The organism is Methylocystis sp. B8 (genome assembly GCF_005771425.1).
Lineage (GTDB): Bacteria > Pseudomonadota > Alphaproteobacteria > Rhizobiales > Beijerinckiaceae > Methylocystis.
The window spans coordinates 1-56,467 of sequence record NZ_VBTZ01000004.1 but is presented as its reverse complement, the minus strand read 5'-3'; the positions used below and the strand labels follow the sequence as shown (position 1 = coordinate 56,467).

52 protein-coding genes and 2 riboswitches (1 of these 54 cut by a window edge) are annotated in these 56,467 nt (G+C 61.2%); of the genes, 31 read left to right on the top strand and 21 right to left on the bottom strand.

Annotation, left to right across the window (positions count from 1 at the left end; translation table 11 throughout):
* From hemE to rho, 3 genes are all read left to right on the top strand, one after another.
* Window positions 1-546, top strand: partial view of a uroporphyrinogen decarboxylase gene (gene hemE / locus FEV16_RS08940; RefSeq protein ID WP_138167458.1) — the 3' portion only. The gene continues 486 nt to the left of window position 1, outside the view; 546 of the gene's 1,032 nt are visible here — the last part of the coding sequence; its start codon lies off the left edge, out of view; the stop codon is at window positions 544-546.
* Window positions 547-548: 2 nt separating this feature from the next.
* Window positions 549-968, top strand: coding sequence for a protoporphyrinogen oxidase HemJ (gene hemJ, locus FEV16_RS08935; protein WP_138167284.1), 420 nt, complete (start codon window positions 549-551; stop codon window positions 966-968).
* 241 nt (window positions 969-1,209) lie between these two features.
* On the top strand, window positions 1,210-2,475 hold the full coding sequence (gene rho, locus FEV16_RS08930) for a transcription termination factor Rho (protein WP_138167283.1): 1,266 nt from the start codon (window positions 1,210-1,212) through the stop codon (window positions 2,473-2,475).
* Between the two features lie 28 nt (window positions 2,476-2,503).
* Here rho and FEV16_RS08925 read toward each other — a convergent pair whose 3' ends face one another.
* Together FEV16_RS08925 and FEV16_RS08920 are read right to left on the bottom strand one after the other, a co-directional pair.
* Complete coding sequence (locus FEV16_RS08925) at window positions 2,504-3,511, bottom strand: hypothetical protein (RefSeq protein WP_138167282.1); 1,008 nt, start codon at window positions 3,509-3,511, stop codon at window positions 2,504-2,506.
* Window positions 3,512-3,531: 20 nt separating this feature from the next.
* On the bottom strand, window positions 3,532-4,353 hold the full coding sequence (locus FEV16_RS08920; RefSeq protein ID WP_138167281.1) for a DUF6345 domain-containing protein: 822 nt from the start codon (window positions 4,351-4,353) through the stop codon (window positions 3,532-3,534).
* 921 nt (window positions 4,354-5,274) lie between these two features.
* On the opposite strand from FEV16_RS08920, the gene mnmE reads away from it, so the two are divergent.
* The 5 genes from mnmE to FEV16_RS08895 are packed head-to-tail and all read left to right on the top strand — an operon-like array spanning window position 5,275 to window position 10,780.
* Window positions 5,275-6,573 carry a tRNA uridine-5-carboxymethylaminomethyl(34) synthesis GTPase MnmE gene (gene mnmE, locus FEV16_RS08915; RefSeq protein ID WP_138167280.1) on the top strand — a complete coding sequence of 433 codons (1,299 nt, stop codon included), beginning with the start codon at window positions 5,275-5,277 and terminating at the stop codon, window positions 6,571-6,573.
* Window positions 6,574-6,600: 27 nt separating this feature from the next.
* Window positions 6,601-8,442, top strand: a complete 1,842-nt coding sequence (mnmG, locus tag FEV16_RS08910; protein ID WP_138167279.1) for a tRNA uridine-5-carboxymethylaminomethyl(34) synthesis enzyme MnmG — start codon at window positions 6,601-6,603, stop codon at window positions 8,440-8,442.
* Window positions 8,439-9,077, top strand: a complete 639-nt coding sequence (gene rsmG / locus FEV16_RS08905) for a 16S rRNA (guanine(527)-N(7))-methyltransferase RsmG (protein ID WP_138167278.1) — start codon at window positions 8,439-8,441, stop codon at window positions 9,075-9,077. Before mnmG ends, rsmG begins: the two co-directional genes overlap by 4 nt.
* Complete coding sequence (locus tag FEV16_RS08900; protein ID WP_138167277.1) at window positions 9,074-9,886, top strand: ParA family protein; 813 nt, start codon at window positions 9,074-9,076, stop codon at window positions 9,884-9,886. The genes rsmG and FEV16_RS08900 overlap by 4 nt, the downstream gene beginning before the upstream one ends.
* A gap of 24 nt (window positions 9,887-9,910) precedes the next feature.
* Window positions 9,911-10,780, top strand: a complete 870-nt coding sequence (locus tag FEV16_RS08895) for a ParB/RepB/Spo0J family partition protein (RefSeq protein WP_138167276.1) — start codon at window positions 9,911-9,913, stop codon at window positions 10,778-10,780.
* A gap of 140 nt (window positions 10,781-10,920) precedes the next feature.
* Here FEV16_RS08895 and FEV16_RS08890 read toward each other — a convergent pair whose 3' ends face one another.
* On the bottom strand, window positions 10,921-12,651 hold the full coding sequence (locus FEV16_RS08890) for an OmpW family outer membrane protein (protein WP_138167275.1): 1,731 nt from the start codon (window positions 12,649-12,651) through the stop codon (window positions 10,921-10,923).
* Window positions 12,652-12,993: 342 nt separating this feature from the next.
* On the opposite strand from FEV16_RS08890, the gene purL reads away from it, so the two are divergent.
* The 5 genes from purL (at window position 12,994) to rsmA (ending at window position 17,926) form a co-directional block, all read left to right on the top strand.
* On the top strand, window positions 12,994-15,237 hold the full coding sequence (gene purL / locus FEV16_RS08885) for a phosphoribosylformylglycinamidine synthase subunit PurL (RefSeq protein WP_138167274.1): 2,244 nt from the start codon (window positions 12,994-12,996) through the stop codon (window positions 15,235-15,237).
* A 1-nt stretch (window position 15,238) separates the two neighbouring features.
* Window positions 15,239-15,469 carry a BolA/IbaG family iron-sulfur metabolism protein gene (locus FEV16_RS08880; RefSeq protein ID WP_171015179.1) on the top strand — a complete coding sequence of 77 codons (231 nt, stop codon included), beginning with the start codon at window positions 15,239-15,241 and terminating at the stop codon, window positions 15,467-15,469.
* Window positions 15,470-15,517: 48 nt separating this feature from the next.
* A complete protein-coding gene (grxD, locus tag FEV16_RS08875; RefSeq protein ID WP_138167273.1) occupies window positions 15,518-15,862 on the top strand; it encodes a Grx4 family monothiol glutaredoxin in 345 nt (114 codons plus the stop codon).
* A 138-nt stretch (window positions 15,863-16,000) separates the two neighbouring features.
* Window positions 16,001-16,996, top strand: coding sequence for a 4-hydroxythreonine-4-phosphate dehydrogenase PdxA (gene pdxA / locus FEV16_RS08870; RefSeq protein WP_138167272.1), 996 nt, complete (start codon window positions 16,001-16,003; stop codon window positions 16,994-16,996).
* Window positions 16,997-17,926: a 16S rRNA (adenine(1518)-N(6)/adenine(1519)-N(6))-dimethyltransferase RsmA gene (rsmA, locus tag FEV16_RS08865; protein ID WP_138167271.1), complete on the top strand. Its 930-nt coding sequence runs from the start codon at window positions 16,997-16,999 to the stop codon at window positions 17,924-17,926.
* Here rsmA and FEV16_RS08860 read toward each other — a convergent pair.
* From FEV16_RS08860 to mltG, 4 genes are all read right to left on the bottom strand, one after another.
* Window positions 17,920-18,279 (bottom strand): DUF488 family protein, encoded by a 360-nt coding sequence (locus FEV16_RS08860; RefSeq protein WP_138167270.1) that lies wholly within the window; start codon window positions 18,277-18,279, stop codon window positions 17,920-17,922. The two genes, rsmA and FEV16_RS08860, sit on opposite strands and share 7 nt — an antisense overlap.
* 31 nt (window positions 18,280-18,310) lie before the next feature.
* The gene (gene gmk, locus FEV16_RS08855; protein ID WP_138167269.1) at window positions 18,311-18,952 is read right to left on the bottom strand and encodes a guanylate kinase; all 642 of its coding nucleotides are present in this window, start codon (window positions 18,950-18,952) and stop codon (window positions 18,311-18,313) included.
* Window positions 18,953-19,036: 84 nt separating this feature from the next.
* Window positions 19,037-19,939, bottom strand: coding sequence for a YicC/YloC family endoribonuclease (locus tag FEV16_RS08850; protein WP_138167268.1), 903 nt, complete (start codon window positions 19,937-19,939; stop codon window positions 19,037-19,039).
* Between the two features lie 75 nt (window positions 19,940-20,014).
* Window positions 20,015-21,718, bottom strand: a complete 1,704-nt coding sequence (mltG, locus tag FEV16_RS08845; protein WP_246657243.1) for an endolytic transglycosylase MltG — start codon at window positions 21,716-21,718, stop codon at window positions 20,015-20,017.
* 109 nt (window positions 21,719-21,827) lie between these two features.
* Between mltG and FEV16_RS17255 the strand changes: the two genes are divergently transcribed.
* Window positions 21,828-22,226, top strand: coding sequence for a hypothetical protein (locus FEV16_RS17255; protein ID WP_246657242.1), 399 nt, complete (start codon window positions 21,828-21,830; stop codon window positions 22,224-22,226).
* Between the two features lie 439 nt (window positions 22,227-22,665).
* On the opposite strand, the gene fabF is transcribed toward FEV16_RS17255, so the two are convergent.
* The 3 genes from fabF to fabG form a co-directional block, all read right to left on the bottom strand.
* Window positions 22,666-23,928 (bottom strand): beta-ketoacyl-ACP synthase II, encoded by a 1,263-nt coding sequence (gene fabF, locus FEV16_RS08840; RefSeq protein ID WP_138167266.1) that lies wholly within the window; start codon window positions 23,926-23,928, stop codon window positions 22,666-22,668.
* Between the two features lie 94 nt (window positions 23,929-24,022).
* Window positions 24,023-24,262: an acyl carrier protein gene (locus FEV16_RS08835; protein ID WP_014891668.1), complete on the bottom strand. Its 240-nt coding sequence runs from the start codon at window positions 24,260-24,262 to the stop codon at window positions 24,023-24,025.
* 299 nt (window positions 24,263-24,561) lie between these two features.
* Window positions 24,562-25,299, bottom strand: a complete 738-nt coding sequence (fabG, locus tag FEV16_RS08830) for a 3-oxoacyl-[acyl-carrier-protein] reductase (RefSeq protein WP_138167265.1) — start codon at window positions 25,297-25,299, stop codon at window positions 24,562-24,564.
* A 418-nt stretch (window positions 25,300-25,717) separates the two neighbouring features.
* Here fabG and FEV16_RS08825 point away from each other — a divergent pair, with 418 nt between their 5' ends.
* Entirely contained in the window at window positions 25,718-26,506 is a 789-nt protein-coding gene (locus FEV16_RS08825; protein WP_138167264.1) for an outer membrane beta-barrel protein, read from the top strand.
* A 194-nt stretch (window positions 26,507-26,700) separates the two neighbouring features.
* On the opposite strand, the gene fabD is transcribed toward FEV16_RS08825, so the two are convergent.
* On the bottom strand, window positions 26,701-27,648 hold the full coding sequence (gene fabD, locus FEV16_RS08815) for an ACP S-malonyltransferase (protein ID WP_138167262.1): 948 nt from the start codon (window positions 27,646-27,648) through the stop codon (window positions 26,701-26,703).
* Window positions 27,649-27,956: 308 nt separating this feature from the next.
* On the opposite strand from fabD, the gene FEV16_RS08810 reads away from it, so the two are divergent.
* Window positions 27,957-28,523, top strand: a complete 567-nt coding sequence (locus FEV16_RS08810) for a nucleoside deaminase (protein ID WP_246657241.1) — start codon at window positions 27,957-27,959, stop codon at window positions 28,521-28,523.
* Window positions 28,524-28,973: 450 nt separating this feature from the next.
* Entirely contained in the window at window positions 28,974-29,528 is a 555-nt protein-coding gene (locus FEV16_RS08805) for a hypothetical protein (RefSeq protein WP_138167261.1), read from the top strand.
* Window positions 29,529-29,601: 73 nt separating this feature from the next.
* Here FEV16_RS08805 and acs read toward each other — a convergent pair whose 3' ends face one another.
* Entirely contained in the window at window positions 29,602-31,536 is a 1,935-nt protein-coding gene (acs, locus tag FEV16_RS08800) for an acetate--CoA ligase (protein ID WP_138167260.1), read from the bottom strand.
* Between the two features lie 221 nt (window positions 31,537-31,757).
* Window positions 31,758-32,396: a cyclic nucleotide-binding domain-containing protein gene (locus FEV16_RS08795; protein WP_138167259.1), complete on the bottom strand. Its 639-nt coding sequence runs from the start codon at window positions 32,394-32,396 to the stop codon at window positions 31,758-31,760.
* Between the two features lie 185 nt (window positions 32,397-32,581).
* Here FEV16_RS08795 and leuD point away from each other — a divergent pair, with 185 nt between their 5' ends.
* The 5 genes from leuD to FEV16_RS08770 all read left to right on the top strand — a co-directional run bounded on the left by leuD (window position 32,582) and on the right by FEV16_RS08770 (window position 37,519).
* A complete protein-coding gene (gene leuD, locus FEV16_RS08790; protein ID WP_138167258.1) occupies window positions 32,582-33,187 on the top strand; it encodes a 3-isopropylmalate dehydratase small subunit in 606 nt (201 codons plus the stop codon).
* A gap of 101 nt (window positions 33,188-33,288) precedes the next feature.
* On the top strand, window positions 33,289-34,272 hold the full coding sequence (lptB, locus tag FEV16_RS08785; protein ID WP_138167257.1) for an LPS export ABC transporter ATP-binding protein: 984 nt from the start codon (window positions 33,289-33,291) through the stop codon (window positions 34,270-34,272).
* Window positions 34,273-34,454: 182 nt separating this feature from the next.
* On the top strand, window positions 34,455-36,020 hold the full coding sequence (gene rpoN, locus FEV16_RS08780; RefSeq protein ID WP_138167256.1) for an RNA polymerase factor sigma-54: 1,566 nt from the start codon (window positions 34,455-34,457) through the stop codon (window positions 36,018-36,020).
* Between the two features lie 254 nt (window positions 36,021-36,274).
* Window positions 36,275-36,868, top strand: a complete 594-nt coding sequence (gene raiA / locus FEV16_RS08775; RefSeq protein ID WP_138167255.1) for a ribosome-associated translation inhibitor RaiA — start codon at window positions 36,275-36,277, stop codon at window positions 36,866-36,868.
* 186 nt (window positions 36,869-37,054) lie between these two features.
* Window positions 37,055-37,519 carry a PTS sugar transporter subunit IIA gene (locus tag FEV16_RS08770; RefSeq protein ID WP_138167254.1) on the top strand — a complete coding sequence of 155 codons (465 nt, stop codon included), beginning with the start codon at window positions 37,055-37,057 and terminating at the stop codon, window positions 37,517-37,519.
* Between the two features lie 14 nt (window positions 37,520-37,533).
* On the opposite strand, the gene FEV16_RS08765 is transcribed toward FEV16_RS08770, so the two are convergent.
* Complete coding sequence (locus FEV16_RS08765) at window positions 37,534-37,812, bottom strand: general stress protein (protein ID WP_138167253.1); 279 nt, start codon at window positions 37,810-37,812, stop codon at window positions 37,534-37,536.
* A gap of 121 nt (window positions 37,813-37,933) precedes the next feature.
* Entirely contained in the window at window positions 37,934-38,749 is an 816-nt protein-coding gene (locus FEV16_RS08760; protein WP_138167252.1) for a response regulator, read from the bottom strand.
* 72 nt (window positions 38,750-38,821) lie between these two features.
* On the opposite strand from FEV16_RS08760, the gene FEV16_RS17515 reads away from it, so the two are divergent.
* From FEV16_RS17515 to FEV16_RS08725, 7 genes are all read left to right on the top strand, one after another.
* The gene (locus FEV16_RS17515) at window positions 38,822-39,313 is read left to right on the top strand and encodes a NepR family anti-sigma factor (protein ID WP_348639977.1); all 492 of its coding nucleotides are present in this window, start codon (window positions 38,822-38,824) and stop codon (window positions 39,311-39,313) included.
* The gene (locus tag FEV16_RS08750) at window positions 39,310-39,879 is read left to right on the top strand and encodes a sigma-70 family RNA polymerase sigma factor (RefSeq protein WP_138167251.1); all 570 of its coding nucleotides are present in this window, start codon (window positions 39,310-39,312) and stop codon (window positions 39,877-39,879) included. Before FEV16_RS17515 ends, FEV16_RS08750 begins: the two co-directional genes overlap by 4 nt.
* A 54-nt stretch (window positions 39,880-39,933) precedes the next feature.
* Window positions 39,934-41,331 (top strand): class II fumarate hydratase, encoded by a 1,398-nt coding sequence (gene fumC, locus FEV16_RS08745; RefSeq protein WP_138167250.1) that lies wholly within the window; start codon window positions 39,934-39,936, stop codon window positions 41,329-41,331.
* Between the two features lie 153 nt (window positions 41,332-41,484).
* Window positions 41,485-42,873, top strand: a complete 1,389-nt coding sequence (locus tag FEV16_RS08740; RefSeq protein WP_138167249.1) for a M20/M25/M40 family metallo-hydrolase — start codon at window positions 41,485-41,487, stop codon at window positions 42,871-42,873.
* Between the two features lie 268 nt (window positions 42,874-43,141).
* A riboswitch (cobalamin riboswitch) is annotated at window positions 43,142-43,346 on the top strand.
* 108 nt (window positions 43,347-43,454) lie between these two features.
* Entirely contained in the window at window positions 43,455-45,533 is a 2,079-nt protein-coding gene (locus FEV16_RS08735; protein ID WP_138167248.1) for a TonB-dependent receptor, read from the top strand.
* Window positions 45,534-45,547: 14 nt separating this feature from the next.
* Window positions 45,548-46,147 carry a hypothetical protein gene (locus tag FEV16_RS08730; RefSeq protein ID WP_138167247.1) on the top strand — a complete coding sequence of 200 codons (600 nt, stop codon included), beginning with the start codon at window positions 45,548-45,550 and terminating at the stop codon, window positions 46,145-46,147.
* 77 nt (window positions 46,148-46,224) lie between these two features.
* Entirely contained in the window at window positions 46,225-46,779 is a 555-nt protein-coding gene (locus FEV16_RS08725) for a hypothetical protein (protein WP_138167246.1), read from the top strand.
* 163 nt (window positions 46,780-46,942) lie between these two features.
* Here the strand turns inward: FEV16_RS08725 and FEV16_RS08720 are convergent, their stop codons facing one another.
* From FEV16_RS08720 to FEV16_RS08710, 3 genes are all read right to left on the bottom strand, one after another.
* The gene (locus FEV16_RS08720; protein ID WP_138167245.1) at window positions 46,943-47,530 is read right to left on the bottom strand and encodes a hypothetical protein; all 588 of its coding nucleotides are present in this window, start codon (window positions 47,528-47,530) and stop codon (window positions 46,943-46,945) included.
* A 348-nt stretch (window positions 47,531-47,878) separates the two neighbouring features.
* Window positions 47,879-50,293, bottom strand: coding sequence for a TonB-dependent receptor (locus FEV16_RS08715; RefSeq protein WP_171015178.1), 2,415 nt, complete (start codon window positions 50,291-50,293; stop codon window positions 47,879-47,881).
* Window positions 50,294-50,406: 113 nt separating this feature from the next.
* Window positions 50,407-50,607, bottom strand: a riboswitch (cobalamin riboswitch).
* A 253-nt stretch (window positions 50,608-50,860) separates the two neighbouring features.
* Window positions 50,861-51,313, bottom strand: coding sequence for a hypothetical protein (locus FEV16_RS08710; RefSeq protein ID WP_246657240.1), 453 nt, complete (start codon window positions 51,311-51,313; stop codon window positions 50,861-50,863).
* A gap of 230 nt (window positions 51,314-51,543) precedes the next feature.
* Between FEV16_RS08710 and FEV16_RS08705 the strand changes: the two genes are divergently transcribed.
* Complete coding sequence (locus FEV16_RS08705; protein ID WP_138167244.1) at window positions 51,544-52,287, top strand: hypothetical protein; 744 nt, start codon at window positions 51,544-51,546, stop codon at window positions 52,285-52,287.
* 78 nt (window positions 52,288-52,365) lie between these two features.
* On the opposite strand, the gene FEV16_RS08700 is transcribed toward FEV16_RS08705, so the two are convergent.
* Window positions 52,366-53,988: an NAD(P)/FAD-dependent oxidoreductase gene (locus FEV16_RS08700; protein WP_138167243.1), complete on the bottom strand. Its 1,623-nt coding sequence runs from the start codon at window positions 53,986-53,988 to the stop codon at window positions 52,366-52,368.
* 172 nt (window positions 53,989-54,160) lie between these two features.
* Entirely contained in the window at window positions 54,161-54,694 is a 534-nt protein-coding gene (locus tag FEV16_RS08695) for a cob(I)yrinic acid a,c-diamide adenosyltransferase (protein WP_246657239.1), read from the bottom strand.
* Window positions 54,695-55,007: 313 nt separating this feature from the next.
* On the opposite strand from FEV16_RS08695, the gene hemA reads away from it, so the two are divergent.
* Window positions 55,008-56,294: a 5-aminolevulinate synthase gene (gene hemA, locus FEV16_RS08690; protein ID WP_138167451.1), complete on the top strand. Its 1,287-nt coding sequence runs from the start codon at window positions 55,008-55,010 to the stop codon at window positions 56,292-56,294.
* 20 nt (window positions 56,295-56,314) lie between these two features.
* On the opposite strand, the gene FEV16_RS17245 is transcribed toward hemA, so the two are convergent.
* Window positions 56,315-56,467, bottom strand: a 153-nt coding sequence (locus FEV16_RS17245; RefSeq protein WP_348639980.1) for a UDP binding domain-containing protein, incomplete at its 5' end; no start/stop codon positions are given.

Here is a 56,467-nt window from a genome sequence, read left to right as displayed (position 1 = left end):
GCGCGTCTCTTCGCTTATCGCTACCCCGAAGCATTTGCGAAGCTGATCGACCAGCTGGTTGAGGCTTCGATCGACTATCTGGCGCGTCAGATCGACGCTGGAGTTGAAGTTGTCCAGATTTTCGACAGCTGGGCTGGCGTCTTGCCGGCGCATGAATTCCAGCGTTGGTCGGCTGAGCCGGTTCGCCGCATCATTGAAGGCGTCAAGGCGCGTCATCAGCGAACGCCGGTGATCGCCTTCGTGCGCGGTGCCGACGCGCATTTGCCGAAACTCACGCAGACCGTCGGCGCCGATGGCTATGGGATCGATACGGCGCTCGATCCTGCATGGGCTGTCGCCCAAACTGCGCGCAATGTTCCGCTGCAAGGCAATCTCGATCCGCTGGCGCTTGTCGCTGGCGCAGATGCGCTCGACCGCGAAATCGATTCCATTCTCGCGGCATTCAAAGGCCGGCCGCATATTTTCAATCTCGGTCATGGCATCTTGCAGCAAACGCCGATTGAAAATGTCGAACGGCTTGTCGCTCGCGTGCGACGGGGGGCGTGACCATGTACGCATGGATTAAGGCGCTGCATGTCATCGCCATCATCTCCTGGATGGCGGGGCTTCTCTATCTGCCGCGGCTCTTCGTCTATCATGCGAGCGCCAGCGCGGGCCCGCTTTCCGATACCTTCAAGATCATGGAGCGCCGACTCTATCGCTATATCATGACGCCGGCAATGCTCGTCGCCTGGATCACGGGTCTCTATCTCGCGATCGAGGGAGGGGCGCTGTCGTCGGGCTGGTTTCACGCAAAAGCGACGCTCGTCGTGCTTCTCACCGCCGCACATATCTATGACGGCGCGCTGCTGCGCCGTTTCGCGGAAGACGCCAATGTTCATTCGCCGCGCTATTACCGCGTCGTTAATGAATTGCCGACCTTGCTCATGATCGGCGTGGTCATTCTGGTGATCGTCAAGCCGTTCTGAATCATATGAAGCGACCAAGAGGGACGGCTGTCCTGGTCGGATCGGCTTTTTCAGGGGCTAAAGCGCGCTCTTGATTCGCATCTCAAAATTGTCTAAGGGAGCTTATCCCTCTGAGGCCCGTGTCTGCTTGTAGCGGCATCGCCGGAATTTCCGCCGGCGCTCGGGAAGGCCATATTCCCCGCCCCACCGCTTATCCCCGGCTTCTCTCCACCTGCGCCCAAATACCCAAGGTTCATCCTGAATGCGGGAAATTAAACTTTCGGACTTGAAGGCCAAGTCCGCCGCCGAACTCCTCGCTTTCGCCGAAGAGCATGAAGTCGAGAATGCCTCTCTCCTGCGCAAACAGGAGCTTCTCTTCGCTATCCTGAAGCAATTCGGGAGCCGGGACGTCGAAATCGTCGGCGAAGGCGTCGTCGAAGTGTTGCAGGACGGCTTCGGCTTTCTGCGCTCGCCCGACGCGAATTATCTCGCCGGTCCCGACGACATCTACGTCTCACCCTCGCAAATCCGGAAATTCGGACTGCGCACCGGCGACACGGTCGAGGGCATGATCCGAAGCCCCAAGGAGGGCGAGCGCTATTTCGCGCTCTTGAAGGTCAACAGCATCAATTTCGAAGATCCGGAGAAGGTGCGCCATAAGGTGCCCTTCGACAATCTGACGCCGCTCTATCCGGACGAGCGCCTCAAGCTCGAAATCGAAGACCCGACCAAGAAGGATCTGTCTTCCCGCGTCATCGATCTCGTTGCGCCGATCGGCAAAGGACAGCGTGCGCTGGTGGTTGCGCCGCCGCGCACCGGCAAGACGGTTCTTCTGCAGAATGTCGCGCAATCGATCACGACTAATCATCCGGAATGCTATCTCATCGTTCTTCTCATCGACGAGCGGCCTGAGGAAGTCACCGACATGCAGCGCAGCGTGCGCGGCGAAGTCGTGTCATCGACTTTCGACGAGCCGGCGGTGCGTCACGTGCAAGTCGCCGAAATGGTGATCGAGAAGGCGAAACGTCTCGTCGAACATCGCCGCGACGTGGTGATCCTGCTCGACTCGATCACGCGGCTCGGGCGCGCCTACAACACCGTCGTGCCGTCGTCCGGCAAGGTGTTGACCGGCGGCGTCGACGCCAACGCTCTGCAGCGGCCGAAGCGCTTCTTCGGCGCGGCGCGCAATATCGAGGAAGGCGGTTCGCTCACGATCATCGCGACGGCGCTGATCGACACCGGCTCGCGCATGGACGAAGTCATCTTCGAAGAGTTCAAAGGGACCGGCAACAGCGAGATCATTCTCGACCGCAAGGTCGCCGATAAGCGCGTCTTCCCGTCGATCGACATCACGCGCTCAGGCACCCGCAAGGAGGAGCTGCTTGTTGCAAGCGATATCCTCAAGAAGATGTATGTGCTGCGGCGTATCCTCAATCCGATGGGCACGGTCGACGCGATCGAATTCTTACTCGGAAAGCTGCGCGAGACGAAGAACAATCAGGGCTTCTTCGATTCGATGAATACTTAGTCGCCCTGAACGTCCTTAACGTCCGTCGTTATTTTCCAGGCTTCTGGGTTTGGTCAGGCGCCGGTTCGTGCGTTGGCGGCGTAAGGTCGACCGGCGGAGCATTCGCATCGACAAGCGAGAAACCGATCGTTTTGCGACGGCTGACCGCCATTTCGTTTTCGGGCGTTGGCGTCTGTAGCGAATAGGACACGACATAGAGCGGTTCGACGACGGATGAACGCTCCTTCTCCGGCATGACATACATGATCTTGGACCATGCGATGTTCGCTTTGGCCTTTTGAGCTGCGACGATGTCGCGCTCAAAGCGGCCGCGTAGAGCGTCCATCGACTGTTTTGGCTCAAGCCAACGACCACGTCCGGTTGGCTCTTCCATTTGCCTTCCCTGTTTCGATGCAACAGTCACGCCGCCCAGTCGCAGGCCGGACAAGCGTCCATTGGCGTGCACGGCCAAACGCAGGCCGGCATTCGCCAGTTCGATGCCATTGAGCACGCGCCGTAGAGTGATGCGATATTCAACACGCTTGCGCTCGCTGGCTTTTGACGCGCGCGAAGCGCCGCCAACCCAGGTGAAGCCCACATCGGCTTTTTCCCAATCATATTGGGCCGGATCGATCAGCTTCCGTTGTGCAAGCATGTCGAAAGCGTTGCGGGCGATTTTCATTGCGTCGCTTTGGGCGAGATCACGCTCGGGGGCGCGCGCGGAAAAAAGTTCCGTGTCGACGATCCTCAATTCATCGTAATCGGGCAGATAGGTCATTTCGAGCGAAGGCGCGTCGGGAATCATCACTTGCATACGACCCGCGCGGATATTTTTCACCGGTTCGACGACGGGAGTCTTCGCTCGGAGGTCGCGACCGGTGAGGATTTCGGCAGCCGAGCGGGCCAAATCCGAGATCGCTGATCCGTCGCGCTTCTTCCAGTTCATTTCAAAGGTCGCCACGCGTTTCGGAACGTCGGAAGTTTCTTGCGCGCGCGCTTCCGTCACTGCAAGCGACGTGGAAAATGCGAAGAGGGCGGTGAGATAAAAATTTTTCATAGTAGCCTCCTAAAAAATATTCAGCAGCCGCTGGCGCCATGATCGTACATAATCCAGCAGAACCAGCCCCAGGGCTCCGGCGGCGTGAAAAGCAGCGAGTCGCCACGCAATTTGGCTGTGTCACGAACCCAGTCGCAGTGACTTGAGTCGAGCCCGTGCGTCAGCGCGATCGGCGAATTGTCGCCAGTAAACCAGCCAGGACGATCTTCCATCTCGTCGATCCAGGCTCTCGCATTGGTCTTCGAGTTCGTCTCCTCGAAAAAATCGCGCGGCTGGTCGTCCTTGACCGAGGGCGAATTGTGATAGCCGAACTGCTGTCGAATTTCGTGATTGAAGTTGCGCGAAAGCGAATCGAGGTTCAGCGTGCAGCTCGTGACATACATGGCATACACGGCCTTGTTTCCGCCCTGCAGACCGAGCCGCGCCTGTGTTTCAAGATTGACCGTGCAGCGTCCGTTGCGCATGAATCCGAATTGAACGAGCGCACGATTGCCGTGGCCGGCGTATACCGTGAGTAGAAAGTTGTCGCCATACAGGTTGTCGACGCCGGATAATCCAGCCATCGTGGATTCAAAATAATCCTGCGGCCAGGCGTTTGAATTGGTCCATCGTTGCCCGCTCCAGCCATTGGAGTTGAGAGAGCTTCGCAGGCTCGACGTCACATCGTTCAGGTCGGCGTTCTCGCAACCATTGCCAGTAAAGTCGGTCGATTCATCGAGATAATATGTCTTGTCGGCCGATGCGGGTTGCGCGGCCAGAACGAGAAAGAGCCATGCGGCGAGAGAGCTCCGCGCGCCCCCGCTTTGAACTCGCGCTAAATGTTTTTGGACAATCGCAAACATTTTCACCTCCTCGATATAATTGCAAAAAAGCGCGGCGTTTAACGGCAGTCATGGAGAATTAACGTCCGCGGCGCATCGACCATCGATGCAACGCGGGGCGCGTAAAGGCGGGCAGTAGAGCCGCTCAATCTGCGGACACGTGGCGCCTTGCGCCATCGCCGATACGCGTTGCGCTTGGCTGGCGCGCACGGCGGTCGGACACCGGCAGCCTTTGACGCCGCCAGCGACTATGCATGGCTCGTCTGCCGCCATACATCGCTTGGCTTCGGCGACGATGCGATCGTAGTCGGCGATCGTGCTTTGCGCGCGCGCTGCTTGGAGAGAGAGATAAAGCATGAAGCCAATGCTCAATAAAATTGTTGCACGATACGTCGTTTCGACGCGCGCAAATTTTTTCGGACACGAGATACGAAGCACGGACATGGAAATTCTCCGGTGCTTACGTCGGCGGATATGAACTTTGAAATGACCGGTTGAAAAGACTCGCGAACCAGAAACGGCCAATGCGTCGAATGGTTCCTGCTAAACCCAACTTTTGATCGTGACCGTCGAGTTTTAGCGTTTTTAGGAAAATGAAAGGAGATAGCCGGCGTGACGGGCGCATGGCATGAGTCGCGTGATGATGATCGAAGCGTGGGGCAATCTTTTCAAACTTCGCCAATCTGTGGCCGATCGTCGGCCTCGCGTGGCGTCTGTAGCGGGTCGCGTCGCTCGCGATGCGCGTTTTGGCGAGCGTGCGGTCTTCTTTCGCAACGCCGCTGGCAAGGCCTGCGCGCTCGTCGAGCCGCGTCGAGGCGTCGCCTTGTCGTCGCCGGGCCTGTTTATTGTGCGGTGCAACATTATTGGGTTCGTCTGTTGGAATGCGGGCAGGCTGCCAGGAATTGTCTTAGCTGCACCTCATCGTCGCGAGGTTGGGACGCCATGACGTCGCCCGACACAATTTTTGCGCTTGGCACTGGCGCCGGGCGCTCGGCGATCGCCATCATTCGGATTTCCGGTCCGGGGGCGGGGGAGGCGCTCAAGGCGCTCGCCGGCAGGCTTCCCGAGCCGCGGCGGGCGACATTTGTGGTCCTGCGCGATCCGGCGAGTGGCGACATGCTAGATCGCGGGATCGCGCTGTTCTTTCCAGGACCCGCCTCCTCGACGGGCGAAGACTACGCGGAGCTGCAGCTCCACGGCGGCAGCGCCGTCATCGAGGGTACGCTTGCCGCGCTGCAGAGATTGCCCGGCCTGCGGCCGGCGGAGCCCGGCGAATTCGCCCGGCGCGGCTTCGCCAATGGCAAGCTCGATCTGTCTCAAGCCGAAGCGCTCGCCGATTTGATCGACGCGCAGACTGAAGGGCAGCGCCGCCAAGCGCTGAGGGTCGCCGGGGGCGCCCTGCGGCGCAAAGTCGAAGGCTGGCGGGGGGCTCTGGTCGATGCTTTGGCGCTTCTTGAAGTAGAACTCGATTTCAGCGACGAGGCCGACGTCGGCGGTTTTTCACAGGCGCAGCTCGGTGAAATGCTTTCTCCTGTCGCCGAAGACATGCGTGCAGCGCTACAGATCGCGCCGGCGTCCGAGCGCATGCGCGACGGCTTCACGGTCATCATTCTAGGGCGGCCAAACGTAGGAAAATCAACGCTGATCAACGCTCTGACCCAACGTGATCTCGCGATCGTTTCGGCGATTCCCGGCACGACCCGAGACATGATCGAGGCCCATCTCGACATTGGCGGACTTCCGGTCACGCTGATCGACACCGCGGGACTGCGCGAGGCGGCGGACGAAATTGAGCGGATCGGCGTCGATCGGACGCTCGCGCGGGTCGAGACCGCAGATCTGGCGCTATGGCTATCGGATGCGGCGGAGCCGCCGCCGCGCAGCGATATTGAAACGATCCACGTCGCGACCAAGACCGACCTCAGGCCAGCGGTTGATGCCGCAATCGGGGTCTGCGCCTTGAGCGGCGAGGGGCTCGAAACCCTTGCTGCGGCGATCGAAGCGCATGCCCGCGCCAGATTGGGCGACGGCGTGGCGGCGCTGATTACTAGGGAAAGGCATCGCCTGGCGCTTGAGCAGGCTGTGGCCAGCGTCGAAACCGTTATCGGCGGAGCAGGGGCGCTGGAGCTTCTGGCGGAAGATTTACGCCGCGCCGGTCAGGCGCTGGGCCGGATTGTTGGCGCCGTCGACGTCGAGGACGTTCTCGACGCAGTTTTCTCGCGTTTCTGTATTGGCAAATGATATGTTTCACGTGAAACAGATCCAAGCATGAAGAGCTTCGATGTCATTGTGATCGGCGGCGGGCACGCCGGCTGCGAGGCGGCGGCCGCGGCGGCGCGCCTTGGCGCGCGCACCGCGCTCGTGACACAGAACCGCAAAAAAATTGGTGAAATGTCTTGCAATCCCGCGATTGGCGGATTGGGAAAGGGCCAGCTGGTTCGGGAGATCGACGCGCTCGACGGCCTGATGGGGCGCGTCGCCGACGCCGCCGGAATCCAATTCCGCGTTCTCAACCGCTCCAAGGGCCCGGCCGTGTGGGGTCCGCGCGCCCAAGCCGATCGCAGGCTCTATCGCGCGGCGATGCAAGCGGCGCTCGACGAAACGGAAAATCTGACGACCGTCGAAGCCTCTGTCGAAGACCTGCTGATGGAAAACGACGCCATTCGCGGCGTCGTCACCGCTAACGGCGAAATTCGCGCCCCGGCCGTCGTCGTTTCGACCGGCACCTTTCTCGGCGGGGTGATCCATATCGGCGACGAACGCACGCCGGCCGGCCGGATGGGCGACGCGCCCTCAAACGCGTTGAGCCGACGATTGCGGGCGGCGGGCTTTGCTGTGGCGCGTCTCAAGACCGGCACGCCGCCGCGGCTCGACGGGCGCACCATCCGCTGGGGAGCGCTCGAAGAACAATGGGGCGATCCGACGCCCGAGCCCTTCTCCTATCTGACGACGAAGATTGAAAACCGTCAGATCGCCTGCGGAGTCACCCGCACGACGCCGGCCGCGCATCAGATCATCCTCGACGATCTGCACCGCTCGCCCTTGCGCACGGGGGCGATATCCGGCCCAGGACCTCGCTACTGTCCCTCGATCGAGGACAAGGTGACCCGCTTCGCCGACCGCGAAGCGCACCAGATCTTTCTTGAACCCGAAGGGCTCGACGACCACATCGTCTATCCGAACGGCGTCTCGACCTCTCTGCCGCTGGCGACCCAGCAGGCCTTCATCAACGCCATTCCTGGGCTGGAGGAAGCGCGCATTCTGCGGCCGGGCTATGCGATCGAATATGATTATGTCGATCCGCGCGAACTTGCGGCGACGCTCGAAACCAAGCGGATTTGCGGACTTTTCTTCGCCGGGCAGATCAACGGCACGACGGGCTACGAAGAGGCCGCGGCGCAGGGGATCGTCGCTGGGATCAGCGCGGCGCGCCATGTGGCTGGAAAGAGCGCAATCGTCTTCGATCGCGCCGAAGCCTATCTCGGCGTCATGATCGACGATCTCGTTACGCGCGGGGTCAGCGAGCCCTATCGCATGTTCACTTCGCGCGCCGAATATCGCCTGTCGCTGCGCGCAGACAACGCGGACGAGCGCCTAACGCCGCGGGGCGTCGAGATCGGATGCGTGAGCGCCTGCCGCGCGTTCCATTATGCCGCCCGCGCCGCCAGCCTTGAGGCTGGGCGAAGGATGCTGCAGGCGCGGGAACTGACATCGGCCGCAGCGCGCCGACACGGCCTGCCGGTCAATCAGGACGGCTTGCGCCGCACCGCCTATGCGCTGCTGTCCTTTCCGGACATCACCCTGGATCGGCTAACCTCGATTTGGCCTGAGCTCAGCGAAATTGATCCCGCAATTGGGGAGCGGCTCGAGAACGAGGCGCGCTATGCCGTCTATCTCGATAGGCAGCAGGCCGATATTGACGCGTATCGACGCGACGAACGCTTGGCGCTCCCGGAGGGTCTCGACTATGCGTCGATCGCCGGCCTGTCGGCGGAATTGCGTGGAAAGCTGAGTTTTCTGAGGCCGCGCACGATCGGCCAGGCGCAGCGCATCGACGGCATGACTCCTTCTGCGCTGACGCTGCTGGCGGCGCGGGCGCGCCGCGCGTGAAAGCAGACGCCGGCCGGGAGGAGGCGCTGGATCTCTTCCCGGAACTCAAGCCAATCGAAGCGGAGCTTGAACTCTACGCGGCGCTGCTGAAGCGCTGGCAGGCAAAGATTAATCTCGTTTCCTCCCCCACAATCGACGAAATTTGGCTAAGGCATTTCGCTGATTCCGCGCAGATTCAGGCCGTCGCGCCGAATATCAGGCGCTGGGCGGATATGGGATCCGGCGCCGGCTTTCCAGCGCTGGTGACCGCTCTCCTCCTGAAGGACCAGCCGAACGCTGTCATTCACCTGATCGAGAGCGATCAGCGCAAGGCCGGCTTCCTGCGCGCTGTTTCACGTGAAACACGCGCGCCAGCCATCGTTCACGCTGAGCGCATCGAGAAGGTGATTCCAACGCTGGCCGGCCAAATTGACGGCGTCAGCGCCCGCGCCCTCGCGCCGCTGACGCGCCTGGTTGAGCTTGCCGAAAAACCGCTGCAGCAGGGCGCCATTGGCGTATTTTTAAAAGGGGAAGAGTGGCGAGACGAATTGACCGCGGTTCAAGCGCTGGGTAGCTTTAGCTGCGAATCGACGGAAAGCCGCACGCGCAAGGGCGCGCGCATCGTCGTCGTCAAGCGCAAGGCTTCCCCATCGTGACCGCTTCCTCTTCGCCGCGCATTCTTGTGCTGGCCAATCAAAAGGGCGGCGTGGGAAAGACGACCACCGCCATCAATCTCGGAACGGCGCTTGCCGCGGTCGGCGAGGAAGTTCTCGTCATCGACCTTGATCCGCAGGGCAACGCCTCGACGGGCCTCGGAATTGATCGTCAGCACCGGCCGATCTCGACCTATGACGTGCTGCTCGGCGAATCGAGTCTCGCCGACGCCATCGTCGCCACAGCGGTGCCGCGCCTCTCAATCGCGCCTTCGACGCTCGATCTTCTCGGGGTCGAGCTTGAAATCGCTAATGACAAGGATCGCGCCTTTAGGTTGAAGCGTGCGTTTGCGGAGTTGGCGGCCGATCACGATGAGGAGCGCCGTTATAACTATATCTTGATCGACTGCCCGCCGTCACTTAACCTATTGACAATAAATGCGTTAGCCAGCAGCGACGCCGTCGTCGTGCCGCTGCAGTGCGAATTTTTCGCGCTGGAGGGCCTATCGCAGCTGCTCTCGACTGTCGATCAGGTCAAACAGACGCTCAACCAAAAGTTGTCTATCCATGGCGTCGTTCTGACCATGTATGACCCGCGCAACAATCTGGCGAACCAGGTCGCCGCCGATGTGCGCCGCTTCATGGGCGAGAAGGTCTATGACACCATGATCCCGCGAAACGTCAGGGTCTCCGAGGCGCCATCGCATGGCAAGCCGGTGCTGCTCTATGACCTCAAATGCTCCGGCAGTCAGGCCTATTTGAAACTCGCCTCGGAGGTGATCCAGCGCGAGAAGCGGCTGCGCGCGGCTTAAGAAAGAAAAAGGAGCTTTTTGCAGATGGCGGAGGAATCGCGGCGCCGGCTCGGCCGGGGATTGGCGGCGCTTCTCGGCGACGCCGCCGCAGACGTCGCCACGGTCGAGCGGCCAAGGGGTCCGCGAAAGGCGCCGATCGAGTTTTTGCGGCCGAACCCGCGTAATCCGCGGCTTTCCTTTCGCGAGGAAGATCTCGCCGAACTCACCGCCTCGATCCGTCAGAAGGGGGTCATTCAGCCAATCGTCGTGCGCGCCCTCGCCGGCGTCGCCGACGCTTATGAAATTATCGCCGGCGAGCGGCGCTGGCGTGCCGCGCAAATGGCGGGACTCTCCGACGTTCCGGTCGTCATCCACGAAGCTGACGACAAGGAGGCGCTTGAACTCGCCATCATCGAGAATGTTCAGCGTGCGGATCTCAACGCCATCGAAGAGGCGAAGGGTTACGAACGGCTCGGCGAAGAGTTCGGCTATTCTCATGGCGAAATCGCCAAGATCATTGGCAAGAGCCGGCCGCATATCGCCAACACGATTCGCCTGCTGAATCTGCCGGAAGAGGCGAAAAAGCTCGTAGCCGAAGGCGCGATCTCGGCCGGTCACGCCCGCGCGCTTCTTGCCGTCGCCGACCCGGCCGCGGTGGCGCGGCGCATCGTCGAAAAAGGAATGACCGTCCGCGACGTCGAACGGCTCGCTCAGGACGAAATCAAGAATATTCGGCCGGCGAAACGTTCTGGTCGTTCCGCCAAGGACGCCGATACGCGCGCCATTGAAAAAACTCTGAGCGACGCGCTCGGGATGCGCGTTGAACTTCGTCCTGACGGAGAAAAAGGCGAGCTGCGTATCCGCTATGGCTCGTTGGAGCAGCTCGAGTCGATTTGCCGGTTGCTAGGCGGATAAGGTTTTTACGCCGCGTCCACTGGGCGCCGGGCCAGGCCCCACTATGCAACGCTCAACTGAATCTAAAAACCCCCGGCGCGAGCCGGGGGTTTTTAGCGATCTGAAACCGGCCCATTGTGAGCCGGTTTCTTTGTCTATCGTCAGAACAGCGGAGACAGGAGGCTGCCGCCGAAGCGATAGGTCAGACCCGCCGAGACGACGATTGGATTGATCGGCAGAGACACCTTGACCGGGATAAAGATCGCTGGAGATCCAGGAAATCCAAGCCCTGGCGCCTGCGGGGCAAAGGAGACGACCGTGGAGTGAACCGTCGGATGCATGCCGACATATTTGAAGTCAAGGTTCACGCCCCAATGCTCGTTAAGCATATAGTCGAAGCCGACCTGTCCAACCGCGCCCCAAGAAGGGGTAACCGTGGCATATTGGAATGAGCTGAAGACACCCCCAAGACCCAAGCCGGCAAGCGGCGCCCCAGCGGGGAAAGGAATCGACCAGGTGTCATTGTTGACACGGACATTCCAGAAGGTCGTGAAGTTAACGCCGACGCCGACATAGGGTTGGAAAGCGCCGAAATTGGTGAAGTGATACTGCGCCATGACAGACGGCGGGAACAGCCAGGCGCGGGCGAAGTCGCTGGCGATCGTGCCGGTGCCTTGGATATGATGGGGCGTTACGCAGCAAATCGCCTCGATGGCCCAGTTCTTGGTGAGGTAATAGGCCGCATCAATCATTGGGATGATCGATGTCGAGGTGTTCGTGCTCGCGTTGGCGACCACGCCATTCCAGCCAGTAAGGCCCGAGAGCACGCCAATGGAGCCAAGGCCAGGGTAGCCAGCGCCCGAGTCGAAAACCGTGCCATGGCCGGCCAACGGAATGACGCCGGCAACCTTCAGGCGAACTTGGAATGGCTGATAGCTATCCACGAAAGCCGCCGGGGGCGGACCCTTGATAGAGGGCAGAGCGCCGGCGACGCTCGAAGGCGCTATAGCTGCGAAGGGGTCGAAATGCCAGTTTATGCCCGCGCGAACTGTATGAAAGCGGGTCGGTGAGCTATGCGTCGCTGCGAAGATCGGAGTCGTGACGCCGAAGCCTGCAAGCGCGGGAAAGCCGCCGTTGAGCGGTATCGAATTAACCGTCGTATTGCCCAGATCGACATAGAGATATTCGGCCTTGAGCGACCACGACGGGAACATCGAGGGCGACCATTCGATGCCGCCGCCCGCCGCCCAGCCGACTTTGGTGTTGTCGAAATAGCCGTGACCGACGGAGCTTATTCCCTGAGTGAGGAAATTGTCAGCGAACCCGACGTTGTTGATGACTTGGCCATAGGCGAAGCCGCCAGTGCCGTAGACCATCACATTAGGTATGGAGGGAAGAGTTAGGCCGATCCTGCCGCGCACCGTGCCGAACCAATCGACGTTCTTCGTCGAATTGATGCTCTGTATGTGGGGCCCGAAGGCGTCGACAAGGCCAATCGCTGTGTTGCTGTGGGACACCGCATCGGTGGCCTGGATGTCCGCCTCGACGCCAAGGACGAGCCACGGGTTGAACTGATAATTGTAACCGAGCTGTCCGCCGCCGGCGACGCCATGCAGATTCTGGTCGACGCTCCAGGCCGAGCCAAATGGCGCTATCGGGGCTCCAAACGTTACCCCGGCCGGCAGGAAGGGGGTGAGATAGCCGAGGCCGCCCGTTTCCCGAGAGCTGTCGCCGAAGGCATAACCGATGTTCACGCCGCCGTAGAGGCCGGTCCAGGTGAATACGGGCGGCGCAGGCGGCGGAGCTTTGTAAACGGGCAGATCAGCGGCAAACGCGGCGCCGGCGCTCCCGACCATAAGAGCGGCCAATGTGCCGCGGACAAAATTCTTCATCGGAACCCCCGGATTAAATTCTGCGATGACGGTCGACGACAAAGGCGCCGAAGTCACTGTCACGTTGCTCTAAAATTTTGGTAATGCAACCGCATCTGATGCAAAATTAGGCTACGGGCTGCTCATTCTTGGCGGCTGTGTCTCTACGGCAACAATCCTTGTAATCCATGTGAGATAGCTGGCGCCTTGCTTTGCTGCAGTCGCTGCCATGGAAAGAACCGAAGGTTTGACTTTAGGCAGCCTCACGGCTTGCCGCGTCAAGTCCTGCGCAGTAAGCCTTTCGCCGCCAAAGCGCGGCGAAAAATTGCGAACCGCGCAGAAATTCCGCCAATGCGAGGATAAGTGAGCGCCACTGAACCCGCCGTCACGCCGGATCTCGCCGCCGCTCACGGCCTCAAGCCTGATGAATATGCGCGCATCCTAAAGCTCATCGGCCGCACGCCGAGCTTCACCGAGCTCGGCATTTTCTCCGCCATGTGGAACGAGCATTGTTCATACAAATCGTCGCGCATTCACTTGCGTAAGCTCCCGACGAAGGCGCCTTGGGTGATTCGCGGTCCGGGCGAAAACGCCGGCGTGATCGATATCGGCGACGGCGACGCCTGCGTTTTCAAAATGGAAAGCCACAACCACCCGTCCTTCATCGAGCCCTATCAAGGCGCGGCCACGGGCGTCGGCGGCATTCTTCGCGACGTGTTCACGATGGGCGCGCGGCCGATCGCCTGCCTGAACCTTCTGCGCTTTGGCCGTTCCACGCACCCCAAGACCCGGCAGCTCGTCGCCGGGGTGGTGGCCGGCATCGGCAACTATGGCAATAGTTTCGGCGTGCCGACAGTCGGGGGTTCGACGGAATTCGACGCTTCCTATGACGGCAATATTCTCGTCAACGCGATGGCGGTCGGGCTAGCGCGCACCGATTCGATTTTTTATTCGGCCGCTGCGGGCGTCGGAAATCCAATCGTCTATCTCGGCTCGAAGACCGGGCGCGACGGCATTCATGGGGCCACCATGGCGTCGGCGTCTTTTGAAGAAGACGCGGAGGAAAAACGTCCGACTGTGCAGGTCGGCGATCCATTTTCGGAGAAACTGCTGCTCGAGGCGTGCCTTGAGCTGATGGCGTCCGGCGCGGTCATCGCCATTCAGGACATGGGCGCCGCCGGCCTCACCTCTTCCGCGGTGGAGATGGGCGCCAAGGGCAATCTCGGTATTGAGCTCGACCTCGACGCCGTGCCTTGCCGCGAGGAGGGCATGACCGCCTATGAGATGATGCTCTCCGAAAGCCAGGAGCGCATGCTCATGGTTCTTAAGCCTGAACTCGAAAAACAGGCCGAGGCGATCTTCCGGAAGTGGGGGCTTGATTTCGCGATCGTCGGCAAAACAACCGACACGCTCCGCTTCGTCGTCAAGCACAGGGGCGAGGTCAAAGCCGATCTGCCGATCAAGGAATTGGGCGACGAAGCTCCACTTTATGATAGGCCTTGGACGCAAACGCCCCAGCAGACCGCGTCCGACCCGGGCTCGATCAAGGCGCCCTTCTCGAACCGCGATGCGCTGCTGAAACTTCTCGCAACGCCGAATCTCTGCTCCAAACGCTGGGTCTGGGAGCAATATGACCACCTCATTCTCGGCAATAGCGTGCGCCCCCCCGGCGGCGACGCCGCGGTCGTCCGGGTGAAGGAGGGGCCCAAAGGGTTGGCGCTCACGACCGACGTTACCGCGCGCTATTGCGCGGCTGACCCTTATGAGGGCGGCAAGCAGGCGGTCGCCGAGAGCTGGCGCAACATCACGGCGCGGGGCGCGACGCCGCTGGCGCTGACCGACAATCTGAATTTCGGCAATCCAGAGCGGCCCGAATATATGGGCCAGTTCGTCGGCTGCCTGCAGGGCATCGGCGAGGCGGCGCGCGCCCTCGATTTCCCAATCGTTTCAGGCAATGTGTCGCTCTACAACGAGACGCAGGGCGCTGGCATTTTGCCGACTCCGGCGATCGGCGGCGTTGGCGTCATCGCCGACGTGTCCAAAGCGGCGCAAACAGGCTTCGCGCGAGAGGGCGATACCATCCTGCTCATCGGCCAGACAAAGGGCTGGCTCGGCCAGTCAGCCTATGCGCATGATCTTTGCGGACGCGCCGACGGCGCGCCGCCGCCCGTCGATCTCGCCGCTGAGCGCAGGAACGGCGATCTCGTTCGGCGATTGATCCTTTCCGGGCGCGTCAGCGCGGCGCATGATATTTCGGACGGCGGCCTCGCCGTCGCGCTCGCCGAAATGGCGTTGGCGGGCGACATGGGAGCCGAAATCACACACCTTCCCGAGGGCCTTCGGCGCGCGGCGCTCTTTGGGGAAGATCAGGCGCGCTATCTTGTGACTGTCGCGCAGGGCGAGGCCGCTGCCGTTATGAAGGAGTGCGCGGAGGCCGGCGCGCCCGTCCAGGCGGTCGGGCGCGTCGGGGGCGACGCCTTGATCCTTCCTGGAGAGGCGCCGATATTGCTGACCGAGTTGCGCGAGGGGCACGAGAGCCCGCTGCCGGCCTTCATGGGCGGCGATGATAATGCGTTTTCGGGCGCTTTCCCGACAGAGGTGTCATAAAATGCCCATGCCAGCCGTTGAAATCGAGCGTCTTATCAAGGCCGCCATTCCCGACGCGCAGGTGGAGCTGACCGCGCTCGTCAATGATGACGATCATTGGGCGGCCACGGTCGTCTCTGAGCAATTCCGCGGCCTCACCCGCGTTAGGCAGCATCAGATGGTCAACGCGGCTTTCGGCGACCGCCTAGGCGGGGAACTGCATGCGCTGCAGCTGACGACGCGGGCGCCATAACTCTCTCTTCACCCGGCGCCTTGAACGCCGCAACAAAGGCAAACGAAAATGTCCGACGACGCTAACGCCCGCATCAAGAGTGAAATTGAATCCTCCGACGTCGTGCTCTTCATGAAGGGCACGCCGCAGGCGCCGCAATGCGGCTTCTCCATGCAGGTGGTGCAAATCCTCAATCACCTGGGCGTGCCTTACAAGGCGATCAATGTGCTCGCCGATGGGGTGATCCGCGAAGGCATCAAGGCCTATTCCAATTGGCCGACGATCCCGCAGCTTTACGTAAAGAATGAATTCATCGGCGGCTGCGACATCACGAAGGAAATGTTCCAGAGCGGCGAGCTTGTCGCTTTGTTGGACAAGGAAGGCGTGCCCCATGCGCAGATCGGAAAGGCCTAAGCCTTTCCGTTGACGGGTTACACGATTGCTGCGCGTCGCTTTAAAATGAGCGACGCGCATTTTTTATGGATTTGATCGTTCTGCGCGCGCATATGCAGCGTCGGGAATATTCCCAAGCGCGGTTCAGAAAGTGGCGTCATGGCCCCGCCCATCGCTCTGACACAAGGCGACCCTTCGGGGATTGGGCCGGAACTCGCGCTCATGGCCTATGTCGCGCGTCACTCATGCGATCTGCCGCCCTTCTTCTTGCTCAGCGACCCGGCGTTTATCGCGCGCACCGCGGCCAATCTCGCGCTCGATATCGAGATCGAACAGACCACGGCGGCGCACGCGGGCGACGTATTCTCCCGTGCGCTGCCTGTCGTGGATACGGGGCGACGCGTCGTGAGCGTCGTCGCCGGCAGTCCTGATTCCGCCGACGCCCCTTCAACGCTGAGATCGATCGAGCGAGCGGTCGAATGCGTCGCCAAGGGCGAAGCGCGCGCCGTCGTCACCAATCCGATCGCGAAATCGATTCTGTACAAAGCCGGATTCAAACATCCCGGACACACGGAATTTTTGGCCGAGCTCGCGCACCGCCATTATGGCGGCGATTATCGCGCGGTGATGATGTTGTGGTCGCAAGAACTCGCGGTCGTTCCGCTTACGATTCACATTCCGCTCGGTGATGTGGCCAAGCGATTGACGCGCGAATTAATCATTGAGACAGGCGAGATCGTCGCGCGCGACCTCGGGACGCGCTTTCACATCACAAAGCCGCGGCTCGCCTTTGCAGGACTCAATCCTCATGCGGGCGAAGACGGCGCTCTCGGCCGCGAGGAAATCGACGTCATCGCGCCGGCGATCGCGGAATTACGGGCGCGTGGCGTCATTGCGTCTGGACCTTTTCCCGCCGATACGATGTTCCACAAAGCCGCCCGCACAAAATACGACGTGGCGTTGTGTCCGACGCATGATCAGGCGCTGATCCCGATCAAGACGCTCGCTTTCGAGCGCGGGGTCAATGTCACGCTCGGTCTTCCCTTCGTGCGCACGTCGCCCGATCACGGCACAGCCTTTGATATTGCCGGCAAAGGCGTCGCCGATCCGACGAGTCTTATCGAAGCGATCAAACTTGCAGGACGCATGACGTAAGTGAGCGACTCGCTGCCGCCTCTGCGAGACGTCGTCGCCCGCTACGGACTCGACGCGAAGAAATCGCTTGGACAGAATTTTCTGTTCGATCTCAATCTCACCGCACGTATTGCGCGCGCCGCAGGGCCGTTCGAGGATACGCTCGTCGTCGAGATTGGCCCCGGGCCTGGGGGATTGACGCGCGCATTGCTCGAGCAAGGCGCGCGCGTCATCGCGGTCGAACGCGATTCTCGTTGTCTAGCGGCGCTGGAAGAGATCGCTGCATATCATCCCGGCCGACTGACGATCGTCGAAGGCGATGCGCTGGAGATCGATGTTGCGGCATTGGTCCTGGAACAGTCGCCGTCATTGCGAGCCGAAGGCGAAGCAATCCACGGGACGCCCCACGACTCTGGATTGCTTCGCTCCGCTCGCAATGACGGTCTGAAGATTCGAGCTCGAATCTGCGCAAACCTTCCATACAACATCGCCACTGCTCTCTTGACGAAATGGATAGAGGCGGAGCCTTGGCCCTCTGTCTTCGATCGTTATGTTCTGATGTTTCAAAAAGAGGTGGCGCTGCGAATCGTCGCGACGCCAAAGGAGCGCGCCGATTACGGTCGGCTCGCGGTGCTGTGCGGCTGGCGCACGAAGGCGCGCATTCTTTTCGACGTGTCGCCCGCCGCTTTCACGCCGCCGCCGAAAGTAACCTCTTCCGTTGTCGAGCTTACGCCCAATCCTAAGCCGCTTGAATGCGATCCGCGCGCTTTGTCGCGCGTCACGCAGGCCGCTTTCGGACAGCGCCGAAAAATGTTGCGGCAGAGTTTGAAGTCGCTCGGCGTTGACGCCTCGGCGCTCCTTGCAGCGGCTGGAATAGAGGAGACGAAGCGCGCCGAAGAAATCGACGTCGCGGGCTTCGTCGCTCTCTCCAACGCGCTTTCGGCTCAGTGACGTTTGCGCAGATAATCGCGCAGCACGACCGCGTTGTTCATGGCCTCATCATGCGCCGCGTAAAGCAGCGTGACGTGATCTTTACGAGCAAGATCGCGGATCGCGTCGATTTGCTGCTGCGTCTCGGGCGTGGCGAGCTCTGCACGATAGCGCTTCTCAAATTCTTCCCAGCGTTCCGGTCTATGACCGAACCAGCGCCTCAGCGTATCGCTCGGCGCGACATCTTTCACCCAAAAATCGATGTGCGCTTTGGTTTTGCTTAGGCCGCGCGGCCAAAGACGATCGACGAGAACGCGCGTTCCGTCTTCCGCCTTTGCGGAGTCATAAACGCGCTTGAGAGCGATAGCCGCCATGTGGAGAACATAGCGCGCCAAATGCGAAGAACTATTCGCTTAAGAGCTTGGCGACGAATTGTTCGATTTCCTTGTCGCGCCTTGGCCGTCGCTGTCGCTCGGCGCACAGAATCGCGATCAGATCTTCGAAGGCGCGCTGCAGATCGTCATTGACGATCACATAGTCGTAATCTTTCCAGCGCGCGATCTCCTTTCGCGCATTCTCCAGCCGTCGCTCGATCGCGTCCCGTGAATCTTCAGCGCGGCGCTCCAATCGCGCGCGCAATTCGTCCATCGACGGCGGCAAGATGAAGACGGTAACGGCGTCCGCGCCCATCTTCTCGCGCACCTGGCGCGTGCCCTGATAGTCGATGTCGAAGAGACAATCGCGGCCTTGCGCAAGGATGTCTTCGACCGGCGCGCGCGGCGTGCCGTAGAAATTGCCGTGAACCTCGGCCCATTCCAAGAGCTCGCCGGAGTCGCGCATGGCGATGAAGCGACGTTCGGTGATGAAGCTGTAATGGATGCCGTCAACTTCGCTCGAGCGCCGTAAGCGTGTCGTCACTGAAATCGACAGCGTCAAGTCGAGATCGCGATCCTGCAACAGCATTCGCGTCAGAGTCGTCTTCCCCGCGCCCGAGGGCGAGGAAAGAATGAGGACTATGCCGCGGCGGCTGGATTGGATCGGAGGCATGTTTTTCAAGAGAGAGTAGCGAGTAGCGAATAGTGAGTAGTCAGTAGCGGCCCTTGTGTCTACTCACTACTCACTATTCACCATTCACTCGATATTTTGCGCCTGCTCGCGCAGCTGCTCGACCTCGATTTTGAGTTCGAGCCCAATCGCCGTGAGTCCGGCGTCGTTCGATTTGGCGCAGAGCGTATTGGTCTCCCGGCCAAGCTCCTGCGCGAGGAAATCCAGGCGGCGGCCGACCGGCCCGCCCGCGGTAAGAAGTTTGGAAGCGCTCTCGACATGCGCCTTCAACCGGTCGAGCTCTTCGCGAATATCGGTCCGAACCGCAAGCAGCGCCGCCTCCTGATGCAGCCGCACTGAATCCAAGCCTTCGGCATTCTCCAGGAGTCGCGCGAGTTGCTGCTTCAGCCGCGCACGAATCGCTTCGGGCTGGCGCGCTGGCGCCGCGTCGGCCTGCGCGGCGAGGATCGATATGCGATCGAGCCGTTGACGAAGAATCGTCGCAAGAGCGTCGCCTTCCGCTTTGCGCGCTGCGATCAGCGCGTCCAGCGCTTCGTCAAGCGATGCAAGAATTTGTGTCTCAATTTCCGCGCGTTCGGCCTCTGAGAGCTCCGGCTCGACGATCTCAACCACCCCGCGCACGGCGAGAAGACCATCGAGCGTCGCGGGTCCCACATTGGACGGCGGCAGTTCGGAAAGCCCGGCGAGAAGCGCGTCGAGAGCGGCGCGGTTCAGACGAGCGACCTGGCTTTCGTCTTCGCGCTTCGCGGCGAGATTGGCGAAGACCGCTCCGCGCGCCAGCCGCGCGGCGATTTTTTCCCGCGCTTTGATTTCCACGGAGTCGAAATCAGGCGGCGTGCGCAGACGCAGATCGAGCCCTTTCGCGTTGACGCTTTTGAGCTCCCACGCATAGCGGAAAGAGCCGACGGCGCCTTGGACGCGGGCGAATCCCGTCATGCTGAGAATGCTTGCTTGTTTAAGAATGGTCATTTGCTGCGGCGGGTCCGAGAGGACGAAGTGAAGCGCGGCTTGCTCGCGCCGCGCTTCACTATCGCCGCGTCGGCGTTACCGCAAATCGGCAGTCGAAGGGACCGTCTTAGCTGAGGTGAGATCCCAGCTCTTGTCACGCAGCGGGTCGAGCGCAGTGCCTTCTGAGGCGTCGAAAGCGCGCGGATGAGAGGGCCGACCGCCAGTCGGGGCCAACGCCGTGGCCTCCGGCGGCGGCGCGGCTTCCTGAGCGGCTCTTTGAGCGAGCGCTTCGCCGGGAAGCTCGTCCGAGCCCGCAGCAAGTCCGAGGCGCGCTGCGCGCGCTTTCTGCTCGGCGCGCTGCGCAGGCGAAATAGGATATGCCGCCATGTCGGAGCCGGCGTCAGGCTGCGCCTCCGGGCTTTGGCGCGAGACAGTTGTCGTCGTCATATCCGGATTGAGCCGCTCCTCCTCTTCATCGGCGGGCGGCGGCGGACGGCTGGCGAGGAGCGAGGGATCAAACAATCGTTGGGCGCGGGGCTGCGTGGTTTCGTCGGTAAAGAACGGGCGCGCAGATCTCAAAGCGACAAATTCCGCCGTTAGAACTTGCGTGCGGTCGCCATGGCCGCCGAGAAGGAAATCGGCTTCGGCATAACCGAATTTGCCGAGGCGGTGGGTCGGACCGTCATCGGGCGCCATGGCTCGGCCCGGCGGATAATCTTCGTGATTTTCCGCGACATTGACGAGACGTCCAATTGGAGCCTGCGTGCGTTTTTCGGGTTTTGGCGCGGCCGGCGCGGGGACGCCCGGCGTCGCGCGATCAATCGTTTCGTCGTTCTTTTCTTTCTCCAGTCGCCGCCAGTTCTGGACGTTGCGCGAATGCTGGTCGAGGGATTCGGAGAAGACGTGGCCGCCCGTGCCGTCAGCGACGAAGTAGAGGTCGCGGGTCGGCGCCGGATGCGCCGCCGCTTCGAGCGAAGCGCGGCCCGGATTGGCGATCGGCCCCGGGGGCAGACCGTCGATGGCGTAGGTGTTGTAGGGCGTCCACTTGTCGATCTCGGCGCGCATGATCGGTCGTCCGAGCGTCGCCTTGCCGGCGACGAGTCCGTAGATGATCGTCGGATCGGACTGAAGACGCATGCCCTTGCGCAGCCGGTTGAGGAAGACCGCGGCGACGCGCGGCCGCTCTTCGCTTTTGCCGGTCTCTTTTTCGACGATCGAGGCCAGCGTCACCAGTTCGTAGGGCGTGCGCAAAGGCAGATCGGGCGCGCGCTTCGCCCAGATCGCTTCGAGCGTCTTGCGCTGGTCCTCCTGCATTTTGGCGATGAGACGCGCGCGCGGATAGTTGCGCGGGAATTTGTATGTTTCGGGCAGCAAAGCGCCTTCCTTGGGAAGGTCGTTGATGTCGCCCGCGAGCAGGTCAGCTTCTTTCAACTTCTGCACGATCTGTTCCGAGGTCAAACCTTCCGGAATCGTCACGCTGTGCATGATCTGACGACCGGAGGCGATCTGATCGATCACATCGCGCAGGCTGATGTTTTTCTTGAAGCCATATTCGCCGGGTTTCAGCTTTCCGAGCTTGCCTTCGAGAAGCAGGCCGAGCTGCATGAGCGTCGGACTGGAAATCACGCCTTCGCGCTGGAGCTGAGAAATGATCTCAAGCAAATCGCTGCGCGGCGGGATATAGACGACCTTGTCGGCTAGGAGCGGGCCCGGCTCCTTCAACTTATGCGTTGCGGCGATAAGCCCGAAGGCGCCGGCGACAAGCGCGACGAGCACGAAACTCAAAAAGCCGCTCGCCATCGAAAGCGTGCCTTCGCGTCGCTTTTTTCGCTTTTTCGGCGGCGGCGCGGGCGCGGTCTGCGGCCGTTGGACCTGTTTGGCGCTTTGCGGCGGCGCGCGTCGTTCAAAAATGCTCGCGCCCGCGGGAGCGACAGGAGGCGGCGCCGCAGCGGGCGCTTCTGGCGGCGGCTTGACGGGCGGCGCTTCGGTCGCAAGAACGGGTGGCGCCGGCGCCGTCTCAGGCGGAGGAGGAGGCGATATCGGTTCCGCAGGCGCCGGAGCTGGTTTTGTCGGCGGAGCGTATATCCTCGCCGCCGCCGGCGCTTCTTCCTTCGGCGGCGGATTCACGCGGAAGGGTGAGGGCGTTGCCGGCGTTGCGGAAGCTGGCGGCGACAGGCTCGGGGCCTGGGATAGAGTCGAAACCGCCGCGGGCTTTACGGCGGAAGTTTCCGCGGGCTTCGCGGAGGGAGCTTCGGCTACGGGAGCTTTGGGCGGCTCGGGCGGCGTGTGGGGCTTGGCTGTGGGGTGAGGCGGACTTGGCCACTTTGGCGCCGCCGCCAGGGGTTTCGCGGGTCGCAACAGCGGCGTGCTTCCAGATTCCGGCGCAGGCGCCGCTGTTGAGGGTTTTGCCGAGGGCGTCGAAGCGATATCTGCAGCTTTGCCCTGCGGCGCAGCGGAGTCTTCTGTGGGGGCGCTTTGCGGGGAAGCTGGGGCGTCGTCGTCGCGAGAGGACGCGGTTTCCGCCTTTACCACGGCGGAATCCGCCGTGGGCGGTACGCCAGCGGCTGCTTGCTTTTCGGGCGCGCTTTTTTCGTCCGCTTCGCTCATCGCAATACGCCCACTACAAAGCTGAAGATGTCGCGCGGCTAACTAGCGCCGAGGACTTACACTATGCCTCATTGTGGCGAATTCAGGAACGCCCGGTCTGGCCGGCGATTCCTCAAAATGAGCTGACCGACTTTGAGCGATCAAGAGGCGCGGCGAAACAGCAGCGAGGCGTTCGTGCCGCCGAAGCCGAAGGAATTCGACAGCGCGATATTGATTTCCTTTTCGCGCGCCTTGTGCGGCACGAGATCAATCGCCGTTTCGACGGAAGGATTGTCGAGGTTGCGAGTCGGCGGCGCGACATTCGCCTGCATCGCGAGGATCGAATAAATCGCCTCGACCGCGCCTGCGGCGCCGAGCAGATGGCCGATCGCAGATTTCGTCGACGACATGGCGAGTTTGGCTTCGACATTGCCGAGAAGACGTTCGACGGCCTTGAGTTCGATCTCGTCGCCGAGCGGCGTCGACGTGCCATGCGCGTTTACGTAATCGATGTCCGCCACCGAAATGTTGGCGCGCTTCAGCGCCGCCTTCATGCAGCGATAGGCCCCGTCGCCATCGGGCGTCGGCGCGGTGATGTGATAGGCGTCGCCTGACATGCCGTAGCCGATGAGCTCGGCATAGATTTTCGCGCCGCGCGCCTTCGCGTGCTCATATTCTTCGAGCACGACGCAGCCGGCGCCTTCGCCAAGCACAAATCCGTCGCGATCCTTGTCGTAAGGCCGCGAGGCGGCTTCGGGACGATCGTTGAAACCGGTCGAAAGCGCTCGGCACGCGGCGAAGCCGGCGACGCCAATGCGATTGACAGGCGATTCGGCGCCGCCCGCGACCATCACGTCGGCGTCGCCCATCGCGATGATGCGGCCCGCGTCGCCGATGGCGTGCGTGCCGGTCGCGCAAGCCGTCACCACCGCAGAATTCGGTCCTTTCAGGCCATGCATGATCGACACATAGCCGCCCGCGAGATTGATGATTCTGCCCGAGACGAAGAAAGGCGACACGCGACGCGGTCCCTTCTCCCTCAAGGTGACGGAGGTTTCGTAAATGCCGCCGAGTCCGCCGATGCCCGAGCCGATCAGAACGCCGGTCGTTTCCTGCTTTTCAGGCGTGTCGGCAACCCAGCCGGCGTCTTTTAGCGCCTGCGTCGCGGCGCTCGCGCCATAGATGATGAAATCATCGACCTTGCGCTGTTCTTTGGGGTCGAACCAGTCATCGGGATTGAACGTGCCGTTCGCGCCATCGCCTCGCGGCACGACCGCGGCGATCTGACAGGCGAGGTCGGAGACTTCGAATGTATCGATACGCTTGAAGCCGCATTCGCCGGCGGCTAGACGGCGCCAGTTCGTCTCTACGCCGCAGCCCAAAGGAGATACGACGCCAAGACCGGTGACGACCACCCTGCGCATGGCTCAACTCTCATACTTTTTGTCGTTGTCGAAATAGCGATGGCGGCGAAGCCTCGCGAGAGATTCGCCGCGCGCTTGGATCTTTATTAGTCCGTCAGGCGGCCTTCGCCTTTTCCAGGAACTTCACGGCGTCGCCGACAGTGAGGATCGTCTCGGCGGCGTCGTCCGGAATCTCGACGCCGAATTCTTCTTCGAAAGCCATCACGAGTTCGACGGTATCAAGCGAATCGGCTCCCAGATCGTCGATGAAATTGGCTTTGTCGACGACCTTGTCGGCTTCGACGCCGAGGTGCTCGACAACAATCTTTTTCACGCGCTCGGCGACATCGCTCATCTTCTTTGATCCCTGTCTGCATTTGGCGCTTACTCGCGCCGTGTGACGACTTGAAGCAGGCCGGCTGGCGCGCTCCGCAATCGCCATTCATCCCTTTAACTTGCAATCGCTCGCCGACCGCCCTGATATGCGCAAGACGTGTGGCGGCTTGCGCCCCGGGTTGAAATCGCGGCGACGCCGCCCCTCAGCGGCGAGGCTCTGGTAGCATACTTCCCTGGGCATGGCGAGAGGCGCGCCGCGCTCGCCGCGGACGCGGCGAAAGGTCGCCGCAGACGCGTTCCGCGCAGCGTTCGTCCTTGCTAGATCATCGCCATGCCGCCGTTAACATGCAAGGTCTGCCCGGTGACGTATCCCGCCTCCTCGCTCGCGAGATAGACGCAGGCGGCGGCCACATCAGCGCCGGTTCCAAGCCTTCCGGTCGGGACCATTCGAAGAATCGCTTCTTTCTGCGCGGCGGTCAGCGCGTCGGTCATCGGGCTTTCGATGAAACCTGGCGCAATGCAATTGACCGTTACGCCGCGCGAGGCGACTTCCGCCGCAAGCGATTTTGACATGCCGATCATGCCCGCCTTGGCGGCGGCGTAATTGCCCTGGCCGGGATTGCCTGTCACGCCCACGACAGAGGTGATTTGAATGATGCGGCCAAAGCGCTTCTTCATCATTCCGCGCAGCGCCGCGCGCGACAATCGGAAGGCCGACGTCAGATTGACGTTGATGACGGCCTCCCAATCCTCGTCCTTAAGCCGCATGAACAACATGTCGCGGGTGATTCCGGCGTTGTTGACAAGAATATCCAGCCCGCCCATCGCCGCTTCCGCGGCCGGCACGAGCTTCTCGGTCTCTTCTTTTTGAGAAAGATTGCAAGGCAAGATGTGCGTGCGGCCATTCAGTGCGCCGGCAAGCGCCTCTAGCGCCTCTTTCCTCGTGCCAGAAAGCGCCACGGTCGCGCCGGACGAATGAAGCGCGCGCGCGATCGCAGCGCCGATTCCTCCGCTTGCGCCCGTCACCAGCGCGGTCTTGCCGTTTAGATCGAACATTCCCTCTCCTCCCACCTGCCCATGGCGTGAGCCTTATAGCTCAGTTTGGCGAGTGGCCTTTTTTCAGTCGCGGTTCAACGTCAGATGGCCGGCTTCGAAAAGGCGCTCGCATCGGCGCCCGGTCCGAAGGCGGGTGAATGGACGAGCGCTATCTCGACTTCGTTTCGCAAACGACGGATTCGAGGCCGAATTGCTCAGTTCGTGCATCGGGATGACCGTTAAATCCCCATGTGACCCAAGTGCAACACTAGAAATCTTTTGGCCTTTTTGGGCCCGATTTTACCTTCTGTTTGTTGTTTCCCGCGTGAAATTTGACCACACTCCGCCGTGCTTGGGGTCAGCGTCAACGAACGTCCGAGAGAGTCACGGGACTGGCGCACCTATTAATTTAAGTTGGCTCGAACTGAAGGATAGAAAGATGAAGACAGCGATTTCGGCTCTGGCTCTGGCGACGGCGCTTTTCGCCGGCGCTGCGAGCGCCGCCGACCTCCCCTCCCACAAGGCGCCCCCGCCTTACATCCCCCCGCCGCCGGTCATGACCTGGACCGGATTCTACGCCGGTCTTAACCTCGGCGGCGGCTTCCAGGATCGCACCTCCTCCAACGTGTGGAACTTTGGTTGGGGCGGCGGCAGCGGCGGTCGCGGCGGCGTCGTCGGCGGCGGCCAGATCGGCTATAACTTCCAGGTCACGCCGATGTTCGTCGTGGGCGTGGAGACCGACTTCCAGGGCACCAGCATCGGCTCCGGCGGCAACGGCAACAATTTCCTGTTCCCGTTCCTGGTCGGTCCCGTGCTCTTCCCTGGCCTGCCGTTCTTCGGCTTCGGCGGATCGGTCGACACCGCCCGCATCAACTGGTTCGGCACGGTTCGCGGCCGCGTGGGCATCACGCTGCTGAGCCCGCAGCTGCTCCTCTACGGCACGGGCGGCTTCGCCTATGGCGAAGTGCAGCGCAACGGCTGGTGGAACCAGAACAGCGCGGTGCAGACCGGCTGGACCGCTGGCGGCGGCGCCGAATACATGTTCATGCCGAACTGGTCCGCCAAGGTCGAGTATCTGTACACGCAGATCAGCGGCCAGGGCAACAACGGATGGTTCAGCTTCGGCCTCAACAGCCCGAACAACCGCACGCGCTTCCACACGATCCGCGCTGGCGTGAACTATCACTTCAACTTCGCCTCGCCGGCTCCGGTGTTGGCCAAGTACTAATCCGCTCATCGGCCTTGCGGTCGAGAGGATGGGCCCGGTCTTTACGACCGGGCCTTTTCTTTTGTCTGTCTTCCAGGACTCTAGATCACGCTGCGTTTGGGCGGAATCGCCCAAATGCAGATAACGTGATCGATTCTAAAAGTTTAGAGCGCGCTTTACGCGAAAAACCGGATTCCACTTTTTCGCAGCGCGCTCTATGCGAAGGCGCGATAGGCGTCGAAATCGGCTGGCGCGCCGACCGATATGCCGGCGGCTTGCGGCGCGATACGCTTCAATAGCCCCGCGAGAACCTTGCCCGAGCCGCATTCGACGAATTTCGTCACGCCGTGATCGGCCATATAGGCCACGCATTCGCGCCAGCGCACCGCGCCGGTGACTTGCTCGACGAGCAGTCGGCGAATCGCCTCCGGGTCCTGCGTCGGCGCCGCCGTCACATTGGCGACGACCGGAACGCCCGGCGCGCTGATCGCCGCTTTAGCAAGCGCGTCGCGCATGGCGTCCGCTGCGGGCTGCATCAGCGCGCAATGGAAAGGCGCGGAGACCGGCAATAGCACCGCGCGCTTGATCCCCTTGTCTTTGGCGATGTCGATCGCCTTCTCGACGGCTGCCTTGGCGCCTGAAACGACGACCTGTCCGCCGCCATTGTCATTGGCGACCTGGCAGACGCCATTGGCGGCCGTCGCAGCTTCCTCAGCAATGGCGCGCGCCTGATCGAGGTCGGCGCCGAGCAGCGCCGCCATCGCGCCTTCTCCGACAGGGACCGCCTTCTGCATGGCGTCGCCGCGAATGCGTAACAGTCGCGCCGTGTCGGAAATCGTCAGCGCGCCGGCGGCTGCGAGCGCCGAATATTCGCCGAGCGAATGTCCGGCGACGAAGGCGGCGTCGCGCGTAAGATCAAGGCCGCATTCGGCCTCCAGCGCGCGGATCGCGGCGAGAGAGACCGCCATCAGCGCCGGTTGGGCGTTGGCGGTGAGCGTCAGCTCGTTTTCCGGTCCTTCGAACATGAGTTTCGACAGCGGCTGCGACAGCGCGTCGTCGACCTCGGCGAAAACCGCGCGCGCCGGCGCAAAGGCGTCGTTGAGCGCCTTGCCCATGCCGACCGTCTGAGACCCCTGACCCGGAAAAATGAAAGCCTTCGTCATCTGCAACAGCCCCATTAGCACTTTGGCGCAAGGCGACTGGTTTCCTCATCCTGAGGAGGCCCCACCCAGGTCGGGCTTGCCCGACTTGGGCTTGAAACGCGATCTCGGGTTAACCCGAGATCGGTGGGGCCGTCTCGAAGGACGAGGAAACTGATCTCGTCGCGCCCTCGTGCTTCGAGACGCCTGCTTCGCAGGCTCCTCAGCATGAGGGCTTAAGTCGCCCGCCAGCTTCCGAAGCGCCGCGAGTGGCATTGTGCGGTTCGCCATGTCAAGTTGGCGCAAGGACGTTCGACGGGCTGGGGCGAGAAATGAGCCATAAGACATGCGATTGCGGCGGCGGTCGCTTCAACCGGCGCTCCGCTCTGGCGACAATGGGCGTTGGTCTCGCGGCTGCGATTGGCGCTTCGCCCGCGCACGCCAAGGCGAAACGCTCGCCGGTCCGACCGGAGGATGAGGGCTTCATGCGGCTCGCGATTGCGGAAGCCGCGAAAGGCGATTTTCCCTTCGGCGCAGTGATCGTGCGCGAGGGCAATGTCGTCGCGACGGGGCGCAATCTCGGCGTGACGAACAATGATCCGACGGCGCATGGCGAGATGGTGGCGATCCGCCGCTTCGTCGCCGACAATCCGGCGAAGGAGCTTAAAGGCGCGACGCTTTATACGTCGGGCGAGCCCTGCCCGATGTGCATGGGCGCGATCGTCTGGTGCGGAATCGGGCGCGTCGTCTACGCCGCTTCGATCGCGCAATTATCGAAACGGCTCGGCCAGATCATGATCACGAGCCGCGCTGTGGCCGAAGCCACGCCCTTTCTGACGGTCGAGATCACCGGCGGCGTGCTCGCGCCGGAAGCGCTCGCGCTCTTCGACAAGAAGTAACGCGTCTGTTGCCTTGAAGGGCAGGTGCCTCTGCCAGCCGGGGAACACTCGTCCCCTTTCGGACTTTCCCGGTGAGGACGGCGAGCACTTGTCAGCACGTTTTAGGACTATCAGCACTATGAGGACAGCGCGCGGGCATCTAGTTAATTGAAATATCAGAAGAAAGCGTAAGTGGTGCGTCAGCGTTTAAGAAACTCACTTATGTGAGTTACAAAAAATATTGAAAACTAGAGAGAATGAATTGCAAAATATTGCAACTAAGATGACGCGAGTAAATATCTAAATCATTGAAATCAAAGCATTTTAAAAATAGAGTCGGAATCGTCGTCGTCGGCGAGGTCCAAACTCGCTTCAGTAGTCGAAAGGGGTCGGGGTCCAAACCCGGCCCCGCTCCGGACTTATCGAGCTACCCTGATCCGAGGAAGCGACTCTTTTAACGCGGAGGGTCTAATGAGCACACAGCGTAACGGCAACGCCATCGTTAAGAAGCAACTAGTTCAAAGAGAGCTTTTACGGCCGGGCGCGGAGCCTTGGCTTTGGCACCGAAAGGCCAACAAAGGCTTCGCTACCATCCCGAAGACGATGCCCCTCGTGTTGCAAATCATGGACGACTTGAGCAACGGCAAGCCGGTTTCATCGACTTATCTCGGACTTTGGTGTTCCACCTGGGATAATTCGATGGTGAACATCGCCAAGCCTCCGGAGATGGCCCATGCGGCAGGTTTTACCGGACAGCGTGCTGCTTACACGTGGGGCGGCCGAATGCAGATACTTCGCCAGCTCGCCTTCATCGACATCAAACCAGGAACGGCAGGTCCGATTAGTCACATCCTAATTTGGAATCCTCATTGGGTGATTCGTTGGCATCATGCACATAAAACGCCGGGTCTGGTGGAGGCGAACTTCAACGCCCTGCTTGAACGCGCTCTGGAGATTGGAGCCAATGACATGCTGGAGGATATTGTCATTCCGACACCGACGCCGCCGGCCCCTGCGGCGGCATGAAAATTGACTAGATCTGCTCGAATGAGTCGCGACTAGGACCAAAAAAGGAGTGCTGCTGTATTTGAGTTAGGCCTTACAAGGGCGGTCTGTTCTTCACCAACTCCTCCACCACGCCCGGGTCGGCGAGCGTCGACGTGTCGCCCAGCGCGCCGAATTCTCCTTCGGCGATCTTGCGCAAAATGCGCCGCATGATCTTGCCGGAGCGCGTCTTCGGCAGTCCCGGCGCGAATTGCACGATGTCGGGCGTCGCGATCGGCCCGATCTCATGGCGCACCCAATGCACCAGCTCCTTGCGCAGATGTTCGCTCGGCGCCACGCCCTGATTGAGCGTCACGAAGGCGTAGATGCCCTGTCCCTTGATGTCGTGCGGATAGCCGACGACGGCCGCTTCGGAAACCTTCTCATGCGCGACGAGCGCGCTCTCGACTTCCGCCGTGCCGAGGCGGTGGCCCGAGACATTGATCACGTCATCGACGCGGCCGGTGATCCAGTAGTAGCCGTCGGAATCGCGCTTGGCGCCGTCGCCGGTGAAATATTTGCCGGGGAAGGCAGAGAAATAGGTCTGCGCGAAACGTTCATGATCGCCATAGACGGTGCGCATCTGTCCCGGCCATGAATCGGCGATGACGAGCAGGCCCTCGCATTGGCCTTCAAGAACATTGCCGAGCGGATCGACGATCTCGGGCGCGACGCCAAAGAAGGGCCGCGTCGCCGAGCCCGGCTTCAGATCAATCGCGCCGGGCAGAGGCGAGATCAGCACGCCGCCGGTTTCCGTCTGCCACCATGTGTCGACGATCGGGCAGCGGCCTTCGCCGACGATTCGGTGATACCATTCCCATGCTTCGGGATTGATCGGCTCGCCGACGGAGCCGAGCAAGCGTAGCGACTTGCGGCTCGTCTTTTTGACGGGCGCTTCGCCCGCGGCCATCAGCGCGCGGATGGCGGTCGGCGCCGTGTAGAAAATATCGACCTTGTGTTTATCGACGATCTCCCAGAAGCGCGACACGCTCGGATAATTCGGCACGCCTTCGAACATCAGCGTCGTCGCGCCGTTGGCGAGCGGGCCGTAGAGAATATAGCTGTGGCCTGTCACCCAGCCGACGTCGGCCGTGCACCAATAGACGTCGCCTTCGCGATAGTCGAAGACGAGTTCATGGGTGAGCGAGGCGTAGACGAGATAGCCGCCGGTCGTATGCAGCGCGCCCTTCGGCTTGCCGGTCGAACCTGACGTGTAGAGAATGAACAGCGGATCTTCCGCGTCCATCTCCGCATAGGGACAATCGGCATGTACGCGCGCGGCTTCTTCCTCGTAGCGGAAGTCGCGGCCGGGCTGCATGTCGATCTCGGCGCCGGTGCGCGTCACGACGATGACAGTTTTGACGGAAACCTTGTCGAGCGCGGCGTCGACATTGGCCTTGAGCGGAATTTTCTTGCCGCCGCGCAGGCCTTCGTCAGCGGTGATGATGACGTTTGACTCTGCGTCCGCAATGCGTCCGGCGAGCGAATCCGGCGAGAAGCCGCCAAAGACCACCGAATGAATCGCGCCGATGCGGGCGCAGGCGAGCATCGCGAAGGCGGCTTCGGGAATCATCGGCAGATAGATGGTGACGCGGTCACCCTTCTTGACGCCATGCTTCTTGAGCACATTGGCGAAGCGGCAGACTTCTTCATGCAGCTCGGCGTAAGTGATGTGGCGCGAGACGGAAGGATCGTCGCCTTCCCAGATGATCGCGGTCTTGTTGGCGCGCTCCGGCAAATGCCGGTCGACGCAATTCATCGCGACATTGGTGGTGCCATCTTCGAACCAGCGTATCGCAACATTATGCGTATCGAAGCTTGTACGCTTCACCTTTGAAAAGGGCGTGATCCAATCGATGCGCTGCGCCTGTTCGGTCCAGAAGCCGTCTGGGTCTTTCAGCGAGCGCTCATAGAGCTTGCGATAGCTTTCCCCGTCGATGCGCGCGTTTTTTTTCCAGTCGTCCGGGACGGGGTAGATTTTTTGTGACATTCGTTTCTCCGTCTGCGCGTCAGCAAACGCCAGCCCGTCATGGCCGGACTTGGATCGGCCATCCACGCCATGATGCTGCGCGATCCCTATTCAGCGGATCGTATTACAGTCTTTCAACTGCAGCCGATACGTCCGCGTGGATGCCCGCGACAAGCGCGGGCATGACGCGCCAAGGGACAAGCGCGGGCATGACGCTCAAGGCATGTCGCAAGGCGGCGCGCTCATCCTTTGCCTGCGCGCGCCAACTCGACATTGTGCTGCATGCGCCGAACCATGAGCCGCATCAGGTAAAAGCCGAATTGCGGGGTCTGCGCCGCGAGCTGTAGGAGGTCGTCATAGCGCACGCAGAGCAGTTCGACGTCGGTCGCGGCTACCGCCGTCGCGGTGCGGCGGTTCTCATTGGTGAACATGCCCATCTCGCCAAAGAGCGCGCCGGGCTTCAGCGTTACGTCCGGCTCGCGCAGATAGATGTCGCCGCGCACCAAAAGATAGGCTTCCTCCGACAGATCGCCCTTGCGATGCAGTACGAAGCCTTCGGAAAGTTTGAGCGGCTTCATATAGGGGCGCAGCCATTCGAAATCGAAATCCTCGGAGGCGGCGGCGCGAATGTCCTCAACGAGGCGCTGCATCTGCCGCAGCCGCAGCACATTGACCGGCACCAGAAAGGCGTTGAGCGCGAAGAGCGGATAGAGTCCCTTGAGAAAGAAATAGAAGGCGAACAGCGCATTGGCGAGGATCGCCGCGATGCGCAAGGGGATCATGGTGTTCGACACATAGACGAACACGCTCGCCGCGGCGGCGAGATAGCCGACCGCTTCGACGGGCCAATTGTAATTTTGCGGAATCAGATGCTGCAGCATTTCACGAGCAACTTGGCGCGGAGTTCTGACATGTTAGCAGAAGGCCGCGCGCCCGCGCGAGAGCGGGCGCCAATCCACGAGCGGTTGGGCCGGCCCGGAGCGCGCGAGCGGGTCTCGACGCTTTGCGACCGACCGGCCGATTTGCTACATGGGCCTGGGGCAGTGTCGTCCCAGGCCTGAGGAAAATGGAAAAATTCACCACGCTGACTGGCGTCGCCGCGCCGCTGCCGATCATGAACGTCGATACGGACATGATCATCCCGAAGCAGTATCTTAAGACCATCCAGCGCACTGGCCTCGGCAAGGGTCTCTTTTCGGAGATGCGCTATCGCGAGGACGGCTCGGAGAACCCCGATTTCGTGCTGAACCAGCCCGCCTACCGCCAAGCCAGCATTCTCGTCGCCGGCGATAATTTCGGCTGCGGCTCGTCGCGCGAACATGCGCCTTGGGCGTTGCTCGATTTTGGGGTCCGTTGCATCATTTCGACGAGCTTCGCCGATATTTTCTATAACAATTGCTTCAAGAACGGGATTTTGCCGATCACGGTCGGCGAGGCCGAGCTCGACAGACTGATGGACGACGCCCAGCGCGGCGCGAACGCTACGCTGACCATCGATCTTGGGGTGCAGGAAATTCGCGGGCCCGACGGCGGCGTCATCAAGTTCGACATCGATCCGTTTCGCAAGCATTGCCTGCTGAATGGTCTCGACGACATTGGGCTGACGCTCCAAAAGGCCGACAAGATTGATGACTATGAAAAGCAGGCCGCAACAAAGCGCCCTTGGGCCTAATTGCGATAGTGCGGCGCCGCCACGATATTTCCGAAGCGGCGCTTATGGGATAGAGCGTCGCTTCCAAACCCTGGATGCCTAGAGCGACGGATAAGGCGCGCTTGAGCTATCTTTCCGCCCTTTCGATGCGTTTTCGCGCCGCCGGCCAGTCGCTGGCGCGGCTCGCAGAAGGCGTCAGGCGGTCCCGCAAGCCCGACGAAATCTTCGAAGGCCAGTGGATCGACGCCGACGCTGAAAATTTAGGCGCCGACGCTGACGAAGAAGCGCGGGACAAGGCCTTTTGGGGACCAACTCCCAGCGCGGATCAGCAGGCCGCATTTGAGCCGCGCTCGGCCTACCACGAGCCAGCCGGATTCGACGGCGAGGGCCTGCTCTCGGTCCATAATCTCGCGAAGTCCTACAAATCCCGCCGCGTCGTGGAAGACGTGAGTCTGCATGTCGCGCGCGGCGAAGCGGTCGGACTCCTCGGTCCGAACGGCGCCGGCAAAACCACCGTTTTTTATATGATCACCGGGCTGGTGAAGCCTGATAGGGGCGTCATTTCGCTCGACGGCTATGATGTGACGCCGCTGCCCATGTATCGCCGCGCCCGGCTCGGAATCGGCTATCTGCCCCAGGAAGCGTCGGTATTCCGGGGCTTGTCGGTGGAAGATAATATCCGCGCCGTCCTCGAGATCACTCAGCCGGACGCCAAAAAGCGCGAAGAAGAGCTCGACGCCCTTCTCGAAGAATTCCGCCTCACCGGCCTGCGCCATACGCCCGCCGTGGCGCTTTCAGGCGGCGAAAGACGGCGCTGCGAAATCGCCCGGGCGCTCGCCGGCCATCCCTCCTTCATGCTGCTCGACGAGCCTTTCGCCGGCATCGATCCGATTGCCGTCGGCGGCATTCAGGATCTCGTGCGGCACTTGAAAGCGCGCGGGATCGGCGTGCTCATCACCGACCACAGCGTTCGCGAAACGCTAGGTCTCACCGACCGGGCTTACATCATCTACAACGGCCATGTGCTGACCGAAGGCGCGCCTGAGGAAATCGTCGCCAATCCGGATGTGCGGCGCATTTATCTGGGCGAAGATTTCCGCATGTAGCGCCCGTATGGCGCAGTTTTCGGTAGTTTCACGCGCGGCGCGCCGTCTGTATCAATGATGAATGATTGGGCGTTTTGCTCGGCTCGGCGCTGTTTTTTTGGCCCTGCGCACTCTTCCTCGAAATGCTATAAGCAAAAAACGGGCCGCAGAGAGGCGGTTGGCGTTCGAGTGGGTCGGGCGAAATGGCGATTTCCACCAAATTGATGATGCGTCAGGGCCAGGCCCTGGTGATGACCCCGCAGCTGCTCCAGGCGATCAAGCTGCTGCAATTCTCGAATTTGGAGCTCTCCGCTTATTTGCATGACGAGCTCGAGCGCAATCCGCTGCTCGAAGCTCAGGACGGCGACAGTCCTGTTGAGACCGTTGACCACGCCCAGGACGCCCAGTCGAGCGCCGCCGACGCTTTCGAAGGGCCGCAGGAAGGCGACTGGGCGCGGCAAGATCTCGCCGTCGACTCGGCGACGCTTTCGGCTGATCTCGGCGCCGACATGAGCAACGCCTTCGAAGCCGAAGGACCGACCATCGGTGAGCGCTCGCGGGACGAGGCTCCTGACGGCGCCGGACTTTCCGCGACGTCCTGGACCGGCGCCGCCGGCGGCGGACCGTCCGACGGCGAGGCTCCTAATCTCGAAGCCTATGTCGCCGAGCAGCCCAATCTTCACGAGCATCTCGCACAACAGTTGGCGCTCGCTTGCCCCGATCTCCGTCATCGGATCATCGGCCAGGCGATCATCGACGGGATCGACGAGAGCGGCTATCTGCGCGAGAACCTTGCTGAGATCGCCGCGCGTCTTGAAGCCGACATGGCCGAGGCGGAGCAGATTCTTGCGACGATCCAGACCTTCGATCCTTCTGGCGTCGGCGCGCGCGATCTCGCCGAATGTCTCGCGATCCAGCTTAAGGAGCGCGATCGTTATGATCCGGCGATGCAGGCGTTCGTCGCCAATCTCCCGCTCGTTGCGCGCCGCGATTTTGCGCAACTCGCCAAGCTTTGCCGCGTCGATGAAGAAGACATCGCCGATATGGCGGGTGAGTTGCGCCGGCTGGAGCCCAAGCCCGGCCGCGCTTTCGGCGGCGCGCCGATTCAACCGCTCGTCGCCGACGTGATCGTGCGCCCCGCAGCGGACGGCGGCTGGCGCGTCGAGCTCAACGCCGACGCGCTGCCGCGTGTGCTGGTCAACCATAGCTATGCGGCGCAGGTCAGCGCCGCCGCCGCAGGCCCCGCTGATAAAAGCTTCATCTCGAATTGTCTGCAGAACGCGAACTGGTTGACTAAGAGCCTCGAGCAGCGGGCCCGCACGATTTTGCGGGTCGCGTCGGAAATCGTGCGGTTGCAGGACGCCTTCCTGACGCATGGCGTGGAACATCTGCGTCCGTTGAACCTGCGCACGGTCGCAGACGCCATCGGCATGCATGAGTCGACGGTGTCGCGGGTGACTTCGAACAAATACATGATGACCCCGCGCGGCGTCTTCGAACTCAAATATTTCTTCTCCGCTTCGATCGCGACGACGAGTGGCGGAGCGGCGCATTCGGCCGAAGCCGTGCGTTTCCGAATCAAGCAGATGATCGATCGCGAGACGCCCGACGATATTCTGTCGGACGACGCCATCGTCGCGCGGCTAAAGGCGAACGACATCGACATCGCTCGGCGCACGGTCGCCAAATATCGCGACAGTCTGCGCATTCCGTCGTCAGTCGATCGACGCCGCGCCAAGCTTACGCAAGCGCGTGCGGCAACCCATTAATTGTCCGTGATTGTTCACATCGGCGAGAAGCCTTGCCATTGCTGAAGAATCCATTGACTTCGGGCGCCGAGGCTTCTAACGCTGCGCGGAATTTCGGCTCATTGGCTAGACAGTCGGCGGTTCGCCGAAGCCTCGGGCGGAGTTCCAGGCGGATAAGGCGCATGATGCGGTTGGTCGGACGGCTCGCGGCGGTCGCGGCCGTCTCTTCCGTGCGGCAAGAACGTCTCTCGCCCAACAAAAGTTCGGATCGAAAAATGTCTCTCAGGGTCTCCGGCAAAAATCTCAACATCGGCGAATCTCTTCGCGCCCATGTGACGCAGAGACTTGAGGCGGCGGCCGCAAAATATTTCGACGGCCACGTCAACGGTCACGTGACCATTTCTCCGGAGGGCTCTGGTTATCGGGCCGACTGCAGCCTGCATCTCGCCTCGGGCATTGTGTTGCAGGCCGACGGCCGCGCTCAGGAGCCTTACGCCTGTTTCGAACAAGCGGCGGACCGACTCGAAAAGCGTCTCCGCCGCTATAAGAGCCGGCTCAGGAGCCACCACGAACATGGCCAAGGCTCAGGCGATGGCGCTCAAGCGGAGGTCGTCGCCTATCACGTCCTCGAGGCGCCCGATCAGGAGATCGAGGCCCCTGCGGAGTTCAGCCCCGCGATCATCGCAGAATCGACCACCAAACTGCGCCGACTTTCGGTTTCCGCGGCGGTTCTCGATCTCGATCTGACCGGCGCGCCCGTCGTGGTGTTCCGGCACGCCAACACCGGTCGCGTGAACGTCGTCTATCGGCGAGGAGACGAGAATATCGGCTGGATTGACACTCCCGAGTCGGAGAGCGACGCGCGCTGACGAAAAGAAGCGCGCTTGCGTAAAAAACGTCGTAGGACGGCCATAATGACGGCCGTCTCGGCATGTATCTTGCCATTTTCCCATGTCCCTTCGGGTTCTGGCGGAAATAGCGAGACGTTGAAATTTCAAGGATGGTCGGAGTCTTCGTCGACCCTAGACCTCCATGAGAAGCAGGATGATCGTCGCATGCGACCAACGGACTTGGTTTCGCCGGATTCGGTCTGCGCCTCACTAAAGGCTACGACGAAGAAGCAGCTCTTGCAGGAACTCAGCGACAGGGCATCGAAGATTTGCGGGCTCCCCGCCCGCGAAATCTTCGATTCGCTTCTCCACCGCGAGCGGCTGGGTTCGACCGGCATCGGCGACGGCATCGCCATCCCGCATGGCAAGCTTTCGAAATTGAAGGGAATTTGCGGTGTCTTCGGACGGTTGGACCGGCCTGTCGATTTCGGTTCGCTCGACGGCGCGCCGGTCGATCTCGTCTTTACGATTCTGACGCCCGAAAGTTCAGGGGCGGATCACCTTAAGGCGCTCGCCTGCGCAGCCAGAATGCTGAGGGATCCGGGTCTGGTGGCAACGATGCGCGCCACGCGCGACGATGATGCGCTCTATTCGCTCATCGCGCAGCGCTCAAAACCCTTTGCGGCGTAACGGTCGCGCCGCTCTTAGAGCGGCGCGCTACGTTTTTGGGCGCCGCCTCCATGCGAGGCATGTCCGCCCTTGCGGCCGGCCTCCGAAGCCAGCGCATGGTCGCGCGAGAAGCTCCGCTTAGCCGGATTGACGCTCTGACCGCCCTTACGCCCTGCGCGGGCCGCAAGATCCGGATTTTGCGAAAAACTGCGTTTTTCGTCAGGAACGCTCTGGCCGCCTTTACGCGCAATCGCGCGCTGCTTTTCGGGATCCATAGACGCGAAGCCGCGACTGGATTTCTTCATCTCCTCCATGGGCCGCCTCTCAATTCCCCCAGCGCCTACGGCTATAACTCCCCTCGGGGGCCAATGTTTCTTGGACGCTGCGATTTTGTAAGAGACGGCTAAATCAAACTAATTGCAAGAGAATTAGTAATTACATACCGATCCGCGGCTCTGTTCTTTCGCGTCGTCCGGCGCGTCGATCGAAAAACAGCGCCTGGCTGATGACGGCCTTGAGGCTCTCAACATTGAAGGGCTTTGCGATAAGAAAGGCGGGTTCCGGCGGTTCGCCGGTCAAAAACCGCTCCGGGTAGGCAGTGACGAAAATCACAGGGATAGACAAAGAGTTAAGGATTTCATTGACGGCGTCGAGCCCCGAGCTGCCGTCCGCGAGCTGGATGTCGGCGAGGATCAGCCCCGGATTGCTTTCCTGAATGGCGGCGACCGCCTCGGCATGGGTGCGGGGCATGCCGACCACCCGATGTCCCAGCTCCTCGACGATGCTTCTCAAGTCATGAGCGATCAGCGGCTCGTCCTCGATGATCAGCACATCGGTTGCGATCTGGTCGGCGATTTCGCCATTGGCGGCCTCAATGAGAGCGCCAGCCTCTCGCTCCGAGACTTTCAGCGTCTGTCCGATCTGATCGAGGTCGAATCCTTCGAGCGCCTGCAGCAAAAAGGCTATTCGGGGCTTCAGCGAAATGGCCTCGAGATTGCGACGGCCGGTCTCGATCAGAGCACCGGAACGGTCAATGTGGGCATTGATCGGCGACGCTGACCAAACGTCCAGGAACAGACGGTAAACAGCGACGCGCAGGTCATCTGCGTCGGAAATTCGCCCCGGTTCCGCGACGACGGTTTCAAGCGTGGCCAGCACATAGGCGTCGCCCCCCTCCCGATCGCCGACCAATGCGCGCGCAAAGCGTCTCAAATAGGGAATATGCGCGGAAATTTCCTTTGATGCCGACATGTCTTACAACTCCAGCAGCATCGAGCCCCCGAAGGGGACGAGTGCGGGCTAAGCTGATTCAGAACCTGGACAATGCGTCAAAACTGCTCAGCCTTTTTTGGGGAACCAATCCTTCAGCGGTGCGTTTTGCCTATCGTCCTTGCGGCGCACTATAACGCGGCGGCTCCAGAAATCATGCATATTAAAATAGAGGGCTCCATGGGGAAAAAGAATCCGGAGAATATGGTTGCACGCGCGAAGGCAGACGACGAAGCTTTCGCGGGCGACGGGCGGTATTCTCCGAGACCTGGCCCGCGCAGGCTGGAGACGTTTGCAGGATGGGTGATGACTCGTGACGAATTCGGCGATCCTCGCCGAGGGGGGGAGGCGCGCTGCGGCGCAAAGCCGGCACAGCGCCAGCGGTCGGTGGAATTCCAAGACGCGATCGGAAGGGAGCTCCGCAACCTTTACGACGACGTCGTGGCTCAACCTGTTCCCGATCGGTTTCTGAAACTCTTGAACCAACTCGAAACAAATGTGCTATCCTCGTCGGCGACATCAGGCGCCTCGAGGAAGAGTGAGTGACGGCGAGCGAAGAAGCGCATTTCGCGGGTCAGGGATTAAGGACTGAGTTGATCTCAGCTATCCCGAGTTTGCGCGCTTTCGCAGTGTCGATCTGCGGCAATTCCGATCGCGCTGACGACCTCGTTCAGGAAACGCTGGTGAAGGCCTGGGGGAGTCTCGCGACCTTTTCAGAAGGCACCAATCTCACCGCGTGGCTCTTCACAATTCTGCGCAACATTTACTACAGCGAATATCGCAAGCGCCGACGTGAGGCGCCCGATCCCGACGGCGTGATCGCCGCACGATTGGTCGCGCCGGAATCCCAGCACGCGCATATGGACTTTCTCGACTTTCGAGAGGCGATGCAGAAGCTGCCGCTCGATCAGCGCGAAGCGCTGATCCTCGTCGCCGCTTCCGGCCTGTCCTATGAGGAAGCCGCTGAAATCTGCGGTTGTGCGCCAGGCACGATGAAGAGCCGGGTGAACCGCGCGCGCAATCGGCTCTCCGAACTGATGTCGGCGCCCCCGACGGCGGAGCGGCGCGAATGGTCATCCGCCGAGCAGTGGACTGAAGCCCCGCACGATTGAACGGTCATCGGAAATGCCGCATAGGGAAGCGCGCCTTTCTATGCGAGCGAGCCGATGACCGAAGATCAGAGAATTGAACGCGACTCCTTTGGCGACATCGCCGTGCCGGCCTGGGCCTATTGGGGCGCGCAGACGGAACGTTCGCGCGAAAATTTTCCGATCGGCGGCGATCTCATGCCGATTGAGATTATTCACGCGCTGGCCCGCATCAAGCTCGCGGCCGCCAAGGTCAACGCCAGAAAGGGCCTGCTAGAGCCTAAAATCGCCGACGCGATTGCAGCCGCTGCGCGCGAGGTGATCGACGGCAAGCTCGACGATCATTTTCCGCTCGTCGTCTGGCAGACCGGATCCGGCACCCAGACCAACATGAACGTCAACGAGGTCATCGCCAATCGCGCCAATGAAATGCTCGGCGCGCCGCGCGGGTCGAAATCGCCGGTTCATCCGAACGATCACGTCAATCTAGGTCAGTCGTCGAACGACAGTTTTCCCACCGCCATTCACATCGCCGGCGCGACGACGATTTCCGGTCGGCTCATTCCCGCCGTCGAGCGGCTGCACATCGCGCTTAACGCCAAGGCGGTGAAATTCGCCAATATCATCAAGATCGGCCGCACCCATCTGCAGGACGCGACGCCCGTAACGCTCGGCCAGGAATTTTCCGGCTATGCGGCGCAGGCCGAATGCGCAGAGAAGCGCATCAGAACGACGCTTGGCGATCTTCTACAACTCGCTCAGGGCGGCACGGCGGTCGGCACCGGCGTCAACACCTTCAAAGGTTTCGGCGAAGAAGTCGCCGCCGACATCGCCGAACAGACCGGACTGCCTTTTGCCTCTGCGCCCAACAAATTCGAGGCGCTCGCGAGTCACGACGCGATCGTTTTCGCGCATGGCGCGCTCAACGCGCTGGCGGCGGGTCTCTATAAGATCGCAAGCGACATTCGCCTGCTCGGCTCCGGGCCGCGCGCCGGCTTTGCCGAAATAAAGCTCCCGGAGAACGAGCCCGGCTCGTCGATCATGCCGGGCAAAGTCAATCCGACTCAGGTCGAGTCGCTGACGATGGTGTGCACGCGCGTCTTCGGCAATAACGCGACGATCACCTTCGCAGCTTCGCAGGGCCATCTGGAGCTCAATGTGTTGAAGCCGGTCGTCGGCTTCGCGCTGCTCGAGTCAACCATATTGCTCGCCGACGGAATCAACAGTTTCGTCGCCCGCTGCGTCGACGGCATCGAGGCGGATGAGGCCAATATCAAGCGCTTCCTTGATCGATCGCTGATGCTCGTCACCGCGCTCGCCCCGAAGATCGGCTATGACGCGGCCTCGAAGATTGCGCGCGCCGCGCACAAGAACGGCACGAGCTTGAAGGAGGAGGCGCTCGCCTCCGGCAAGGTGACGGAAGTCGAGTTTGACGCGATCGTGCGGCCCGAGAAGATGCTCGCGCCGAACGATTAACCGCGCGTCATGGCCGCGCTTGTCGCGGCCATCCACGAGGCATTGCGCCTTGTTGCATGGATGGCCGGCTCACGGCCGGCCATGACGGGAGGGGTCCGCCTTCCCCTCGCCATGCATAGGCACTAGGTTCGGCTTCTCACCGGGAGCTCATTCATGGCTGCGATCGACGCCGTCCTCTCTACGATAGACGCCAGTCTCGACGCTTCGAGAGAACGCCTGTTCGATCTCCTGCGCATTCCCTCGGTTTCGACCGATCCCGCCTATACGGCGCAATGTCTGCGCGCGGCGAACTGGCTCAAGGATCAGCTCACAGGTCTCGGCTATGAAGCCGAGGTGCGCGAGACGCCCGGCCATCCGATCGTCGTCGGCCACGCCAAAGCGAAGCGCAAGGATGCGCCGCATGTGCTGTTCTACGGCCATTACGACGTGCAGCCGCCGGATCCGCTGGACCTGTGGGAAACCGAGCCCTTTGCGCCCCACCTTTCCGAGGGCAAGGAGGGCAAGGACATCGTCGCCCGCGGCGCCTCCGACGACAAAGGCCAGCTGATGACGTTTCTCGAAGCCTGCCGCGCCTTCGAGGCGAATGGCGGTCTTCCCTGTAACGTCACTTTTCTGTTCGAGGGCGAAGAGGAGACGGGATCGCCTTCGCTTCCCGGATTTCTCGCGGCGAATAAGGACGAACTCTCGGCGGCCGATCTCGCGCTCGTCTGCGATACGAGCATGTGGAACGCGTCGACGCCGGCGATCACGGTCATGTTGCGCGGGCTCGCGCTCGAAGAGGTCATCATCAAAGGTCCGAGTCGCGATCTGCATTCGGGCATGTTCGGCGGGCCAGTGCTGAACCCCATTCATGTGCTCGCGAAAATCATCGCCGATCTGCATGACGTTGATGGCAAGGTGACGCTGCCGGGCTTTTATGCCGGCGTGCCCGAAATTCCCGAAGACATTGCCGAGCAATGGCGCGCCATCGATTTCAATGAGGCGAAATGGCTCTCGGAAATCGGCTTAACGCGCGTCGGCGGCGAAACGGGGCGCGGAATCATGGAGCAGATCTGGGCGCGCCCGACCTGCGACGTGAATGGAATCATCGGCGGCTATACCGGCGCTGGCTCGAAGACGGTGCTGCCGGCGCAGGCGTCAGCGAAATTTTCCTTTCGCCTCGTCGGCAAGCAGGACGCCAAAGCTATTCTCGAAAGCTTCCGCAGCTTCGTGCGCGAGCGTCTGCCGGCGGATGCGAAGGCCGACTTCCTTTCGCATGGCGCGTCGAACGCGCTGCAACTTCCCTTCGGCTCTGAAGCGCTCAATCGCGCGCGCCGCGCGCTTGCTGAAGAATGGGGCAAGGAGGCCGTGCTCGCCGGCTGCGGCGGCTCGATCCCGATCGTCGGCGCGTTCAAACGCGACCTTGGTATGGACTCGCTGATGATCGGCTTCGCGCATGACGACGATCGCATTCATTCGCCGAACGAGAAATATTCCTATGCGTCGTTCCACAAAGGCGCGCGCTCCTGGGCGCGCGTGCTGCATGCGCTCGCTGCGGCGTGACTGCAGTTTTGTTGCGCTCGACTCGATAGAGAACGAGCGGCAGTCGCGCGAGCCTCCATCATGCTGAGGCACCGCAGCCCTCGTGCTTCGAGACGCGAGCTTCGCTCGCTCCTCAGCATGAGGGCTGTTTGGGGCGGCTCAGATTGTTCAATTCGTAACTCGAGGCCCCTCACCCTGAGGAGGCCTCGACGAGGCCGTCTCGAAGGGCGAGGGGCCGATGATCTTTTCAGCGATCATTACGTCCTCTTGACTCGCAAACCGATCGGCCTTCTAGTTTACGCCAGACGGTTCCCAACGGGATCAAAATGGGAATGCGGTGAGCGCGCTCTTCGCGCGCAATTCCGCGGCTGCCCCCGCAACTGTAAGCGGCGAGCCGAAGACCATTAAGCCACTGGAGCGATTAGGCTCTGGGAAGGCGGTCTTAAGGCGACAACCCGCGAGCCAGGAGACCTGCCGTCGCTTCGTGGTCACGCGCGAAAGCGTCGGGCGGGGTGCACCGATGCGGCCGAAGCCCCTCGCCTTATCGGCGTATGGGCGGAGACCTTTCGCAGTGACGGCCCACGTTCGCTGCGAGTCCAGCTATGCCTTCCCACATTCCAACGACCGCCTTGCGCGGCGCGCTTCTGCTGTCCTTATCGCTTTCCGCTTCCACTGCTTTCGCGCAGCAATCCTTGCCTACAATCGAAGTCGGCCCATTGAGTCCGGCGCAACCGGGCTCCCCCGGCGCCGCAATCGAGGATCAAACCGTCGTCACGCCGACGCGCGTCGAGCAGCCGGTTGCGAGCACCGGCGCTTCCGTCAGCGTCATTCACGCGCATGACATTCAGAAACGCGGATCGCTTAGCTTCAACGACGTTCTGCGCGGCGTTCCGGGCCTCGACGTCTTTTCAAATGGCGGGCCCGGAACGCAAACCTCCGTCGTCTTGCGCGGCTCGACGCCGGGCCAGACTCTGGTGCTCATCGACGGCATTCGTATCGGCGATCCGACGAGCACGGATGGTTCGGTCGATTTCGGTCGGCTCCTTCCAACCGACATCGAGCGGATCGAAGTGCTGCGTGGTCCGCAGTCGGCGCTTTACGGCTCGGACGCCATGGGCGGCGTGATCAATATCATCACGCGCCGCGGCAAAGGCGCGCCGCAAGGTTGGATCATGACGGAAGGCGGCTCCTATGGGACGGCGTCGTCGCGCGCGTCGATCTCCGGCGCCGACGGACAGGGCTCCTACGCGCTGTCGATCTCAGGCCTCCATGCCGATGGTTTCCCGCGCTACGGTTATCGTCAGCAGCGGCCGATCTTCATCGGCGATCAGACGACGCTGCTTCCGCCGCTTCCGGCCGATGATCCGACGAACAATGTCGGCGTCACCGGGCGCATCGGCTATGAATTCGCCGACTGGGCGCGGATGGAGGCGGGCCTCGCCGGCTATGACAGCGCCATCCGCTACGACAATCCATACGCCTTCAATGCGTGGAGCGTGTTCGATCCATTCAATCACCATCATGCGACCTTCATGCAGGGCTATGTGCGTCTCGGCGCTGAGATGTTCGACAACACTCTGCGCAACAGGCTCACGCTCTATGCCAATCGGGGCAATCGCGACGTCTGGTCGACGGAAGCCTGTTTCGACAATTTGACCTTCACCTCGCAGAACTGCCGCTTCGGTTTTCTCGGCGGGCGCCGGGGCGTCGAATATCAGGGCGACATCGTGCTTGGACCGTTCGGTCTCGCGACGCTCGGCTCGCGCGTCGAAACCGAGACGGCGCAGAATTCGCGCGAAGCCTGGATCGTCGATGACTTCACGCCGACGCGCGCCGTACAGACGACGTGGTCCGGCTATTCGCAGCATCAATTCACGCTGCTCGATCGTCTCGACATTTCCTATGGCGGGCGAATCGACGCGGTGAGTCAAAACAAGACTTTCATGACGTGGCGGACGATGGCAAATTTTCGCATCGACGAGATCGGCATGCGGTTGCGCGGCTCCGCCGCGAAGGGCGCCAAGACGGCTTCGCTCTATCAACGATTCAGCCAATATGGCGATCCGACGCTCGCGCCGGAACGCGTGCTGGGTTTCGACGCCGGAATAGATCAGAGTTTTTTCGGCGGTCTCGCCACGGCGTCAGTGTCCGTCTTCACCAATCGCTACACGAACCTCGTGCAGTTCGGAAAGGCCGAAAGTTGCACGGCGACGCAGATCTTCGGCTGCTACTTCAATGTCGGGCGGGCGGACACGCGCGGCGTCGAATTCTCCGGCGAAGCGGCTCTCGTTCCCGGCGCCCTGCTCGCGCGAGGAAGCTACACATTTCTCTCCGCGCGCAATCTCGATTTTGATTCCGACAGCATCTACGCGGGCCGCACGCTTCTGCGCCGTCCGCGTCACAAGGGAATGTGGTCGCTCATCTACACCAGCCTGCCGGGCTTAGAGGTCGAAGCGCGCGCGAATATCGTCGGTTCTGTGCATGACGTTGATTTCATCTCCAACAAGCGCGTGATGCTCGCGCCCTATGTGCGGCTCGACCTCTTCGCGAATTACAGGTTGACCGACTCGCTGACGCTGCATGCGCGCATCGAGAATCTCAACAATGCGCTCTATGAGGAGGTCTACAATTATTCGACGACGGCGCGCGCCTTCTATGGCGGCGTGAAATACGCCTGGTGACGAGGGAGATCGATATGCAAACGAACGCACACGTAACGCCAAGCGTAAAGCTAAAACGCGTCATCGAGCCCGACGGCGCGGCGCTCGATGTCTTCTCTCTGCCGACCGATCCGGCGAGTCTCGAGGAACTCATTCGCGATATTTTCGAAAATCACTGGAGCGAGATCGTCTTCGGACCGATCATTCAAGGCGCGGCGTGGGAAATCCACGCCGATCGCCGGCCGACGCGGATAAGTCTGCTCGACGGCTATCTCACCGTCGCCTTCGGCGTCACGCATTTTCACGTCTGCATCGGCGCGAACAAGGGCCCGCGCAGCCGTCCGACGTCGCCCGAACTCGCGAAGCGACGGCGCACGTCGCGCGCCGAACTCTATCGCAGGCTCGGATCGACATGTGTGCCGATGTCATGGGGATTGCAGCTCTTCAACGGCGCCGACGAACAGCAGATCACCGTGCTGCTGCCGAACCCGTTTCTCGAGCCGAAGACCGACAGGTTTCTGAAAGAACCGGATTGGTCGCGGCTCGCGCTCTGGGACAAATTGCGCGCGCGCTGGTTTGGCCTGCACGAGCCCGATCCGATCGATCGCTCGGCGACCCGCTTCAAACACGCCTGAGGCTTTTTCCAATTTCGTCGCCCGCGATGCGGGACGAAAAGCCGGCGCATGCCGGCATTCACTCAAAGGAGACTGATATGACAACTATGCTTTCCGCTGTTTCGCCAGATCGTCGCTTCGCGCTTTGGGCGGCGACGCTTATCGCTACGACAATTCTTTCGAGTTTTGCGTTCGCCTGCGCCGTTCCGCTCGCGGGCTTCGCGGCTGTCGCGGCGCTTACCGCTTCTCGTCGCGACGCCTTGCTGCTGACGGGCGCAGTGTGGCTAACGAACCAGGCGCTGGGCTTCCTCTTCATGCATTATCCGACCGACGCGATGACGCTTTTTTGGGGCGGCGCACTTGGCGTCATCGCTTTGCTCTCTTGCGAAAGCGCCGGCGTGCTCGCGCGCCGCTTTCATGGTTTTGCCGGCGGGCTCGCGGCCTTTCTCGCTTCCTTCGTGGTCTATGAGAGCCTGGTTTTGGCGGTCACTGCGGCGACAGGTCCCGGCGTCGATCATTTCACCGCGCCGGTCGTCTCAAGAACCTTATTCGTCAATCTCGGCGCTTTTGTCGCGCTGTTGATGCTGAAGGCCGCAGGCGCCGCAGCGGCGAGTCGCGATCTGTCGAAGACTCTCGCTTCGCGTCTGACCTAGACGCGAAGGAGCCGTTGCTGAAGGGGGGTCGTGACCCCAAGCCGCCGCTTGCCGCATCGGCCATGGCCATCACGCCAAGGAGAGCACGAGTGAACCTTTCGCAACTCACCAATTTCGATGGCGCAATGCATATCCTGTCACCGTAACTCTCAGACGCTTATTTTCAGCGGCACACCCTTGCGCGTTGCGCCACACAATTAAACGAGGCGTTCTCGTCCACGGAGTGCCAGCTTCCGCCTTGTTCCTGAAATTGCCCTGCCTTTGGCTTGCTGATGCATCCGGTCTCGCCGATCACGACTACCCAAAGCTGCGCCGGGACCGGGCTTGCGACGCTGTTGAACTTGCAGCACACGGCCCGGCGACTGCGATCGAGCACATGTCCCGAAGGTAGAAACGGAAAGATCCCTTCCAAAGTCGCGCGGGCGAAGTTCGACTGGCCCTGTTGCTGAAAGCACGATGCGGGCATAACTCCCGTGTTGCGCGTCGCCCACATTTCCCGCGCGCAACGTATGATCGCGTCAGCAGCCCGCTTGCGGCATTTCCTCTTCTCGGTACGATTGCAACTGCCACGCCCTTCAATGCTGGCCAGGAGCTCCTTTTGCACGTTGCTGCTGTCTCGCGCGCGGTCGAATATCCACATTTGGCCTGCACAGCCTCGGGAAATATCGGCGTGCGCCTCCCGTAAATTCTTCGTCATCAAACCCGTCGCGAGCATCATGGCAATCAAAAGCGATCGGCTTCCAGCGCTCATCACGACAATTCTCCTTGCAGCAATCGGCCATGGACTTCGTCCCGTGGCCAGTTTCGGCAAAAAATTTCAGCGTCGCATCCCAATAAATCTTCGCTCTCTCCGGTTAACGAGTAAGCGGGCGCTTGAGTTCCGAGGAGACAATAACAGCCTGCCGCCTTTGCTTGGGGGCTGGCTTTCTGCAGGTTTCTCCACGCGTTTTTCGGCGGGACCGGCAGGCAGGGTGCGCAGAGGAGGTGAGAACTTTCGATCAGGCGTGAGCGCGCGCAGCCTGACGCCGTCTTCGCGGATGGCGATGCTCAGGCGATTGAGATAGGCGAGAACGTTTTTGGGCGGCGACGGCGAGTTCGATTATCGCGAGAAAGGCTCAGAAAGATCAGGAAGTCGGGTGATCGGTTGATCGAAGTTCAGCGGCCCAGCCAGCGTCACGCGCACGGCTGCAGGCTCAAGTGGCTTGAAATGGCGATCCATCACGCCGACGCCGCAGACTTGGGAGGGAGCGACGCCAGCGGCGCACTGCAGGTAAAGCGGATCGCTCGGCAAGAGCGAGCCATATGCAAATGTGATCTGGTCGGAGCGAGAGTTGAAAACGTTGAAGGCGTCGAACTGCAATCGCCAGCCATCGCTCCATCGATAGCCCAGTCGCGCGTTCAACGTTCCGGTCGCCGGGGACCTAAAATATCCGTCCTCGGTGAGAGCCCTGGCGCCGAAGTAACGATACTTCAGCGCGCCGAACCAACCCGTCGCCTCGCCGAGCTCCAATCCGCCCATCGCCGTCACCGCTATGGCATTCGACAGATAGTTGCCGGGCGCATTGCCGAGGAATGTCCCATAAGGCAATGCGTCAGGCGTGACGAGATCGAGCCACGCCAAGGTCTGCGGAACGTCTACGCCCCGGTAACGCGCATGAACAAGCGCGACATCGCCGTCAAATCTGATCCAGGAATTCGGGCTGTATTGGTTGGCAAATTCAAGCCCATATCTGCGACTGGGGCGACCGAAGATGGTCGTGCCGCTGTCGCCAACGAACTGGTTTTCTGATTCGAGATTGAGCCAAAATAGGCTGACGCTGGAATTGAGCCCCTCGATGAATTTGGTGCGGGCGCCGATCTCAGCGCCTCGGGATTTCACGAGCAGCGGAATTGAAGCGCCTTGAACGAAACCGTCATCGTCTGCGAGTTCAGATGCGGAGAACCGCAGCACCGTGCCTCTGGCGTCGGTTGAGTGGAAGCCTTCTCCATAATTGGCGAAGAATTCCGTTTTGTAGAAGGGGCCGACGATGATCGACGCTTTGGGACTGAACAGCGCCGCATTCTTTACGCCTTGATTGAACGGTCCCGTGAGGAGGAACGTCGGCAGACCGGTGCTCGCTTCGAGTTTCGGCGCGTCCAATAGGGTCTGGAGGGAGCTTACGGCGGCGTTGTAATAGTCGAAGCGCGCGCCTGTTACGGTCTTTAGCCAGGGCGTCCAGCGGACGGCGGTATCGGTCCAAACGCCGATGCTGCCTTCGCCGACGGCATTGTTGCTGAGCGTGTCATAGAGCTGTCGACGGACGCTCTCCTGCAATCCAAGACGAATGTCGTCGTAGCGTCCTTGAAAGCCGATGCGCGTCTCGACTGGGGAGCCATTGATGTCTATCCATCTGATCCCATGCTGGGCGTTTACGCCGACGATGGTGCGGTCGTCGAACTGACGGATCTGGTCGCCCAAATCCTGATGCCCCAGGAAATAGGTGTAATTGCTGTAGAGATCCAAGGTCGAGTGGACAACGTACCCTTCCACGCGCGTGGCGTGATTGCCTTCTATCTGACTCCAGCGCGTTGAAAGAGAAAAGCGCGAGGTCGCGCCGCCGTCGGTAGGGTCCATTGTGCCCCAACGCGACAGGAGACCAGAGCTGACGGCGCGAAGCGGAATCTGATCCGTCGCATACCATTTGTTGGCGTAGCCCATGAAGGTCATCGACGCGCCGTCTTCCTGCGAGCCGCGCGACCAGCGCAACACGCTGTTGAGGCGCCGCATATTATCCCCGCGCTCCCAAGGACCGTTGTAATATTGCGCTTCGACGGCGCCATAGGCGGAGCCGCCGGCGAAATCCCTGTAAGGGGCAACGGCGAGAGCTCTCGCATAGGCGAAGCTGCCGCCAGTGACCTGAAAGAAGCCTTTGTCGATCGTGTCTTTGTATTGCATGTAGATCGAGCCCGCCGACGAGAAGTCGCCGTCTTGCGCGTCATAAGGGCCCTTGCGGGCGAGAACGTAAGACAAGAGCTCGGGGATCAAGAAATTGCTGTCGGCGTAACCCTGGGCATGGCCATGGGTGCGCATGTTGAGCGGCATGCCGTCGAGATAGAGCGCGAGATCGGTGCCGTGGTCGAGATTGAAGCCGCGCAGGAAATACTGGTTCGCCTTGCCTTCGCCGCTGTGCTGCGTGACGACGAGTCCGGGCACAATCTCCAGCGCGTCGCCGGGGCGCGCGAAAGGAAGCGCGTTGACCTCCTTGCCGGTGAAGAACTGCTCGCTTGCGGCGGTGATTGGCGGCGGTTTGGGTCCAGGCTCGCCGACTGCGGCGACAACCGGTGAAGCGCGCGGCGGTTGCGGCGACGCATGAGCGCGTGCTGGTTCCCGCGCGGGCGCATGAGAGTGAGCTGCGGGGGCGGCACGATGCGCGCCGACCTGTATGGTGGGGAGCGCGGTCTGCGCTAGCGCAGTTAACGGAGAGAGCGCCGCGAGTATCGAAATAAGGCGCAACCCGACTGAATGAACTGGCATTGCAAAGCTCGCAGCAACCTTCGACCGTCACTGCGACGGGCCACGCCTACTTTAGCGCGCAAAGCGCCAAGATAGGCTTCACCCGCATCGGTGCACCCCGCCCGACGCTTTCGCGCGTGACCACGAATGACGGCAGGTCTCCTGGCTCGCGGGTCCTCGCTCAAAGGCCGCCTTCCCGGAACATTGGCTCCAGTGGCTTTTTTGGTCTTTGACTCGCCACTCACAGTTGCGGGGGCAGCAGCGGCATTGCGCGACGATGCGCTCACCGCATTCCCTATTGATCCCTTGCGGGAACCGTCGCTAACAGTAAGCGTTGGATGCGATTTTCAAGTCAAGCCGATTGGACGGAACGCTATTCGTCGTGCGTGCTTTTCTCGACAGTGATGCAGAAACATCACAGCTCGTGTCTAAGGTTTCGATGCCAGCTTTTGGCGTGGAGCAGCCTCCACTGCTCGAATAAGCCTCACCCGCCCAGCTCGCTCCTCACAACGGTGGCTATTTGTTTTCCTCAAAAAGTTACGGACTTTTCTCGTCAAGAGAGCCGATCGCTTCTTGGCCTTGTGGGCTTTACTCTAGCGCCATTTGTAGGCGTGTGAGCCAGCGGTCAAACCCTTTAGTCGGAAGATAGCAGAAAGGATTGGTCGCAACCGGCGCTTCTCCGCAGCGCCAATGGTCCGAAGTCCATTCGTATCCATTTCGCTTCATGCAGGCGATGATGTCGTCGTTGATGATTGGACTGTTCTTGTGCCGCTCCAGCGGGAAATTCGTTTCCGCCTCCTGCCGGCATTGGAGAACGTCTGCTCTCTGACCGTTGAGAAAGCGAAGGCTCATACCGCTGAACGCGAAGGCGATTTCTGTGGCGACAATGAGCGCGAGCCCAAGCGCGAGGGCGATGCGTTCGCGCCAAACGCTGGCGAGAAAATGCACGCCGAGTACCGACAAGACGCCGACGGCGATGAGGCCAGCGCCCAGCAGCAGCGCAAACGGCGCGAAGAATGCCGCGAAATCCCGTCCCACCACTCATCCTCCTGAATTCTAAAAGCGAAGCGCAACGCCTGCGCCCGTTGAACTGGCTCGAAATTCCAAATCCGTAAGGCCCTGAGCAAGGCCGAAAGCCTTCCAGATTCGGCGATTTCAGACGTGAGCGGCGCGATTCTCCCGGAAAAGGACAGAATTATTTGACCGCTGACAACGCCACGCCACACTCTTAGTCTGGTGAGGAATTAGAGGCCGAAGAACGGGGAAGAGGCATGAACGAGATTCTTCTCAGCGACTGGACTCTCGCCGCGTTCAAACAAAGGGAAGAAGAGCGCCGGAGGAGACAGCAGAATGAGGCGGCTTCTGTCCCCTCAAATAAAGAAGCGCCTCGCGGCGACGAGACGCTCCGCAGCGATTGGACTATCGCAGCTCTGCAAAAAAGGTTCACCACTCTGGAACAAAGACTCGCCACTTTGGAGCAGAGATTCGCCGCTCTGCAACAAAGAGAAGAAGAGCGCCGCCTGAAAGAACTGATCGAGGCGACGGCCCGTGTCCCGTCACGAGAGGAAAAGCCGCACGATGAAGAGGTTTCTTTTAGCAATTCCACTGTCATCGCTTCTCAACAAAGAAACGAGGACTGGCGCGCAAGAGAACAACCTGAGTTTGTTCAGGCGAAAGCCGTATCTCAAGAGATAGAAGCCATAAGCCACGGCAGCGACCAATGGCCGGAGCGAAAGGAGGCCGAAACCGTAAGACGCGATGAAGGAGAAGGACTTCAAAGAGACCGTATCGCAATCAGCGCAGTCAGAAATGGCGAGACCCCTCATGTCGGAATGGCGCACAAAATGGCGCGCTGGCTCATTTCTTTCATGATCACGGCTGCTGTCGCTGCAGCGATAGGTTTTGCTATCGCAATTTACGCCGTGCCCACCGAGAAGGCGGCACATTTCCGAACCTTGATAAAACGCCAGCTCCAATTGATCGATCGTGGTCATTCACCCCAGGAAAAACGTTGAGTTCATTGGCGCAGACCGCCGACTCCGCTTCCTGACCATGAAGTTGCGCATTCGTTGCTGCCTGCGTGCAATTCCTGATCACCGTCGACCAAGCGTCGGGGCGACGCGCTTGCGCCTGACATCGCGTAGGATTTCGCGGGCAGCGTTGTGGCCAGGCGCGCCTGTGACGCCTCCGCCTGGATGCCCTCCCGAGCCGCACAAATAGAGGCCCGCGATCGGACCTCGGTAATCCGCGTGGCCCAACATCGGACGCGCCGAGAAGATTTGCCTCAGATCGAGCGATCCGTGGAATATGTCGCCGCCGATGAGGCCGAATGTTCTTTCGAGGTCGAGAGGAGAGAAGATCTGGCGCGCCAATACCGAGCGCCGGAAGTTCGGCGCATAATTGTCGACCGTGTCGATCATGAGATCGGCGACGGTTTCACGGTGATCGTCCCATGACGAACCGTCGGGCAGTCGTGGGGCGACATGTTGGCAAAACAGGCTCGCGACATGTTGTCCGCGCGGCGCGAGCGAGTCGTCGATTGTGGAAGGGATGACCAGTTCGATGACGGGACGGCGCGACCATCCAAAGGTACGGGCGTCGAAATAGGCCTGCTCCATATAGGCGAGGCTCGGAGCGATGATGATGCCCGAAGCGTGGTGCTCCGCACATGCGCGTCCTGGCAATGCAGTGAAATCGGGTAATTCGGAAAGCGCGACATTCATGCGAAATGTGCCCGAGCCGCAACTCCAGTTTTCCATGCGCCGCCGAAATCCCTCGGGCAAATTCAGGGAATCAACGAGTTCAAGGTAGAGGAGCTTGGGATTAATCCCTGCGGCGACGGCCGCGGCGTAGATGGTTTCGCCCTTGTCCGTCTTGACGCCGACGGCGCGTCCATTCTCGACAATGACTCGGCGCACCCGTGTTGCAAGTCTGATATCCACGCCATGAGTGACGGCGGCTTTCGCCATCGCCTGGGTAATGGCGCCCATGCCGCCAATCGCGTGGCCCCACGCGCCTTTTTTTCCATTCACCTCGCCAAAGCAGTGATGCAGCAGAACATAGGCCGAGCCGGCGGCGTAAGGGCTCGCAAAATTGCCGACGATGCTGTCGAAGCCGAAAGCAGCCTTTATCGGCGCGCTTTCGAACCAGGCGTCGAGGAAGTCGCCGGCGGAGGCCGTGAAGAGATCGAGAAAATCCCGTTGGAGGTCGAGTCCGAGCGCTCGAATTCTATTGCCTATCCTGCCGGCCTTGATCAATTCGGCAATTGCGGCAAATGGGCTGCCCTCAACGACATTGGGCGGCGTCTCGAGCACGGCGGCGCGCAGGACATCGGCGACCGCATCAAGACGCGCTTGATAATCACCCAGACGATCTGCGTCCTTCTGCGAGAATTTTGCGACCTGCTGTTTCGTTTGGCCGCCGCCGACCTTTAGAAAGCGCCCGTCCTCCAGCGGTAGGAAATTGGAAATCGGACGCTCGATGATGCGCAGACCGTGGGCTGCGAGATCGAGGTCGCGAATGATCTTCGGGTTCAATAGGGAGACGGTATAAGACGCGACCGAATTGGAAAAGCCGGGACTGAACTCTTCCGTGACGGCGGCTCCTCCGACGATGGAACGCTGATCGAGCACGATGACCTTGAGGCCCGCCATCGCCAAATAGGCGGAGCAAACAAGACCGTTGTGCCCGCCTCCGATGATGACGACGTCGTGCATGATTCACATCCGACTACGCGCTCTATCAGGGCGAGCCTCGCGGTTTCAGCGTTAGCCTCGGCCGCAAATACTGAGAAAACGGCGCCCATACATGGTCAAACTTGCAGGTCCGGCGCCTGGACACTCCTCAACGTCGGCTTCTGACGCGAAGTAGACGTCGCTCAAATAAGCCTCAGCCGCCGAGCATCCTGTCAGCGTGGCCGCTTTGCTGATCCGCGAGCCGCGCCAATGCGAACAACAGATCGCTGAGGCGATTGAGATAGGCGAGAACATTCTCGGGCGCCGCCGGCTCTTCGAGCGCCGCGATGCTGCGTTCGGCGCGCCTTGCGACGGCGCGGGCCATATGGAGACGCGCGCTCGCCTCGGCCTCTCCCGGATAGATGAAATCGCGCAGCGGCGGCAGGGCGTCGGTTGCGCGGTCGATCTCGGCTTCGAGCGCTTCGGTCTCGGCGTCGGCCAATACGATGTCAATTTGGCGTGATTCCGCGCTGACGATGGCGCCGATCGTGTAGAGCGCCTTTTGCGCGCAGCACAAAAGATCATTCGCGTCAGGGTAAGCGACGCGCGCGAGACCCAGGCTCGCCGACAATTCGTCGAGATCGCCGACCGCCGCCACCCGCGGGTCGCACTTCGCCGCCCGCCGGCCTGAAAAGAGGCTGGTCTGGCCCCGGTCGCCTTTTTTCGTATAGAGCTTCATCGCCGTCATGCGCACTCCCGACCCTCTCGTTACCGCAGGAGAGGCTGACGGTCATGTCATAAAGCAACCCAATGGGATAAAGCCTCGCTGAAGGGTGGACGGGCAAGCGTCCGGCAGATGGGCGCCAAGTCCTTTCGTGGCGCCATCATTTTCTTGTCCAGTGGCCCCGCATTCCACGAGAAAAGAGGCGCAGGCGCGTCATTCGGCCACTCGCCTTCCAGGCGCGGATCGGCTATGTAAGAAACCGTCCAAACTAGACGGCAGGAAGGACGGGGCCTTGTCGTCGGACTTCGGGGCAAAAGAAAAATCAAAGGGTTGGAGCATGGTCTATCGGCGTTACTTCGAGGCCGCCGTCTCCCGTCTGAAGGACGAGCGCCGCTACCGCGTCTTTGCGCATCTGGAGCGCGACGTCGAAGCATTTCCGCTGGCGAACTGGCATCGCGACGACGGCTCGGTCGAGCCGGTGACCATCTGGTGCTCCAACGACTATCTCGGCATGGGCCAGCACCCTGATGTGATCGCCGCGATGGTCGACACGGCGGGGAGGGTCGGCGCTGGAGCGGGCGGCACCCGCAACATCTCCGGCACCAGCCACGCCATCGTCGAGCTTGAGCGCGAACTCGCCGATCTTCACGGCAAAGAGGCCGCGCTCGTCTTCACCTCTGGCTGGATTTCCAATCTCGCGGCGATCTCGACCATCGCCGACCTGCTGCCCAATTGCGTCATTCTCTCCGACGCCTCGAATCATAATTCGATGATCGAGGGCGTGAAGCGCTCCCGCGCCGAAAAGAAGATCTTCCGTCACAACGATCTTGCGCATCTTGAAGAACTGCTGATCGAAGCGGGCGATCGACCCAAACTCGTCGTCTTCGAGAGCCTCTATTCGATGAACGGCAATATCGCGCCCGTCGCTGACATTGTCGCGCTCGCCGAGCGCTATGGCGCGATGACCTATGTCGACGAGGTGCATGCGGTTGGCATGTATGGCGCGCGCGGCGGCGGCGTCTGCGAGCGCGAAGGCGTGATGGACCGCGTCAATATAATCGAGGGCACGCTCGCCAAGGGCTTCGGGACGATGGGCGGCTATATCGCCGGCGACGCGGTCGTCGTCGACGCCATCCGCTCCTATGCGGCGTCCTTCATCTTCACGACGGCGCTGCCGCCGGCCGTCGCCGCCGCCGCCTGCGCCGCCGTGCGCCTGTTGAAGCGCCGGCCGGATTTGCGCGCGGCGCATCAAAGGGCGACGCATATCACCAAGCATGCGCTCGCCGCCGCCGGCCTGCCTCTACTCGAAAACGGCTCGCATATCGTGCCGGTGATGGTGCGCGACGCGGAGCTCTGCAAGGCTGCGAGCGACATGCTGCTCCAGCGCCACTCGATCTACATCCAACCGATCAATTATCCGACTGTCGCCAAGGGAAGCGAGCGGTTGCGCGTCACGCCGACGCCCCGGCATACGCATGCGCATATTGCGAGCCTCGTCGAGTCTCTCGTCGACGTCTGGCAGACATTGGGCATTCCCTTCGTCGAGCCGCCGTCGCATCTCCATGTCGAGGAGAAGAGCGACGAGAAGTGCAGCTATCCCGAGATCAAACTCGCGGCGCAGTAGCTTTCCCTCGGCAACGACCGCTATTTGCGGCCGACGCTCACATAGGTGAAGCCGCGTTTGCGCACGTCGGCGGGTCGGTAGACGTTGCGCAGATCGACGATGATCGGCTGTTTCAGGAGAGTCTTCACCCGGTCGAGATCGAGCGCGCGAAAGGCGTCCCATTCGGTGACGAT

Excerpts from the sequence above, each read along its gene's own strand:
- hemJ (WP_138167284.1), top strand. The coding sequence starts at position 549 with ATGTACGCATGGATTAAGGCGCTGCATGTCATCGCCATCATCTCCTGG.
- FEV16_RS08920 (WP_138167281.1), bottom strand. The coding sequence starts at position 4,353 with ATGTTTGCGATTGTCCAAAAACATTTAGCGCGAGTTCAAAGCGGGGGC.
- FEV16_RS08890 (WP_138167275.1), bottom strand. The coding sequence starts at position 12,651 with ATGAAGAATTTTGTCCGCGGCACATTGGCCGCTCTTATGGTCGGGAGC.
- FEV16_RS08925 (WP_138167282.1), bottom strand. The coding sequence starts at position 3,511 with ATGAAAAATTTTTATCTCACCGCCCTCTTCGCATTTTCCACGTCGCTT.
- pdxA (WP_138167272.1), top strand. The coding sequence starts at position 16,001 with ATGGCCCCGCCCATCGCTCTGACACAAGGCGACCCTTCGGGGATTGGG.
- FEV16_RS08730 (WP_138167247.1), top strand. The coding sequence starts at position 45,548 with ATGCAAACGAACGCACACGTAACGCCAAGCGTAAAGCTAAAACGCGTC.
- raiA (WP_138167255.1), top strand. The coding sequence starts at position 36,275 with ATGTCTCTCAGGGTCTCCGGCAAAAATCTCAACATCGGCGAATCTCTT.
- FEV16_RS08810 (WP_246657241.1), top strand. The coding sequence starts at position 27,957 with ATGAGCCATAAGACATGCGATTGCGGCGGCGGTCGCTTCAACCGGCGC.
- FEV16_RS08795 (WP_138167259.1), bottom strand. The coding sequence starts at position 32,396 with ATGCTGCAGCATCTGATTCCGCAAAATTACAATTGGCCCGTCGAAGCG.
- hemA (WP_138167451.1), top strand. The coding sequence starts at position 55,008 with ATGGTCTATCGGCGTTACTTCGAGGCCGCCGTCTCCCGTCTGAAGGAC.
- FEV16_RS08720 (WP_138167245.1), bottom strand. The coding sequence starts at position 47,530 with ATGAGCGCTGGAAGCCGATCGCTTTTGATTGCCATGATGCTCGCGACG.
- FEV16_RS08770 (WP_138167254.1), top strand. The coding sequence starts at position 37,055 with ATGCGACCAACGGACTTGGTTTCGCCGGATTCGGTCTGCGCCTCACTA.
- FEV16_RS08805 (WP_138167261.1), top strand. The coding sequence starts at position 28,974 with ATGAGCACACAGCGTAACGGCAACGCCATCGTTAAGAAGCAACTAGTT.
- FEV16_RS08825 (WP_138167264.1), top strand. The coding sequence starts at position 25,718 with ATGAAGACAGCGATTTCGGCTCTGGCTCTGGCGACGGCGCTTTTCGCC.
- FEV16_RS08735 (WP_138167248.1), top strand. The coding sequence starts at position 43,455 with ATGCCTTCCCACATTCCAACGACCGCCTTGCGCGGCGCGCTTCTGCTG.
- fabD (WP_138167262.1), bottom strand. The coding sequence starts at position 27,648 with ATGACGAAGGCTTTCATTTTTCCGGGTCAGGGGTCTCAGACGGTCGGC.
- rpoN (WP_138167256.1), top strand. The coding sequence starts at position 34,455 with ATGGCGATTTCCACCAAATTGATGATGCGTCAGGGCCAGGCCCTGGTG.
- mnmE (WP_138167280.1), top strand. The coding sequence starts at position 5,275 with ATGACGTCGCCCGACACAATTTTTGCGCTTGGCACTGGCGCCGGGCGC.
- rho (WP_138167283.1), top strand. The coding sequence starts at position 1,210 with ATGCGGGAAATTAAACTTTCGGACTTGAAGGCCAAGTCCGCCGCCGAA.
- FEV16_RS08740 (WP_138167249.1), top strand. The coding sequence starts at position 41,485 with ATGGCTGCGATCGACGCCGTCCTCTCTACGATAGACGCCAGTCTCGAC.
- FEV16_RS08715 (WP_171015178.1), bottom strand. The coding sequence starts at position 50,293 with ATGCCAGTTCATTCAGTCGGGTTGCGCCTTATTTCGATACTCGCGGCG.
- leuD (WP_138167258.1), top strand. The coding sequence starts at position 32,582 with ATGGAAAAATTCACCACGCTGACTGGCGTCGCCGCGCCGCTGCCGATC.
- FEV16_RS08850 (WP_138167268.1), bottom strand. The coding sequence starts at position 19,939 with ATGACCATTCTTAAACAAGCAAGCATTCTCAGCATGACGGGATTCGCC.
- FEV16_RS08835 (WP_014891668.1), bottom strand. The coding sequence starts at position 24,262 with ATGAGCGATGTCGCCGAGCGCGTGAAAAAGATTGTTGTCGAGCACCTC.
- gmk (WP_138167269.1), bottom strand. The coding sequence starts at position 18,952 with ATGCCTCCGATCCAATCCAGCCGCCGCGGCATAGTCCTCATTCTTTCC.
- FEV16_RS08765 (WP_138167253.1), bottom strand. The coding sequence starts at position 37,812 with ATGGAGGAGATGAAGAAATCCAGTCGCGGCTTCGCGTCTATGGATCCC.
- FEV16_RS08880 (WP_171015179.1), top strand. The coding sequence starts at position 15,239 with ATGCCCATGCCAGCCGTTGAAATCGAGCGTCTTATCAAGGCCGCCATT.
- FEV16_RS08705 (WP_138167244.1), top strand. The coding sequence starts at position 51,544 with ATGAACGAGATTCTTCTCAGCGACTGGACTCTCGCCGCGTTCAAACAA.
- acs (WP_138167260.1), bottom strand. The coding sequence starts at position 31,536 with ATGTCACAAAAAATCTACCCCGTCCCGGACGACTGGAAAAAAAACGCG.
- mnmG (WP_138167279.1), top strand. The coding sequence starts at position 6,601 with ATGAAGAGCTTCGATGTCATTGTGATCGGCGGCGGGCACGCCGGCTGC.
- FEV16_RS08895 (WP_138167276.1), top strand. The coding sequence starts at position 9,911 with ATGGCGGAGGAATCGCGGCGCCGGCTCGGCCGGGGATTGGCGGCGCTT.
- FEV16_RS08725 (WP_138167246.1), top strand. The coding sequence starts at position 46,225 with ATGACAACTATGCTTTCCGCTGTTTCGCCAGATCGTCGCTTCGCGCTT.
- FEV16_RS08860 (WP_138167270.1), bottom strand. The coding sequence starts at position 18,279 with ATGGCGGCTATCGCTCTCAAGCGCGTTTATGACTCCGCAAAGGCGGAA.
- FEV16_RS08700 (WP_138167243.1), bottom strand. The coding sequence starts at position 53,988 with ATGCACGACGTCGTCATCATCGGAGGCGGGCACAACGGTCTTGTTTGC.
- fumC (WP_138167250.1), top strand. The coding sequence starts at position 39,934 with ATGACCGAAGATCAGAGAATTGAACGCGACTCCTTTGGCGACATCGCC.
- FEV16_RS08760 (WP_138167252.1), bottom strand. The coding sequence starts at position 38,749 with ATGTCGGCATCAAAGGAAATTTCCGCGCATATTCCCTATTTGAGACGC.
- grxD (WP_138167273.1), top strand. The coding sequence starts at position 15,518 with ATGTCCGACGACGCTAACGCCCGCATCAAGAGTGAAATTGAATCCTCC.
- fabG (WP_138167265.1), bottom strand. The coding sequence starts at position 25,299 with ATGTTCGATCTAAACGGCAAGACCGCGCTGGTGACGGGCGCAAGCGGA.
- FEV16_RS08695 (WP_246657239.1), bottom strand. The coding sequence starts at position 54,694 with ATGACGGCGATGAAGCTCTATACGAAAAAAGGCGACCGGGGCCAGACC.
- mltG (WP_246657243.1), bottom strand. The coding sequence starts at position 21,718 with ATGGCGAGCGGCTTTTTGAGTTTCGTGCTCGTCGCGCTTGTCGCCGGC.
- FEV16_RS17515 (WP_348639977.1), top strand. The coding sequence starts at position 38,822 with ATGCGTCAAAACTGCTCAGCCTTTTTTGGGGAACCAATCCTTCAGCGG.
- FEV16_RS17255 (WP_246657242.1), top strand. The coding sequence starts at position 21,828 with ATGCTCGCGCCCGCGGGAGCGACAGGAGGCGGCGCCGCAGCGGGCGCT.
- fabF (WP_138167266.1), bottom strand. The coding sequence starts at position 23,928 with ATGCGCAGGGTGGTCGTCACCGGTCTTGGCGTCGTATCTCCTTTGGGC.